Annotated in this window: 55 protein-coding genes and 1 pseudogene (1 of these 56 cut by a window edge); 26 read left to right on the plus strand and 30 right to left on the minus strand. The window is 73.3% G+C overall.

What is annotated here, in order from left to right:
• The 5 genes and pseudogenes from ABT048_RS16720 to ABT048_RS16740 form a co-directional block, all read left to right on the plus strand.
• Positions 1-309, plus strand: a pseudogene (locus ABT048_RS16720) (DEAD/DEAH box helicase); the annotation flags it as partial.
• Positions 310-540: 231 nt separating this feature from the next.
• Entirely contained in the window at positions 541-1,416 is an 876-nt protein-coding gene (locus tag ABT048_RS16725) for an alpha/beta fold hydrolase (protein WP_350522124.1), read from the plus strand.
• A 409-nt stretch (positions 1,417-1,825) separates the two neighbouring features.
• Positions 1,826-1,972, plus strand: a complete 147-nt coding sequence (locus tag ABT048_RS16730) for a DUF8834 family protein (protein ID WP_502894023.1) — start codon at positions 1,826-1,828, stop codon at positions 1,970-1,972.
• A 307-nt stretch (positions 1,973-2,279) separates the two neighbouring features.
• Positions 2,280-2,918, plus strand: coding sequence for a DUF6758 family protein (locus tag ABT048_RS16735; RefSeq protein WP_350522125.1), 639 nt, complete (start codon positions 2,280-2,282; stop codon positions 2,916-2,918).
• 95 nt (positions 2,919-3,013) lie between these two features.
• Positions 3,014-3,874 carry a PHP domain-containing protein gene (locus ABT048_RS16740; RefSeq protein WP_350522126.1) on the plus strand — a complete coding sequence of 287 codons (861 nt, stop codon included), beginning with the start codon at positions 3,014-3,016 and terminating at the stop codon, positions 3,872-3,874.
• A gap of 179 nt (positions 3,875-4,053) precedes the next feature.
• On the opposite strand, the gene ABT048_RS16745 is transcribed toward ABT048_RS16740, so the two are convergent.
• Complete coding sequence (locus tag ABT048_RS16745; RefSeq protein WP_350522127.1) at positions 4,054-4,695, minus strand: suppressor of fused domain protein; 642 nt, start codon at positions 4,693-4,695, stop codon at positions 4,054-4,056.
• Positions 4,696-5,126: 431 nt separating this feature from the next.
• Between ABT048_RS16745 and corA the strand changes: the two genes are divergently transcribed.
• Entirely contained in the window at positions 5,127-6,248 is a 1,122-nt protein-coding gene (corA, locus tag ABT048_RS16750) for a magnesium/cobalt transporter CorA (protein ID WP_350522128.1), read from the plus strand.
• 18 nt (positions 6,249-6,266) lie between these two features.
• On the opposite strand, the gene ABT048_RS16755 is transcribed toward corA, so the two are convergent.
• A complete protein-coding gene (locus tag ABT048_RS16755) occupies positions 6,267-7,196 on the minus strand; it encodes a DMT family transporter (protein ID WP_502894020.1) in 930 nt (309 codons plus the stop codon).
• A 140-nt stretch (positions 7,197-7,336) separates the two neighbouring features.
• On the opposite strand from ABT048_RS16755, the gene ABT048_RS16760 reads away from it, so the two are divergent.
• The 4 genes from ABT048_RS16760 to ABT048_RS16775 all read left to right on the plus strand — a co-directional run bounded on the left by ABT048_RS16760 (position 7,337) and on the right by ABT048_RS16775 (position 11,144).
• Complete coding sequence (locus ABT048_RS16760; protein WP_350522129.1) at positions 7,337-7,876, plus strand: hypothetical protein; 540 nt, start codon at positions 7,337-7,339, stop codon at positions 7,874-7,876.
• Positions 7,877-8,006: 130 nt separating this feature from the next.
• The gene (locus ABT048_RS16765; protein WP_350522130.1) at positions 8,007-9,302 is read left to right on the plus strand and encodes a magnesium transporter MgtE N-terminal domain-containing protein; all 1,296 of its coding nucleotides are present in this window, start codon (positions 8,007-8,009) and stop codon (positions 9,300-9,302) included.
• A gap of 49 nt (positions 9,303-9,351) precedes the next feature.
• Positions 9,352-9,927 carry a DUF1003 domain-containing protein gene (locus ABT048_RS16770; protein WP_396544746.1) on the plus strand — a complete coding sequence of 192 codons (576 nt, stop codon included), beginning with the start codon at positions 9,352-9,354 and terminating at the stop codon, positions 9,925-9,927.
• Positions 9,928-9,983: 56 nt separating this feature from the next.
• Entirely contained in the window at positions 9,984-11,144 is a 1,161-nt protein-coding gene (locus tag ABT048_RS16775) for an Mrp/NBP35 family ATP-binding protein (RefSeq protein ID WP_350522131.1), read from the plus strand.
• Positions 11,145-11,232: 88 nt separating this feature from the next.
• Here ABT048_RS16775 and ABT048_RS16780 read toward each other — a convergent pair whose 3' ends face one another.
• The 4 genes from ABT048_RS16780 to sigE form a co-directional block, all read right to left on the minus strand.
• A complete protein-coding gene (locus ABT048_RS16780) occupies positions 11,233-11,901 on the minus strand; it encodes a hypothetical protein (protein WP_350522132.1) in 669 nt (222 codons plus the stop codon).
• A 223-nt stretch (positions 11,902-12,124) separates the two neighbouring features.
• Entirely contained in the window at positions 12,125-12,559 is a 435-nt protein-coding gene (locus tag ABT048_RS16785; RefSeq protein ID WP_350522133.1) for a sec-independent translocase, read from the minus strand.
• A gap of 148 nt (positions 12,560-12,707) precedes the next feature.
• Positions 12,708-13,730 (minus strand): zf-HC2 domain-containing protein, encoded by a 1,023-nt coding sequence (locus tag ABT048_RS16790; RefSeq protein WP_350522134.1) that lies wholly within the window; start codon positions 13,728-13,730, stop codon positions 12,708-12,710.
• Positions 13,727-14,458: an RNA polymerase sigma factor SigE gene (sigE, locus tag ABT048_RS16795; RefSeq protein WP_396544748.1), complete on the minus strand. Its 732-nt coding sequence runs from the start codon at positions 14,456-14,458 to the stop codon at positions 13,727-13,729. Before sigE ends, ABT048_RS16790 begins: the two co-directional genes overlap by 4 nt.
• 288 nt (positions 14,459-14,746) lie before the next feature.
• Between sigE and ABT048_RS16800 the strand changes: the two genes are divergently transcribed.
• The gene (locus ABT048_RS16800; RefSeq protein WP_189915839.1) at positions 14,747-15,379 is read left to right on the plus strand and encodes an O-methyltransferase; all 633 of its coding nucleotides are present in this window, start codon (positions 14,747-14,749) and stop codon (positions 15,377-15,379) included.
• Between the two features lie 115 nt (positions 15,380-15,494).
• Here ABT048_RS16800 and ABT048_RS16805 read toward each other — a convergent pair whose 3' ends face one another.
• Positions 15,495-15,662 (minus strand): DUF3117 domain-containing protein, encoded by a 168-nt coding sequence (locus ABT048_RS16805; RefSeq protein ID WP_014137929.1) that lies wholly within the window; start codon positions 15,660-15,662, stop codon positions 15,495-15,497.
• Positions 15,663-15,962: 300 nt separating this feature from the next.
• Here ABT048_RS16805 and ABT048_RS16810 point away from each other — a divergent pair, with 300 nt between their 5' ends.
• A complete protein-coding gene (locus tag ABT048_RS16810) occupies positions 15,963-16,763 on the plus strand; it encodes an enoyl-CoA hydratase-related protein (RefSeq protein ID WP_350522136.1) in 801 nt (266 codons plus the stop codon).
• A 70-nt stretch (positions 16,764-16,833) separates the two neighbouring features.
• On the opposite strand, the gene ABT048_RS16815 is transcribed toward ABT048_RS16810, so the two are convergent.
• Both ABT048_RS16815 and ABT048_RS16820 read right to left on the minus strand, forming a co-directional pair.
• Complete coding sequence (locus ABT048_RS16815) at positions 16,834-17,427, minus strand: DNA-3-methyladenine glycosylase I (RefSeq protein ID WP_350522137.1); 594 nt, start codon at positions 17,425-17,427, stop codon at positions 16,834-16,836.
• A complete protein-coding gene (locus ABT048_RS16820) occupies positions 17,424-17,870 on the minus strand; it encodes a DivIVA domain-containing protein (protein ID WP_350522138.1) in 447 nt (148 codons plus the stop codon). The genes ABT048_RS16815 and ABT048_RS16820 overlap by 4 nt, the downstream gene beginning before the upstream one ends.
• A 181-nt stretch (positions 17,871-18,051) precedes the next feature.
• On the opposite strand from ABT048_RS16820, the gene folP reads away from it, so the two are divergent.
• Complete coding sequence (gene folP, locus ABT048_RS16825) at positions 18,052-18,864, plus strand: dihydropteroate synthase (RefSeq protein ID WP_350522251.1); 813 nt, start codon at positions 18,052-18,054, stop codon at positions 18,862-18,864.
• A gap of 63 nt (positions 18,865-18,927) precedes the next feature.
• Here folP and ABT048_RS16830 read toward each other — a convergent pair whose 3' ends face one another.
• Both ABT048_RS16830 and dapE read right to left on the minus strand, forming a co-directional pair.
• Complete coding sequence (locus tag ABT048_RS16830) at positions 18,928-19,737, minus strand: LOG family protein (RefSeq protein WP_350522139.1); 810 nt, start codon at positions 19,735-19,737, stop codon at positions 18,928-18,930.
• Between the two features lie 112 nt (positions 19,738-19,849).
• Positions 19,850-20,926, minus strand: a complete 1,077-nt coding sequence (dapE, locus tag ABT048_RS16835; RefSeq protein ID WP_350522140.1) for a succinyl-diaminopimelate desuccinylase — start codon at positions 20,924-20,926, stop codon at positions 19,850-19,852.
• A gap of 189 nt (positions 20,927-21,115) precedes the next feature.
• On the opposite strand from dapE, the gene ABT048_RS16840 reads away from it, so the two are divergent.
• Together ABT048_RS16840 and ABT048_RS16845 are read left to right on the plus strand one after the other, a co-directional pair.
• Positions 21,116-22,174: a VldE C-terminal domain-containing protein gene (locus tag ABT048_RS16840; protein ID WP_350522141.1), complete on the plus strand. Its 1,059-nt coding sequence runs from the start codon at positions 21,116-21,118 to the stop codon at positions 22,172-22,174.
• 302 nt (positions 22,175-22,476) lie between these two features.
• Positions 22,477-23,280, plus strand: a complete 804-nt coding sequence (locus tag ABT048_RS16845; protein WP_350522142.1) for a prolipoprotein diacylglyceryl transferase — start codon at positions 22,477-22,479, stop codon at positions 23,278-23,280.
• A 143-nt stretch (positions 23,281-23,423) separates the two neighbouring features.
• On the opposite strand, the gene dapC is transcribed toward ABT048_RS16845, so the two are convergent.
• Positions 23,424-24,572, minus strand: a complete 1,149-nt coding sequence (gene dapC, locus ABT048_RS16850; RefSeq protein WP_350522143.1) for a succinyldiaminopimelate transaminase — start codon at positions 24,570-24,572, stop codon at positions 23,424-23,426.
• 20 nt (positions 24,573-24,592) lie between these two features.
• Positions 24,593-24,919 (minus strand): ferredoxin, encoded by a 327-nt coding sequence (fdxA, locus tag ABT048_RS16855; RefSeq protein WP_030061559.1) that lies wholly within the window; start codon positions 24,917-24,919, stop codon positions 24,593-24,595.
• Between the two features lie 130 nt (positions 24,920-25,049).
• Between fdxA and ABT048_RS16860 the strand changes: the two genes are divergently transcribed.
• Complete coding sequence (locus ABT048_RS16860) at positions 25,050-26,063, plus strand: GNAT family N-acetyltransferase (RefSeq protein WP_502894021.1); 1,014 nt, start codon at positions 25,050-25,052, stop codon at positions 26,061-26,063.
• A gap of 85 nt (positions 26,064-26,148) precedes the next feature.
• Complete coding sequence (locus ABT048_RS16865; protein WP_350522145.1) at positions 26,149-27,057, plus strand: transglutaminase family protein; 909 nt, start codon at positions 26,149-26,151, stop codon at positions 27,055-27,057.
• 13 nt (positions 27,058-27,070) lie between these two features.
• Here the strand turns inward: ABT048_RS16865 and ABT048_RS16870 are convergent, their stop codons facing one another.
• Positions 27,071-27,700, minus strand: coding sequence for a response regulator (locus ABT048_RS16870; protein ID WP_350522146.1), 630 nt, complete (start codon positions 27,698-27,700; stop codon positions 27,071-27,073).
• Positions 27,701-27,828: 128 nt separating this feature from the next.
• On the opposite strand from ABT048_RS16870, the gene ABT048_RS16875 reads away from it, so the two are divergent.
• Together ABT048_RS16875 and ABT048_RS16880 are read left to right on the plus strand one after the other, a co-directional pair.
• Positions 27,829-28,785, plus strand: coding sequence for a MerR family transcriptional regulator (locus tag ABT048_RS16875; protein WP_350522147.1), 957 nt, complete (start codon positions 27,829-27,831; stop codon positions 28,783-28,785).
• On the plus strand, positions 28,779-29,279 hold the full coding sequence (locus ABT048_RS16880) for a GNAT family N-acetyltransferase (RefSeq protein WP_350522148.1): 501 nt from the start codon (positions 28,779-28,781) through the stop codon (positions 29,277-29,279). Before ABT048_RS16875 ends, ABT048_RS16880 begins: the two co-directional genes overlap by 7 nt.
• 40 nt (positions 29,280-29,319) lie before the next feature.
• Here the strand turns inward: ABT048_RS16880 and ABT048_RS16885 are convergent, their stop codons facing one another.
• From ABT048_RS16885 to murJ, 3 genes are read right to left on the minus strand one after another with little or no spacing between them, the layout of a single operon-like run.
• Positions 29,320-29,670, minus strand: a complete 351-nt coding sequence (locus ABT048_RS16885; protein WP_350522149.1) for a hypothetical protein — start codon at positions 29,668-29,670, stop codon at positions 29,320-29,322.
• 14 nt (positions 29,671-29,684) lie between these two features.
• On the minus strand, positions 29,685-30,002 hold the full coding sequence (locus tag ABT048_RS16890) for a hypothetical protein (protein ID WP_350522150.1): 318 nt from the start codon (positions 30,000-30,002) through the stop codon (positions 29,685-29,687).
• Positions 29,999-31,723 carry a murein biosynthesis integral membrane protein MurJ gene (murJ, locus tag ABT048_RS16895; protein ID WP_350522151.1) on the minus strand — a complete coding sequence of 575 codons (1,725 nt, stop codon included), beginning with the start codon at positions 31,721-31,723 and terminating at the stop codon, positions 29,999-30,001. Before murJ ends, ABT048_RS16890 begins: the two co-directional genes overlap by 4 nt.
• A gap of 143 nt (positions 31,724-31,866) precedes the next feature.
• On the opposite strand from murJ, the gene ABT048_RS16900 reads away from it, so the two are divergent.
• Positions 31,867-32,532, plus strand: coding sequence for a response regulator transcription factor (locus ABT048_RS16900; RefSeq protein ID WP_350522152.1), 666 nt, complete (start codon positions 31,867-31,869; stop codon positions 32,530-32,532).
• Between the two features lie 2 nt (positions 32,533-32,534).
• Positions 32,535-33,944: a sensor histidine kinase gene (locus ABT048_RS16905; RefSeq protein WP_350522153.1), complete on the plus strand. Its 1,410-nt coding sequence runs from the start codon at positions 32,535-32,537 to the stop codon at positions 33,942-33,944.
• Positions 33,945-33,966: 22 nt separating this feature from the next.
• Here the strand turns inward: ABT048_RS16905 and ABT048_RS16910 are convergent, their stop codons facing one another.
• The 4 genes from ABT048_RS16910 to ABT048_RS16925 all read right to left on the minus strand — a co-directional run bounded on the left by ABT048_RS16910 (position 33,967) and on the right by ABT048_RS16925 (position 39,283).
• Complete coding sequence (locus ABT048_RS16910; RefSeq protein WP_350522154.1) at positions 33,967-35,223, minus strand: sensor histidine kinase; 1,257 nt, start codon at positions 35,221-35,223, stop codon at positions 33,967-33,969.
• 8 nt (positions 35,224-35,231) lie between these two features.
• Positions 35,232-35,954, minus strand: a complete 723-nt coding sequence (locus ABT048_RS16915) for an ABC transporter permease (protein ID WP_350522155.1) — start codon at positions 35,952-35,954, stop codon at positions 35,232-35,234.
• Positions 35,951-36,934 carry an ABC transporter ATP-binding protein gene (locus ABT048_RS16920; RefSeq protein ID WP_350522156.1) on the minus strand — a complete coding sequence of 328 codons (984 nt, stop codon included), beginning with the start codon at positions 36,932-36,934 and terminating at the stop codon, positions 35,951-35,953. The genes ABT048_RS16915 and ABT048_RS16920 overlap by 4 nt, the downstream gene beginning before the upstream one ends.
• Positions 36,935-37,120: 186 nt before the next feature.
• Positions 37,121-39,283, minus strand: a complete 2,163-nt coding sequence (locus ABT048_RS16925) for a S9 family peptidase (protein ID WP_350522157.1) — start codon at positions 39,281-39,283, stop codon at positions 37,121-37,123.
• Positions 39,284-39,598: 315 nt separating this feature from the next.
• On the opposite strand from ABT048_RS16925, the gene ABT048_RS16930 reads away from it, so the two are divergent.
• The 5 genes from ABT048_RS16930 to ABT048_RS16950 all read left to right on the plus strand — a co-directional run bounded on the left by ABT048_RS16930 (position 39,599) and on the right by ABT048_RS16950 (position 45,650).
• On the plus strand, positions 39,599-39,793 hold the full coding sequence (locus ABT048_RS16930) for a DUF2304 family protein (RefSeq protein WP_350522158.1): 195 nt from the start codon (positions 39,599-39,601) through the stop codon (positions 39,791-39,793).
• A 31-nt stretch (positions 39,794-39,824) separates the two neighbouring features.
• The gene (gene mshB, locus ABT048_RS16935) at positions 39,825-40,733 is read left to right on the plus strand and encodes an N-acetyl-1-D-myo-inositol-2-amino-2-deoxy-alpha-D-glucopyranoside deacetylase (RefSeq protein ID WP_350522159.1); all 909 of its coding nucleotides are present in this window, start codon (positions 39,825-39,827) and stop codon (positions 40,731-40,733) included.
• Entirely contained in the window at positions 40,730-41,188 is a 459-nt protein-coding gene (locus ABT048_RS16940) for a DUF6113 family protein (protein ID WP_350522160.1), read from the plus strand. The genes mshB and ABT048_RS16940 overlap by 4 nt, the downstream gene beginning before the upstream one ends.
• A gap of 243 nt (positions 41,189-41,431) precedes the next feature.
• Positions 41,432-43,792: a hypothetical protein gene (locus ABT048_RS16945; protein WP_350522161.1), complete on the plus strand. Its 2,361-nt coding sequence runs from the start codon at positions 41,432-41,434 to the stop codon at positions 43,790-43,792.
• Between the two features lie 139 nt (positions 43,793-43,931).
• Entirely contained in the window at positions 43,932-45,650 is a 1,719-nt protein-coding gene (locus ABT048_RS16950; RefSeq protein ID WP_350522162.1) for an ABC transporter family substrate-binding protein, read from the plus strand.
• A 23-nt stretch (positions 45,651-45,673) separates the two neighbouring features.
• Here ABT048_RS16950 and ABT048_RS16955 read toward each other — a convergent pair whose 3' ends face one another.
• From ABT048_RS16955 to ABT048_RS16995, 9 genes are all read right to left on the minus strand, one after another.
• Positions 45,674-46,723 carry an ABC transporter ATP-binding protein gene (locus tag ABT048_RS16955; protein ID WP_350522163.1) on the minus strand — a complete coding sequence of 350 codons (1,050 nt, stop codon included), beginning with the start codon at positions 46,721-46,723 and terminating at the stop codon, positions 45,674-45,676.
• Between the two features lie 163 nt (positions 46,724-46,886).
• The gene (locus ABT048_RS16960; protein ID WP_350522252.1) at positions 46,887-48,122 is read right to left on the minus strand and encodes an ABC transporter ATP-binding protein; all 1,236 of its coding nucleotides are present in this window, start codon (positions 48,120-48,122) and stop codon (positions 46,887-46,889) included.
• A 25-nt stretch (positions 48,123-48,147) separates the two neighbouring features.
• A complete protein-coding gene (locus tag ABT048_RS16965) occupies positions 48,148-49,200 on the minus strand; it encodes an ABC transporter ATP-binding protein (protein WP_350522164.1) in 1,053 nt (350 codons plus the stop codon).
• Between the two features lie 15 nt (positions 49,201-49,215).
• A complete protein-coding gene (locus ABT048_RS16970; protein WP_350522253.1) occupies positions 49,216-50,130 on the minus strand; it encodes an ABC transporter permease in 915 nt (304 codons plus the stop codon).
• A gap of 76 nt (positions 50,131-50,206) precedes the next feature.
• On the minus strand, positions 50,207-51,133 hold the full coding sequence (locus ABT048_RS16975) for an ABC transporter permease (RefSeq protein ID WP_350522165.1): 927 nt from the start codon (positions 51,131-51,133) through the stop codon (positions 50,207-50,209).
• A gap of 111 nt (positions 51,134-51,244) precedes the next feature.
• Positions 51,245-52,867, minus strand: coding sequence for a peptide ABC transporter substrate-binding protein (locus ABT048_RS16980; RefSeq protein WP_350522166.1), 1,623 nt, complete (start codon positions 52,865-52,867; stop codon positions 51,245-51,247).
• A gap of 272 nt (positions 52,868-53,139) precedes the next feature.
• On the minus strand, positions 53,140-54,156 hold the full coding sequence (locus ABT048_RS16985) for an ABC transporter ATP-binding protein (RefSeq protein ID WP_350522167.1): 1,017 nt from the start codon (positions 54,154-54,156) through the stop codon (positions 53,140-53,142).
• Positions 54,149-55,198: an ABC transporter ATP-binding protein gene (locus ABT048_RS16990; protein WP_350522168.1), complete on the minus strand. Its 1,050-nt coding sequence runs from the start codon at positions 55,196-55,198 to the stop codon at positions 54,149-54,151. The genes ABT048_RS16985 and ABT048_RS16990 overlap by 8 nt, the downstream gene beginning before the upstream one ends.
• Positions 55,199-55,217: 19 nt before the next feature.
• On the minus strand, positions 55,218-55,723 hold the 3' portion of the coding sequence (locus ABT048_RS16995; RefSeq protein WP_350522169.1) for an ABC transporter permease. It continues 439 nt past the right edge of the window; the window shows 506 of its 945 coding nt (coding positions 440-945); the start codon falls outside the window, past its right edge; the stop codon is at positions 55,218-55,220.

Below are 55,723 nucleotides of genomic sequence, written 5' to 3' on the forward strand. Positions count from 1 at the left end.
GTCGTCACCGAGGCCCCGGCCGAGGAGAAGAAGCCCGCCACCCGGACCCGCACGCGCAAGCCGAAGGCGGAGGCCGTCGAGGCCGCCACCGAGGCTGCCGTCGCCGAGGCCGTCGTCACCGAGGCCCCGGCCGAGGAGAAGAAGCCCGCCACCCGGACCCGGACCCGCAAGCCGAAGGCCGCGGCCACCGCCGAGACCGCCCCGGCGGCCCCGGCCGCCGAGGCCGACGTGGCCGAGGTCCCGGCCCCGCGCAAGCGCACCCGCGCCCGCAAGGCCGCCGCGACCGTCGAGGCGACCCCGGAGAGCTGATCCCGGTGCATCCCCCGAGGGGGCGAGCCAGGCCGACAGGCCCGGCCCGCCCCCTCGGGCGTTCCCGGGCCCCGGCCGCACCGGCGACGAGGGGCCTGCCGCCGTCCGGGCCCGCCGGCGCCGGGCGGGGCACGACACGTCGCCGACGGCACGGGCGCCGGACGGCGGCGGGCACGCCCTAAGCTCGGGGGCGTCGGGAAGTCGCAGGCAGGAGAGCAGGGAGACCACGCCATGAGCACGCCGCCGTTCCTGAGGTTGCCCCGGTGCGCGCGGGCCGAGCGGGTGGTGACCGGGCGCGGCGGGTTCGCGGCGCTGCGGGCGGAGCCCGACGGGGCGGTGCTGGGTTCGGCGCTGCTGGTCCCGGGGTTCACCGGCAGCAAGGAGGACTTCATCGGGCTGCTCGAACCGCTCGCGGCGGCCGGGTACCGGGTGACGGCCGTGGACCAGCGCGGGCAGCACGAGACCGGTGGGCCGGACGACCCGGCGGCGTACGCCGTCGGCGAGCTGGGCGCGGACGTGCTGGCGCTCACCGAGGCGCTGGCGGCGGACGGCGAGCCGCTGCACCTGCTGGGGCACTCCTTCGGCGGCCAGGTGGTGCGGGAGGCGGTGCTCTCCGCCGCCGCGCACGGCCCGCTGCCGTGGCGGTCGCTGACCCTGATGTCCACCGGGCCGGGCGCGATCGACCCGGCCGAGGCGGCCCGCACCAAGCTGCTGCTGGACGCGCTGCAGGTGATGGGCCTGGAGGAGATCTGGCAGGTCATGCGGCAGATGGAGGCCGACAGCGGGCAGCCGCTGCCGGCCCTCGACCCCGCCGTCGCGGAGTTCCTGCACCGCCGCTGGCTGGCCAACGTGCCGCGGGCGCTGTCCGTCACCGGCGGCCACCTGGTCGCCGCGCCGGACCGGGTGGACGAGCTGGCCGCCGCCACCGCCGGGCTGCCGGTGCTGGTGCTGTCCGGCGTGCGGGACTACGCCTGGCCGGTCCCGGAGCAGACCGGGATGGCCGAGCGCCTGGGCGCCCGACGGGTGGTGGTCGCGGACGCGGGCCACTCCCCCAACGCCGAGCAGCCGGCCGCGACCGCCGAGGCGCTGGCCGCGTTCTGGGCCTGACCGCCCTCCGGTCCCGACCGACCCCCGTCACCTCACCGCCTTCCGGAAGTGGTCTGTACCACTTTCGGAAGTTCGACGGGCTTCATCGCAGGACAAAATTCGTTAGTTACGGTAATCTTTGATTCTGTCCGGGAATCATCGTCGGCCTCGACGCCGACGCGTACCGCTCGAAACCTGGACTTCACGGACGGGCAACGGCCCGGTAGCACCGCCACGACACCGTGGTTACGAGGCACTGGACGCACCAGGCAAGCAGGGGGAGCCCTTGCCGCAGCAGACCGCCGCACGCACGACCCGCCCGGTCCGGCCCCTTCGCCGGACCCGCAGGACCCCGAAAGGGCTGATACCGACTCAGCCGCAATCGCCCCGCCCGACAGGGCAAGGAAGGGAGACGCCCATGACGAAGACCATGCGCTTCGAGATCGTCCGGCTGGACGACACCAACGGCTCCGCCACCGACCGTCTGATCGCCGACGCCGCGACCGTCCGCGAGCACGTCCAGGCCGCCGCCCGCACCGGCGAACGCCTGCTCATCCGGCCGTGCCCGACCGTCTGACCCCGCGCGGCGCCTCCGACCGGGAGGCCTCACCCGCCGCAGACGAGCCGGGGGCGTCCGATCCGGACGTCCCGATACCGGACTGACGCCCCGTCATCGCGACCGCCGATGACGGGGCGTCAGTGTGTCCGGGGTCGCGCCCCGGACGTTTGCCGCCGCCCGTCACGGGACATCCCCCAACGGGAACCACCCCGCGCCGCGCCCACCCCGCGCCGGCCGGGCGTCCACCACCGACAGGTGCCGCCGAGCCCTCCGTACGGGTGATCGTCCTTGACGCGGCGGTCCGGAGGGAGGAGCGTTGTCGGCTATGAGGGGCGAGCCAAGCTGCCCGAGGTGCGCCGGTCGGGTCCGCGCCCCCGGTCTGTTCTCAGACACCTGGCAGTGCGACCGGCACGGAGCCGTGCACCCGATGCAGCCCGTGCTGCCCCCGAGCGTCGAGGCCCTGGGCGTCGCCGTCGCCCGCTCGCAGGTCCCCGTCTGGATGCCCTGGCCGCTCCCGGTCGGCTGGCTCTACACCGGCATCGCCCACGCCGGCGACGACGTCTCGGGCGCCCGCGCCACCGCCGTCGCCTGCTCCGGCCCTGCGCCGCTCGGCGGCTTCGGTGAACTGGTGCTGGTCGCCGAGGAACTGGGCGTCGGGCTCGGTGCCCGCTACGCCGGACTCCCGGGGCCCGACCCGGGCGACTCCGTCGGCCTCTACAAGCCCGCCGACGCCAAGCTGATGGCCGCCGGCCGGCCCACCCCGATGTTCCACGTCCCGGACGCCCCGGCCGACCGCGCGGTCTTCGTCGGCGAGGCGCGCGGGCTGTGGCTCTGGGCGATCGCCTGGCCCGAGCAGTCCGCGCTGGTGATGTACGACGAGCTGGTGCTCACCGACCTGCGCGACGCCGGTGCCGAGCTGGACCTGCTGCCCTGCGGAGCGCTCTCACCCCGACTGCTCGGCTGACCCGCCCGGGCCGCCCGCTCTCCCGCCGCACCGCCCGCCCCTCGCCCGGACGGCCTATCCTGGTCGGCACCCACGAGCCCCCAGGAGCCCGCCCCGTGCGCATCGACCTGCACGCCCACAGCAACGCCTCCGACGGCACCGACAGCCCGGCCGAGCTGGTCGCGGCGGCCGTCGCCGCGGGCCTCGACGTCGTGGCGCTCACCGACCACGACACCGTGGCCGGCCACGCCGAGGCGGCCGCGGCGGTGCACGCGCTGCCCGACGGCACCCGACTGACCGTCGTGCCCGGCGCGGAACTGTCCTGCGTCGTGGACGGCGTCAGCATGCACCTGCTGGCGTACCTGTTCGACCCGGAGGAGCCCGAGTTCGCGCGGGAGCGGGAGCTGGTGCGCACCGACCGGTTCCGGCGCGGGCGGGCGATCGTCGAGCGCTGCCGGGAGCTCGGCGCGGACATCAGCTGGGAGCAGGTGCAGCGGATCGCGGGCGCCGGCTCGGTCGGGCGGCCGCACATCGCCAGCGCGCTGGTCGAGGCGGGCGTGGTGGCCACCGTCTCGGACGCCTTCACCCCCGAGTGGCTGGCCAACGGCGGGCGGGCGGACGTCCGCAAGCACGAGACCGACCCGCTGGAGGCGGTCCGGCTGGTCCGGGCGGCCGGCGGGGTGCCGGTCTTCGCCCACCCCGGCGCGGTCAAGCGCGGCCGGGTGGTCCCGGACGCGGTGATCGCCGACCTCGCGGCGGCCGGGCTGGGCGCACTGGAGGTCGACCACACCGACCACGACGAGGAGACCAGGGCCCGGCTGCGCGGTCTGGCCGGGGAGCTCGGCCTGCTGGTCACCGGGTCCAGCGACTACCACGGCACCCGCAAGACCGTCCGGCTCGGCGAGCACACCACCGACCCCGCCGTCTACGAGGCACTGCTGGCGCAGGCCACCGGCGCGAAGCCGATCGAGCGCTGAGGGTACGGGCCGCCGCGCTCCGGCGTGCGGGGCGCGGCAGGGGCCTGCGGGCGCGTCCCGCACGCTCTGCCCGGGTCCGGTCCGACCCCTGCCCGAGCGGCGCCTGAACAGCCGTCAGCGGCCGCCGGGGGCCCGCCGAGGAGCGTCGGGGAACGCCGACCGGGCCGCGGGCCGGGCCGTCAGTCCAGCCGGACGCCGCGGCGCTCCGGGTCGCGCAGGTCGGTGCCCTGGTTCAGCCAGCGCTCCTGGAGCGCGGCCGCGCCGTGCACCCGCTTCCAGCCCGCCTCGTTGGGCGTCATCGGCAGCAGCGGCAGGAAGCGGACCGGCTCGGCCGGCTCGGCCAGCTCCAGGTCCTCGACCAGACCGCCCGGCTCGGCGGCCAGCACCGAGGTGAAGGGCGCGCCCTCCCACAGCGGGGCGCCGAGGTCCAGCGAGCCGCCCGGGGCCACCACCAGGCCCTCGACCTGCGGCGTGGCGGCGAAGGTGGCCAGGCTGCGCAGCACGCCGTCACGCCCGCCGCGGACGGTCAGCACCAGTTCGGCGCGCGGGCCGCGCACCTGGTCGGCGACCATCGCGGTCGGGTCGGCCATCGGCGTGGCGGACATCCCGAGCGTCGCGTACCGGACCAGGCCCTCGGCGTCGGGGCCGAAGCGCAGCACCTCGATCCGGTCGGTGCCGAGGAAGGTGACCGCGGCCCGGCCACTCGGCTCGCCGAAGGTGGAGATCAGCCGGGCCTCGACGGCGGCGAGCACCGCCTCCCGGGAGAGCTCCGGGGAGCTGCCGCCGTGGGGATCGCCGAAGAGCGGGAAGTCGTGGGCCATGCCGGTGAGCGTAACCCGGTGGGGCGCGCGGGCCGCGTGCGGGCGGCCCGGTGGAGCGGCCCGTCAAGGACCCGTAAAGCCTCGGGGAACCCCCGGGCGCCGATGGCCGGTCAGATGTTAGGGTGAGCGACTGGCCACCGGGATGCTTCCGTCCCGGGGCGGCGGCGCGAAGGAGGTGGTTGCGGTGGATACCGGCCGACCATGCAGTACCGGCAGCTCTGCCCGGCCCCGACTTCCCCGTACCCCTCGCCCCGCAGGCCCAATCGGCTGAATCAGCCGCAGTAGCCCAGGGCGCAGGACCACGGCGGACGGACCGGCCGGGAGAGCACCTTCATCCCCCCTTTCACCGGTGTTCTTCGCCGTCGTACCGCGGCCGAACGTTTCTTCTTCCGCGCCGCCTTGCGACGGCTCCCTGCCCCTGGGAGCCTGCCATGTCGATGATCAACAGCCTGCGTGCCGCCGTCCGCACCAACCGCCGCCGGGTCGTGGCCGGGGTGTACGACGTCCTGCCCGAGGACGCCGCTTCGGCGGTCGTGGACTGCGCGGTCTACCAGCACGGCAAGCGCAAGGGCGAGTCCTGCAGCCCGCGCGAGGCCGCCCGCCGGGTCAAGGCCGAGCAGCAACTCCAGGACGGCGCGGGCTCGTTCAGCTGGATCGGACTGCACGAGCCGACCGAGGCGGAGTTCGAGGGGATCGCCCAGCGCTTCGGCCTGCACCCGCTCGCGGTCGAGGACGCGGTGCACGCGCACCAGCGGCCCAAGGTCGAGCGCTACGACGACGTCCTGTTCGCCGTCTTCAAGACCATCCGCTACGTCGAGCACGACCAGCTCACGCCGACCAGCGAGGTGGTGGACACCGGTGAGCTGATGGTGTTCGCCGGGCGGGACTTCGTGATCACCGTCCGGCACGGCGGCCACGGCTCGCTGCAGGAGCTGCGCCACCGCCTGGAGGCCGACGCGGACGAGGCCGGACTGCTCGCCAAGGGCCCCGCGGCGGTGCTGCACGCGATCGCCGACCACGTCGTGGACAACTACCTGCTGGTCGCCGAGCGGCTGCAGAACGACGTGGACGAGATCGAGTACGGCGTCTTCTCGGCCAAGGGCGGCCGCAGCTCCGACGTCGGCCGGGTCTACCAACTCAAGCGCGAGGTCCTGGAGTTCAAGCGCGCCGTGGTGCCGCTGCTGCGCCCGATGCAGCAGCTGTCCGAGCCGCTGCAGCGCCTGGTGGACCCGGACATCCAGAAGTACTTCCGGGACGTCGCCGACCACCTGGCCCGGGTCGCCGAGCAGGTGCACGGCTTCGACGAGCTGCTGAACTCGCTGCTGCAGGCCAACCTGGCGCAGGTCTCGGTCGCGCAGAACGAGGACATGCGCAAGATCACCGCCTGGGCGGCGATCTTCGCCGTGCCCACCATGATCACCGGCGTGTACGGCATGAACTTCGACTACATGCCCGAGCTGCACCACGAGTACGGCTACCCGATGGTGCTCGGCGCGATCGCGCTGATCTGCGTCGGGATGTACCGGGGCTTCCGCCGCAACGGCTGGCTCTAGGGCCTGGACCGCGGCCGGTCAGCGCCGGCCGCCGCGGGCGACCAGGACGAGGCCGAGCAGGATCAGCACCACCGCCGGGTAGGCGGCCGCCGGGGGCCACTGGCCCAGCCAGAGCGCGGCGATCAGGGCCGCGCCCGGGGTCTCCAACAGGATCGCGGTGGAGGTGATCGACGGCCCGAGGTTGCGCACCACGCGGTTGCTCAGCGAGTGGCCGAGCAGCTGGGCGGCGACCATCAGCAGCACGATCTGCCACCACACCCCGGCCGGCCAGCCGGACAGCGGGGTCCCGGCGACCAGGCAGATGCCGAGCAGGACGACCGCCGTGGTGGCGTAGCAGACCAGCGTGTACGCGGTGGTGCTGACGGTCCTGCGGACCTCGGCGCCCAGCAGCATGTACCCGGCCGCGGCCAGGCCGGCGGCGAGGGCGAGCGCGTCGCCGAGCAGCGCGCGCGGGGAGAGAGAGAGGTCGACCCCGGTGAGCACCAGCACGCCGGCGAAGGCCACGACCGTGCCGAGCCAGACCGTCCGGGGCGCCCGGACGCCCATCAACCGCATCAGCAGGATGGTCCACAGCGGGGTGGTGGTGACCAGGGCGGTGGCGGAGGCCACCGAGGTCATCCGCAGACTGGGCATCCACAGCGCGAAGTGGACGGCGAGCAGCGCCCCGGCCGCGACCGCGAGCAGCAGCGCCCGCCGGCCGATCCCGCGCAGCTCGGCGCGGTGGCGCAGCAGCGCGTACGGGCCCAGGACCCCGACCGACATGACGTTGCGCCAGAAGGCGATCGCCAGCGCGGGCGCGGCGGTGGCGCTGATCAGCGGGCCGGACAGCGAGATGCCGCCGATCGAGACGGCGAGCAGCAGCAGGTCGAGGGTGGGGAGCGGAGGCGTCGGCCGCGGGTCGGCGGTGGGCGTGGCGGCGGGGGCGGTCGCGGGCCGGGCGGCGGGCACGGCGCTCCTCTGCTGGTCGCGGTGGGCGGGGCGCTCATACGGTAAGGCCCGTGGCGCAGTAATGGAACTGTCGCCCGGGGGCTGAGACGTCCCGGCGTCCCGTGGACGGGAACGGACCGGAAAGCCGTACGCTGTCGGCCATGGACCGTACGCCCGCTGCCGCGACCGCCGACGCCTTCCTCGACCAGGCACTGCTGGAGGAGGCCGCGAAGAAGTCCGGCCTGCTCTGGGTGCGCGCGGACGGCCAGGAGCAGGCCCGGCCGCTGTGGCACGCCTGGCACGACGGCGCGGTCGTGGTGGTCGGCGAGGGCGGCGAGCAGCCGCTGCACGGCCTGGCCCCCGGCGCCGGGGCCGTGGTCACCGTCCGCAGCAAGGACAAGGGCGGCCGGCTGACCGGCTGGCACGCCCGGGTGGTCGACCTCGCACCGGGCAGCCCGCAGTGGCTGGGCGCGGTCGAGGAACTCAAGGGCAAGCGGCTGAACGCGCCCGACACCGACGCCATCACCGAGCGCTGGGCCCGCGAGTGCCGGGTGCTGCGGCTGGAGCCCTCCGGCCCGCTCGCCGAGGGTCCGGGCGCGATGCCGGACGGCTCGCACGCCGCACAGCCGATGCCCACCCCGGCCACCACCCGCCGCCCGATCCCGGCCGGCCTGCCCAAGCTGCTGTTCAAGCGCCGCTGAGGGTTCACGCCGAGGACTCCTCGCCCGGCTACCGTGCCCTCGTCGGGCCGGGCCCCGCACTCGCGGGTAGATTTGGCCGCGAGTGCGCCCGGGCGCACCACGCACGGCGTCGAGCGAGTCGAGGGAGTCCATGGCAGGGCCAGGCACGCGGGTCTTCATCTCCCACCTGTCGGCCATCGCGGTCTTCGACCCCAACGGCGACCAGGTCGGCCGCGTCCGCGACGTCGTCGTCTCGCTGCGGCTCGGCGGGCGTCCGCCGCGCGTGCTCGGCCTGGTGGTCGAGGTGGTCGGCCGACGCCGGATCTTCCTGCCGATGACCCGGGTGACCAGCCTGGAGTCCGGCCAGGTGCTCACCACCGGCGTGATCAACCTCCGCCGCTTCGAGCAGCGCCCGTCCGAGACCCTGGTGCTCGCCGAGCTGCTGGACCGCACCGTCACCTGGTCCAAGACCGGTGAGGAGGTCACCGTGCTGGACGTCGGCATGGTGCAGTCCCGGGTGCGCGAGTGGGAGGTCAGCAAGGTCTTCGTCCAGGTCGGCCGGGCCGGCCGGCTGCGCAAGGGCAAGGGCGAGCGGCTCACCCTGGACTGGCAGGACGTCACCGGCTTCTCCCTGCCCGAACAGGACCAGGGCGCCGCCAACCTGCTCGCCACCTTCGAGCAGCTGCGCCCCGCCGACCTCGCCAGCGTGATGCACCACCTGTCCGCCAAGCGCCGGGCCGAGGTCGCCGCCGCACTGGACGACGAGCGGCTGGCCGACGTCCTGGAGGAGCTGCCCGAGGACGACCAGGTCGAGATCATCGGCAAGCTCCAGGAGGAGCGCGCCGCCGACATCCTGGAGGCGATGGACCCGGACGACGCCGCCGACCTGCTCTCCGAGCTGCCCGGCGAGGAGGCCGAACGACTGCTCCAGCTGATGGAGCCGGACGAGGCCGCGCCGGTGCGCCGCCTGCTCACCTACGAGGAGGACACCGCCGGCGGTCTGATGACCACCGAGCCGATCGTCCTGGAGCCGGACGCGACGGTCGCCGAGGCGCTGGCCCGGGTCCGGATCAGCGACCACAAGCCCGCCCTCGCCGCGCAGGTCTTCGTCTGCCGCCCGCCGAACGAGACCCCGACCGGCCGCTACCTCGGCACCGTGCACTTCCAGCGGCTGCTGCGCGAGCCCCCGTACGTCCTGGTCGGCTCGCTGGTCGACGACGACCTGGACCCGCTGCCGCCGGACACCCCGCTGTCGCTGATCACCAGCTACCTGGCGACGTACAACCTGGTCGCCGCGCCGGTCGTCGACGAGGCGGACCACCTGCTCGGCGCGGTGACCGTCGACGACGTGCTCGACCACCTGCTGCCCGACGACTGGCGCGACGCCGCACTGCACTCCGGGGACGCCTGGCAGCACGAGACGGAAGGGGTGACCGGTGGACGGTGACCGCAACGGCCGGCCGGACGACTCCGCGCGCCGACGCCTGCAGGGCGAACTGCGGCAGCTGCGGCAACTGCGCGAACTGCGCACCCGCGAGGGCAGCCGCGAACGCCGGCCGGAGACCGCCACGATCACCGGCACCGGCCGCACCCGGCTCGACCAGCCCCGCACCGCCCGCCCCGGCCTGCTCTCGCTGCCCTCCTACGACCCGGAGGCCTTCGGCGTCCTGTCCGAGCGGATCGCCCGCTTCCTCGGCACCGGGCGGTTCATCGTCTGGATGACGGTGGTGGTGGTCGTCTGGATAGCGTGGAACACCCTGCTGCCGGCGACCGTGCGCTTCGACGAGTACCCGTTCATCTTCCTGACCCTGGCGCTGTCGCTCCAGGCCTCCTACGCGGCGCCGCTGATCCTGCTGGCGCAGAACCGGCAGGACAACCGGGACCGGGTCAACATGGAGCAGGACCGGGCCCGCAGCGACCGCAACATCGCGGACACCGAGTACCTGACCCGCGAGGTCGCGGCCCTGCGGCACGGACTCGGCGAGGTCGCCACCCGGGACTTCATCCGCTCCGAACTGCAGTCCCTGCTCAGGGAGATCGAGGAGCGCCGGGAGACCTCCGAGCAGCTGTGACCGGCGGCACGCTACCGGCGAGTCAAGGGGATCCGTCGGCGCCGTACCATCAAGGCATGGCCAACGAGACAGAGGTCGCGGCCGGCGTCACGGAGGAGTCCGTACGCCAGGCGCTGGCGACCGTCAACGACCCGGAGATCAACCGCCCGATCACCGAGATCGGCATGGTGAAATCGGTCGAGATCGCCGAGGGCGGCGCGGTGCGCGTCGCGGTCTACCTGACGGTCTCCGGCTGCCCGATGCGCGACACCATCGTCACCCGGGTCCGCGAGGCGGTCGGGAAGGTCTCCGGCGTGACCGGCGTCGAGGTCGAGCTCGACGTGATGAGCGACGAGCAGCGCAAGGAGCTCTCCCAGCTGCTGCGCGGCGGCGCCCCCGAGCGGGAGATCCCGTTCGCCAAGCCGGGCACGCTGACCCGCGTCTACGCCGTCGCCTCCGGCAAGGGCGGCGTCGGCAAGTCCTCGGTGACGGTCAACCTGGCGGCGGCGATGGCCGCGGACGGCCTGAAGGTCGCCGTCGTGGACGCCGACATCTACGGCCACAGCGTGCCGCGCATGCTGGGCGTCGAGGGCCGGCCGACCCAGGTCCAGGACATGATCATGCCGCCGCAGGCGAACGGCGTGAAGGTCATCTCGATCGGCATGTTCACCCCGGGCAACGCCCCGGTGGTCTGGCGCGGCCCGATGCTGCACCGCGCGCTCCAGCAGTTCCTCGCCGACGTCTGGTGGGGCGACCTGGACGTGCTGCTGCTGGACCTGCCGCCCGGCACCGGCGACATCGCGATCTCGGTGGCCCAGCTGGTCCCCAACGCGGAGATCCTGATCGTCACCACCCCGCAGATGGCCGCCGCCGAGGTGGCCGAGCGGGCCGGGACCATCGCGGTGCAGACCCACCAGAAGATCGTCGGCGTGATCGAGAACATGTCCGGCATGCCGTGCCCGCACTGCGACGAGATGATCGACGTCTTCGGCACCGGCGGCGGCCAGACCGTCGCGGACGCGCTCACCCGCACGGTCGGCGCGACCGTTCCGGTGCTCGGCTCGATCCCGATCGACGTGCGCCTGCGCGAGGGCGGCGACGACGGCCGCCCGGTCGTGCTCGCCGCGCCCGACTCCCCGGCCGGCGCCGCCCTGCGGGCCGTGGCCGGCAAGCTCGGCGGCCGCCAGCGCGGCCTGTCCGGGATGTCGCTCGGGCTGACGCCCAAGAACAAGTTCTGAGCCGACCGCCACGGAGGGGCCCGGTGACGCACGCGTCACCGGGCCCCTCCGTCGTCACGGGCGGGTCCTACGGGCTGCTGTACGGGGCCTACGGGCGGGTGTAGGCGGCCAGGTCCGGGACGGTCGAGAAGCCGACGCCGTAGGCGCTGACACCGCGGCCGTACGCGCCGAGCAGGACGCCGGGGGCCTCCCCGGCCAGCACCCAGCCGTACTCGGACTCGCGGTAGCGGAAGGGCTGCGGCAGGCCGTTGACCGGCAGGCTGAGGGTGGACCAGCCGGGGCCGGCCAGGTCGTCCGCGAGGTCCCAGGCGAGGCTGCTCTGCTGGTCCAGCCAGTCCTGGCGCAGCGCGCGGTCCAGCTGGCCGGGCCAGGTCGCGGCGAGCAGGCCGGATCCGGCCAGCCAGGCGGCCGAGGAGGCGGAGGTCGCCTCCAGGGTGCCGGTGTTGTCGGCGCTGCGCCGGCTGTCGCGGCGGGCGACGGTGACCACGGCCGCGAACTTCCGCATGTCGCGCGGCTCGTACTGCTTGGCCGGCTCGTCGCCGTGGCCGAGCGAACCGTAGTCGACGCTGCCCGCGGCGCGGGTGCCGGCGCCGGCCTGCATCAGGTAGCGGCGGCCGGTCCAGCCCTCGTCCAGCCCGTACCAGGGGAAATCGGCGGACAGGTAGGGCACCAGCGGGTCCGCCGGGCCGGCCTGTCCGCCGACCACCGGGCCGCCGGCCGTGGCCGTCGCCCCTCCCGCCTGACTCGTCGCGTCCATCCCCGGGCCTCCTCAAACGCACGTGTGCCTGCCGTGGCGCGCTCCCATGGTGGCGTACCGCGGCGTTCCCGGGGGCCGTTCCTGCTCCGCGACCACGCGGAATGTGACGGACGGCTCATCGGGAACAATCAGCACAATAGCGGCGCACACACCGCCGCCCCGCTCAGCCGGGCGGCCGGGCGGGGCGGTGGCGTGCTGCCGGAGCCTCGTGGCGGAGCGTGCGTCAGGTGGCGTCGGGGTCGAACGGGGGCCGCTCGCCGGGCGCCAGCGGAGCGCCGGCGGAGGCGGTCGCCGGGGCGGACTTGTCGAAGCTGACGCCGCCGCTGCGGCCGTTCACCGGCGCCGCGGGCTTGTCGTCCAGGACGGAGCGGATGTCCAGCGAGTCCTTCATGTCCTTGAGGCCCAGCGGGTCCGCCTGGTCGCCCATGAGCTGCTTGCGGACGAAGGTCTTGGGGTTGAGGTCCTCGAACTCGAAGTCCTTGAACTCGGGGCCGAGCTCGCTGCGGATGTCCTCCTTCGCGTTGTCGGCGAAGGAACGGATCTTCCGGACGAAGCCCATGGTGTCCTGGATCAGCTTCGGCAGCTTGTCCGGGCCGAAGATGATGATCGCCATCACGATGAGGGTCAGGATCTCCAGCCCGCCTACGTCGCTGAACACCTTTGCTCCCTAGCTCGTCGGACGACGGTTCCTACAGGGTAATGGCCACCGGCGAGTCTCCGACCCACGCTGCGATGAAGCCGTGGTAAAGACCTGCCGGTGGCCGAGCACGTCGGGAGCCGGACGCCAGGACCCCTCCGGGGACGCTCTAGCGGGTCTGCTGACGCAGTGCGGCGACGCCGCCGGGGTAACGCTCCGGGGAGGACGGCGGGGACGCCTCACGGGTCGCGGCGACCGGTCGGCCCGGGAAGTCCACCGGGACCTGCGCGGTCATCGGGACGAGGCCGCCGCGGCCGGTACCGGCGTTGCCGCCGGCCGGGCTGACGGTCGTGCCGTGGCGTTCCTCGCCCTGCGGGGTGAGGCCGCCGACGCCGCCGAGCGTGACCGCGGCGACGGAGAAGGCTCCGGCGGCGGCGAAGACCAGTCGGCGGCCGCGCGCGGCGGGGCGGACGGCTGCCGCGGCCGGCTGCGGCCGGGCCCCGTGGTCTGGTCCGACGGCGGGCTCGGGGCGGGCGGCGCGCCGGCCCATCAGCGGCCGCAGGACCGCGCCGCGGCCGAAGGCCCGCGGGTCGACCCCGGGCACCGGCGTGTCGGCGCCGAGCGCGCCCGCGCCGAAGGAGGCCCCGGCGCCGCGGCCGAAGGAGCCGCCGTCGAGCCGGCTGCCGCCGAGCGTGCCGGTGGCGGCGACGCCGCCGCCCGGCAGGTCGTCGTCGTCATCGTGGTGGGCCCGCCCGGGCCGCCAGTCGCCGTCCGCCGGGCCGTCCTCGGGGAGGTTGCCGACGGCCATCAGCCGGGCCATCAGCGCGGAGGACGGGCCGGGCGTCCCGGTGCGGGTCAGCAGGTGCTTCACGGAGCGGCCCTCGTCGACCTCGGCGAGGCACTGCGGGCAGGTCGCCAGGTGCGCCTGGACGCGGTCGCGCGAGTCGTGGCCGAGCTCGCCGTCCAGGAAGGCGGAGAGGCGCTCGCCGAGGTGGTGCTCCTCGGCGGCGGGTTCGGCGGGCCGTACGGGCAGCGCGTGCAGCGCCGTGTCGGCGGGCAGCGCCAGCGCGGGCAGCACGGGCTCACCGGGTTCGTCGGTACCGCGACGACCCGGCAGGGCCCAGCTCCGCCGGGTCGAGGACCGGCCGGACGTGTCCGAACGGTCCGAGCCGGACCGGCTGGTTCCGCTCACGATCGCCTCCGTCCGCGCCCACCGGGCGCGACGGCGGCCTCGACCGCGCCGACACCGACCGGCACCGGCTCCTCCGAGCCGCCGCGGCGCTCACGGCCGGGGGCCGAGCCGGGGGCACGGTGCTTGAGCGCGGCGCGCAGGTGCGAGCGGCCGCGGTGGATGCGGCTGCGGACGGTACCGAGCTTGACGCCCAGCGTGGCGGCGATCTCCTCGTACGACAGGCCCTCGATGTCGCAGAGCACCACGGCCGCGCGGAACTCCGGGGCGAGGGTGTCCAGGGCCTGCTGCACGTCGGCGTCGAAGTGGGTGTCGCTGAAGTGCTGGGCCGGGCTGGGCTCGCGGGAGGCGAGCCGCTCGGCCGCGTCCTCGCCGAGCGCGTCGAAGCGGATGCGCTGGCGCCGGCGGACCATGTCCAGGAAGAGGTTGGTGGTGATCCGGTGCAGCCAGCCCTCGAACGTGCCGGGGGTGTAGGTGGACAGCGAACGGAACACCCGGACGAAGACCTCCTGGGTGAGGTCCTCGGCGTCGTGCTGGTTGCCCGTCAGACGGTAGGCGAGCCGGTAGACGCGGGCGCTGTGCGCCTCGACGATCTCCTCCCAGGAGGGCGGAGTCCAGGTCTGCGCGTCGGGGCCCTCGGCGAACGTCGCGAGGGCGGGGGCCTCGGTGGTACCGGCGGCCGGCGTCGCGGCGGCGGGCTGGTCCAGGTCGGAATGCGCAGGCTGGTTCATCACGGGCTTCGGCGTACGGGCCGACGCGGTGCCGCGGGAGTGCCGCCGCACGGGCACGTCTCCCTCGGCCACACCTCCTCGGTCGGCTCTTCTGCCCAGCAGGGCCACCACCATATCCACCTCACCCGTCAAGCCCGGATAAAAGTGCCCGGGAGGTCTCCCGCACCCGGTCCGACATGACAACGGCCCGCCCCCGTACGCGGTTCCCGGTCGGCCAGTAATCTGTGGCAGGAAATATCGACATCCCCCGGCACCGGGCCGCCACCCGGGGCTCCGAAAGAGGCAGCCATCAGCGAGTTCGGGCCCGCGCGCGCGGCCCTCGCCGACACCTACGTGGGCGAGGACGCGGTGCTGACCTACGCCCGGGCGCAGTCCGCGCGGACCGGCATACGCGCGATCGGGCCGAGCGGCGGGGCGTGCCTGCGGCTGCTGGCCGCCGCGCTGGACGCCAAGGCGGTCGCCGAGATCGGCACCGGCACCGGGGTGTCCGGGGTCTACCTGCTGCGCGGCATGCGGCCGGACGGCGTGCTCACCACCGTGGACTCGGAGCCGGTGCGCCAGCAGCTGGCCCGCGAGGCGTACCAGGCGGCCGGGTTCGCGGCCAACCGCTCGCGGTTCATACCGGGCCGGGCGCTGGACGTGCTGCCCCGGCTCGCCGACGGCCAGTACGACCTGGTGTTCTGCGACGGCGACCCGGCCGAGTCCCGCGAGTACCTGCTGGAGTCGCTGCGGCTGCTGCGGCCGGGCGGCATGGTCTGCTTCGAGGGGGTCTTCCAGGAGGGCCGACTGGCCGAGCCGGAGCTGCAGGACCCGCAGACCGGCGCGGTCCGGGACCTGGTCCGGGACGTCCGGGAGAGCGAGGCGCTGCTGCCGGCGCTGCTGCCGGTCTCGGACGGGCTGCTCTGCGCCGTCAAGCGCTAGGGGCCGCCCCGGGGGCCCTGCCGGGGCCGCCGGGAAACGCACGGGCCCGGGCCGACATGACGTCGTGCCCGGGCCCGGCAGCGCATCTCCAGGAGATGGCGAGCACCTGCTGCGGTCAGCCGCAGGCCTTCTTCAGGGCCTCGCCGAGGGCGTCGGCCTCGTCAGGCGTGAGCTCCACCACGAGGCGTCCGCCGCCTTCGAGCGGAACGCGCATGATGATGCCCCGCCCCTCTTTGGTGACTTCGAGCGGGCCGTCACCCGTCCGCGGCTTCATGGCCGCCATGCTCGTTCCCCTTCCTGCAACCGCTCAGCTACGCACCGGCAGTCCGTCCACCGCCGGTATCGAACGCATTGATCGGAAGCCATTATCCCGCATGCCACGGGCTGATGACCAACATCACTCTCGGTGCAACCTCGGCCGGACCGCCCCCAACCGCCGCAATTCACGTCATAAGCCCCGGCGTGGCGGCAGTGCGGACGCCACCGGAAGGTGCGATACCTCACACTCCCCAGGCCACCGCGTGCTCCGGCATCCTGGCACACGACACCGACACCACGACGATCACCCAGGGAGCCCTCGCCCATGTCCGATTCCGTGCTGTACGAGCTGGACGGCGGCCTGGCCGTCATCACCATCAACCGCCCGGAGGCGATGAACGCCCTCGACGTGGCCACCAAGGTGGCGCTGCGCGACACCGTGACCGCCGCCGCCGAGGACCCGGCGGTGCGGGCCGTCCTGCTGACCGGGGCGGGCGAGCGCGCGTTCTGCGTCGGACAGGACCTGAACGAGCACCTGACGATGCTGAAGCGGGCCGACGAGACCGGCGAGGGCGCGCTGCGGACCGTCGCCGAGCACTACAACCCGCTGACCCGGGCCCTGGCCGGGATGCGCAAGCCGACCGTCGCCGCGGTCGGCGGGGTGGCGGCCGGCGCGGGTGCCTCGCTCGCCTTCGCCTGCGACTTCCGGATCCTGTCCGACCGGGCCGGCTTCAACACCGCCTTCGCCGGGATCGGCCTGACCGCCGACTCGGGCGCGTCCTGGACGCTGCCCCGCCTGGTCGGGCACGCCAAGGCCACCGAGCTGCTGATGCTGCCCCGGACGGTGAAGGCCACCGAGGCGATGGAGCTGGGCCTGGCCACCAAGGTGGTGCCGGCCGACGAACTCGCCGCCACCGCCCGGGTCTTCGCCCGCGAGCTGGCCGAGGGTCCGACGGTCGCGTACGGCGCCATCAAGGAGTCGCTGGCGTACGGCGCTTCGCACTCGCTGTCCGAACTCCTCGACAAGGAGGACGAGCTGCAGACCCTGGCCGGCGAGAGCGAGGACCACCGGATCGCGGTGCGCGCCTTCATCGCCAAGGAGAAGCCGAAGTACGTGGGCCGCTAGCGAGCGGCCACCGGGGAACGGCCGCCGGGAACGGGCCCTCCGGGGCCGGGCCGCCGGGCGGGCGGCGGGCTCAGCCCTTCGCCCCGGTGCGGACGTGGCAGTCCGCCAGGTGGTCGTCCACCAGGCCGCAGGCCTGCATCAGGGCGTAGGCGGTGGTCGGGCCGACGAAGCGGAAACCCGCCTTCTTCAGCGCCTTCGCCAGCGCCGTCGACTCGGGCGTGACGGCCGGCACCTCGCTCATCCGGCGGGGGGCCGGCCGGCCCGGCTCCGGGGCGAAACCCCAGATCAGCGCGTCCAGCCCACCCTCCAGGTCACGGGCGACCCGCGCGTTGGCGATCGCCGCCGCGATCTTGGCCCGGTTGCGGATGATGCCCGCGTCGGCGAGCAGCCGCTCCTCGTCGGCCTCGCCGAACTCGGCGACCTTGCCGATCTCGAACCCGGCGAACGCGGCCCGGAAGCCCTCGCGGCGGCGCAGGATGGTCAGCCAGGACAGGCCGGACTGGAAGGCCTCCAGGCAGACCCGCTCGAACAGGGCGTCGTCGCCGTGCACCGGCCGGCCCCACTCGGTGTCGTGGTAGACCCGGTAGTCGTCGGTGGAGTCACCCCAGGCGCAGCGGAGCAGCCCGTCCGCGCCGAGCACCGAACCGTCGACCGGTCCGGTCACTGGTCGTTCACCGGCTTCGCGTCCTCGGGGGCCCGGGCCGGCTCCCCGGACGACGACTTGGTGAGGGCGACGGTCGGCTCGACGACCTTGGCGAACTGCTCCAGGCCGGGCAGCGGTTCGGCCGCCGGGTCGGGGCCGGTGGTCGCCTCGACCGCGCCGCGCAGGTGGGCCGCGGCCTCCAGCTCGGCGATCCGCACGTCGCGGTAGGCCAGTTCGGCGCCCAGACGGTCCAGGACGTCGTCCACCTCGTCCATCCGGTAGCCGCGCAGCGCCATCGGCAGGCGCAGTTCGTCCACGTCCGCCTTGCCCAGCGGGCGGTCCTGCGGGAGCCGTGCGGAGATGCGGTCCGGTACCGCCTCCGGCATCGAGCCGCCCCCGCCGAGCGCCACCAGGGCGGCGCCGCCGACCACCACGGCCATGGCGACCACGATCACCCAGAACACGAGCTGTCCTCCCGAACTCCCGGTCGGCCTTCGTCGAGGTGCCAGGGAACCAGACTGATCATGACAGCATGGTCCCTTAGTGAGGCCGGGGGCCATCATCGCACCCGCAGGAGCTCTGGAGGAGACATCGGTGGCACTGCGCCTGGGACCGCGGGAATTCGGTGACGACGAACTGGTGATCATGGCGATCGTCAACCGGACGCCGGACTCGTTCTTCGACAAGGGCGCGACCTTCGCCGACGAGGCCGCGTTCGCGGCCGCCGACCGGGCGATGGCCGAGGGTGCGGCGATCCTGGACATCGGCGGGGTCAAGGCCGGGCCGGGCGACGAGGTCACGGTCGAGGAGGAGCTGCGGCGCACCGTGCCCTTCGTGGCCGAGCTGCGCAAGCGCCACCCCGACGCGGTGATCAGCGTGGACACCTGGCGGCACGAGGTCGGCGAGGCGGTCTGCGAGGTGGGCGCCGACCTGCTGAACGACGCCTGGGGCGGGGTCGACCCGAAGCTCGCCGAGGTGGCCGCCCGCCACGACGTCGGGCTGGTCTGCACCCACGCGGGCGGCGCCGAGCCGCGCACCCGTCCGCACCGGGCCGGGTACGAGGACGTGATGGCGGACATCCTGCGGGTGACCGTGGGGCTGGCCGAGCGCGCCGTGGAGCTGGGCGTGCGGCGCGACGCGGTGATCATCGACCCGGGGCACGACTTCGGCAAGAACACCCGGCACTCGCTGGAGGCCACCCGGCGGCTGCCGGAGATGACCGCGACCGGCTTCCCGGTGCTGGTCTCGCTGTCCAACAAGGACTTCGTCGGCGAGACCCTGGACAAGCCGGTGGACGAGCGGCTGCTCGGCACGCTGGCGACGACGGCGGTCTCGGCCTGGCTGGGCGCGCAGGTCTACCGGGTGCACCAGGTCGCGGAGACCCGCCAGGTGCTGGACATGGTCGCCTCGATCCGGGGCACCCGCCCCCCGGCGGTCGCCCGCCGGGGGCTGGCGTAGGGCCCCAGGGAGCTCGGCGGCGCCCCTTCGGCTCGCTCGCGGGCCCGCTCGCGCCGGATCCCGTCAGATCTCGTTCACGGGCCGGCGGGCGTCGGCGAGGATCTTCATGACCTCGTCGACCTCGTCGGTGATGTGGAACAGCTCCAGGTCGTGCGGGGCCGCCTTGCCCTGCGCGACCAGGGTGTTCTTCAGCCACTCGAAGAGGCCGCCCCAGTACGCGGTGCCGTAGAGGATCACCGGGAAGCGGGTGACCTTCTTCGTCTGCACCAGGGTGAGCGCCTCGAACAGCTCGTCCAGGGTGCCGAGGCCGCCGGGCAGGACCACGAAGCCCTGCGCGTACTTCACGAACATCGTCTTGCGGACGAAGAAGTAACGGAAGTTCAGCCCGAGGTCGACGAACTCGTTGAGGCCCTGCTCGAAGGGCAGCTCGATGCCGAGCCCGACGCTGAGGCCGCCGGCCTCGGAGGCGCCGCGGTTGGCGGCCTCCATCGCGCCCGGGCCGCCACCGGTGATCACCGCGTAGCCGGCCTCGGCGAGGGCCCGGCCGATGGCCATGCCGGCCTCGTACTCGGGCGAGTCCGCCGGGGTCCGGGCGGAGCCGAAGACGCTGATCGCGGGCGGGAGTTCGGCGAGGGCGCCGAAGCCCTCGACGAACTCGGAGGTGATCCGCAGCACCCGCCACGGGTCGGTGTGCAGCCAGTCGGTCGGCCCGGTGGTGTCCAGCAGGCGCTGGTCCGTGGTGCTCGTGCCGACCTGGTCCCGGCGCACCAGCACCGGGCCCTTCTGCTTCTCGGGCCAGGCCTTCTTCTTCCGCGGCACGCCGACCTGCTCGGGGCCGTGTCCGTACTGCTTTTCGTCTCCTGTGCCTGTCATGACGAAACCCTACGCCCGCCTTCCCCCGTTTTCAGGCAACGGGGGAAGGTCGGTTGGGCAACCGGAAGATGGCGTTCGACCGTTGATCGGATCGGCTGCCCGGGAACGGGGCTCAGTCGGTCAGCCAGGCCCGCAGGCACTCCTCGGTCTCCGCGATGGCGCTCAGCGAGCAGTGCTCCTCCCGCTTGTGCGCGAGGTTCGGGTCGCCGGGGCCGTAGTTGACCGCCGGGACGCCCAGCGCGCTGAACCGGGCGACGTCCGTCCATCCGAACTTGGCCCGGGCCTGGCCGCCGGTGGCCGCCAGGAAGGCCTGCGCGGCCGGCTGGGAGAGGCCGGGCAGGGCGCCCGGGGCGAAGTCGGTGACGGTCAGCTCGAAGCCGTCGAAGACCTCGCGCACGTGCTTCTCCGCGTCCGCCTCGCTGCGGTCCGGCGCGTAGCGGAAGTTGACCGTGACGACGCACTCGTCCGGGATCACGTTGCCGGCCACGCCGCCGTCGATCCGGACCGCGTTCAGGCCCTCGCGGTACTCCAGGCCGTCGATCTCCACCCGGCGTGGCTGGTACTGCGCGAGCCGGGTGAGCACCTCGGCGGCGCGGTGGATGGCGTTGTCGCCGAGCCAGCTGCGGGCTGCGTGGGCGCGCACGCCGGTGAGCCGGATCTGCGCCCGCAGGGTGCCCTGGCAGCCGCCCTCGACCATGGCGCCGCTGGGCTCCATCAGCACCGCGAAGTCCGCGGCCAGCCACTCCGGACGGTCCTTGGCGAGGTGGCCGAGGCCGTTGCGGTGGGCCTCCACCTCCTCGCAGTCGTAGAACACGAAGGTGAGGTCGCGGTTGGGCTCGGGCAGGGTGGCGGCGAGCCGCAGCTGGACGGCCACGCCGGACTTCATGTCCGAGGTGCCGCAGCCGTAGAGCAGGTCGCCCTCGACGTACGAGGGCAGGTTGTCGGCGATCGGCACGGTGTCCAGGTGGCCGGCCAGGACGACGCGCTCGGCCCGGCCCAGGTTCGTCCGCGCGACCACGTTGTTGCCGTACCGGTCCACGGTGAGGTGCGGGTAGCCGCGCAGGGCGGCCTCCACGGCGTCGGCGAGCGCCTGCTCGTCGCCGCTCACCGACGGGAAGTCGACGAGCCGGGCGGTCAGCGTGCCGCCGTCGAGGGTGAGGTCCAGGGGCGTCGGGTTCGGGCTGCTCATGGCGCCAGCCTAGTCCGCGCCCCGTGCGCGCTGCGTGGTCGCCCCGTGACACCGGTGCGACACCTCCGCGACACCGGGGAGACACGTTCTGTGACACGGATGGGACTCGGTTCGGCAACCGGGGGGCGCCGCACATCCGTCCGAGTGGGTACGGTGTCGGATCAAGGAGCAGGCGCGAGAGGGGCGACGGTGGCCAGGAAGAGGAGCAGCGAGGAGCTGGGCGACGAGACGGCGCCCGCCCGCCGCCGCGGGCCGCTGCGCGCGCTGCTGTTGGTGATCGTCGGACTGCTGGGCCTCGCGCTGGTCGCGGGCCTGGCCGTGGTCGGCATCTGGTGGTTCGGCTTCAAGCCGGGCGAGTCCGAGGGCTGCACGGTGAAGACCGCGGCCGGCAACGGCACCCTGGAGCTGCCGCAGGCCGCCAACGCCGCGACGATCGCCGCGGTGGCGCGCTCGCGCGGGCTGCCGGACCGGGCGACCGCGATCTCGCTGGCGACCGCCATGCAGGAGTCGAAGCTGCGCAACCTCGCGGGCGGCGACCGGGACTCGATCGGCCTCTTCCAGCAGCGGCCCTCGATGGGCTGGGGCACCCCGGAGCAGATCGCGGACCCGGTGTACGCGACGAACAAGTTCCTGGACGGCCTGGTCAAGGTCCCGGGCTACACCCGGCTGCCGCTGACCGACGCCGCGCAGGCGGTGCAGAAGAGCGGCTACCCGCAGGCCTACGCCAAGCACGAGACCAAGGCGACCCTGCTCACCTCGGCGCTGGCCGGCCGCGAGCCCGCCTCGTTCTCCTGCATCGTGCACGACTACGCCAAGCCGGACCCGGGTGACTCCCCCTCCCCGACCGCCACCGCCTCCGCCACCCCGGCCGCGGCGCCGGACCGGGCCCAGGTGCTGTCCGACCGGGTGCGTCGGGAGTTCGGCCGCACCGTCACCCCGGCCACCGGGTATGCCTCCACCATCAAGGGCGCCGAGAACGCGGTGGCGCTGACCCCGGACCCGGCCACCGCCGCGCTGACCTCCTCCGCGGACGCCGGGGCCGACGGCGGGGTGAGCGCCGAGCGGGCGAGCGGCTGGGAGGTGGCCCACTGGGCGGTCGCCCAGGCCCAGCAGCTGGGCATCGCGACGGTCGCCTACGACGGGAAGATCTGGCGCAAGAGCAAGTCGGAGGACGGCTGGCAGCCGCAGCCGTCGGGCACCTCGACCAAGCTCGTCCAGGTCACCATGGCGGCACCCGACAAGGGCTGACGCACAGACGTACGGGTTGCCGCCGGACGGGTGATTCCGGTCAATCCCGGTGGACCGGCGGCGCGTTCCGCTCCCCCGGCCGGAGAACCGTCACTCCCCTTGGCCGGGCCGGTTCCACGGCCTCCGGCGGGACCCGGACGTCGTCTCCACTGCGGTCGTACGATCCGATGGTCGGTCAGGACCTTTCCTTGCAGCGACCGAAACCTTCTGGCTTCTCAAGCGGTAACAACCTCGTCCGCCCGGTCGTCCACGCCCGGTCCCAGGGGCGGACGGGACGGACCCAGACCCCTTCGAGGAGCCCCATGTCTCACCCCCTCACGCGCCGGATCGCCCAGGCCGCGCTCGTCGTGGCGGCCGGAGCGACCCCGCTGGTCGCGGCCGGCTCCGCGTCCGCCCTGGGCGGGGACGCCCTGCTGCCCAAGAGTGACCTCGCGGCACCGCTGGGCCAGCTGACCAACACCGACACCGGTTCCACCCTGCAGCACACCACCCACCAGCTGGGCCAGGCCGCCGGCACCACCGGTGCGGCCACCGTCGCCGCGGGCGTACCGGCCTCCGCCGACGCCGCCGGCAACATCGTCGCCCAGCAGCTCCCCGAGGCGAACGAGAAGGCCAGTTCGCTGACCGCGCCGGTCGACCAGACCGCCGCCACCACCGGCCAGCTCTCCGCCGTCACCCCGAAGGTCGCCTCGGCCCTGGCCGGCAAGCTCGGCGAGGCCGTCACGGGCAGGAGCGCGGCCACCCGCAGCGCCGACGCCGGCGCCGGCCCGGTCGGCGGACTCTCCCAGGCGGGCTCCGTCGCGCAGGCCCTGCCGGGCGCCGGCAAGCTCTCCGGGGCCGTCCCCGGCACCAACGCCGTCACCGACGCGCTGCCGCTGGGCTCGGTGGAGCGCGCGCTGCCGCTCGGCTCGGTGCAGCACGCCCTGCCGGCCGACCTCCCGGGCGCCGACGTCCTGGGCCTGGCCGAGCACGGTTCGGCCAACCGCCTCGGCGGCGCCGACCTCGGCCCGAACAACCCGCTGTCCGGCCTCACCGGCGCGCTCGGCCCGCTGGGCGGGCTGCTGAACGGTGTGAACGGCGGCAGCATCAGCGGCCTGCCGCTGTAGTCAGGACGCGGTGTCCGGACGCTGTAGTCAGGACGCGGTGCCCGGACGCGGTAGCCCGCGTGCGGTGGTCCCGATGCCGAAGGGCCGGTGTTCCGAGGAGGAACACCGGCCCTTCGCGCGTGCGTGCTGCGTGCTGCGTGCGCTCAGCGCGCCGCGTTCAGCCGCTCCACGGCCGCGGCGACCCGCTCGTCGGTCGCGGTGAACGCGACCCGGACGAAGCGCTCGCCGGCCGGACCGTAGAAGTCGCCGGGCGCCACCAGGATGCCCAGCTGCGCCAGCTCGGCCACGGTCTCCCAGCACGGGCGGTCCTGGGTCGCCCACAGGTAGAGGCTCGCCTCGGAGTGCTCGATCCGGAAGCCGTAGGCCTCCAGCGCCGCCCGCAGCGCCGAGCGCCGGGCCGCGTACCGCTCGCGCTGCTCGGCCACGTGCGCGTCGTCCGCGAGCGCGGCGACCGTCGCGGCCTGGACCGGCGCGGGCACGATCATGCCGCCGTGCTTGCGCACCTCCAGCAGCTCCTTGACCACCACCGGGTCGCCCGCGACGAAGGAGGCGCGGTAACCGGCCAGGTTGGAGCGCTTGGAGAGGGAGTGGACGGCCAGCAGGCCCTCGTGGTCGCCGCCGCACACCTCCGGGTGCAGGACGGAGACCGGGTCGGCCTCCCAGCCCAGCTCCAGGTAGCACTCGTCGCTGACCAGCAGCGCCCGGTGCTCGCGGGCCCACTCGACGGCGCGGCGCAGCTCGTCCGCGCCCAGCACCCGGCCGGTCGGGTTGGACGGCGAGTTCACCCAGAGCAGGCGCACCCGGGAGCCGTCCAGCTCGTCCACCGAGTCGTACTCGACGGGCTCGGCGCCGCACAGCCGCGCGCCCACCTCGTACGTGGGGTAGGCCAGGCGCGGGTAGGCGACCTGGTCACCGGGGCCGAGGCCGAGCTGGGTCGGCAGCCAGGCCACCAGCTCCTTGGAGCCGACGGTCGGCAGGACGGCCTGCGGGCCGATCCCGGCGCCGAGGCGGCGGTGCAGCCAGCCGGCGATCGCCTCGCGCAGCTCCAGCGGCCCCCAGACGGTCGGGTAGCCGGGCGTGTCGGTGTGCGCGGCCAGCGCCTTCTGGATCAGCTCGGGGACCGGGTCCACCGGGGTGCCGACCGAGAAGTCGCAGAGGCCGCCCGGGTGCGCCAGGGCGGTGGTCTTGTACGGCTCCAGCTTGTCCCAGGGGAAGACCGGCAGGAGGTCGGAAACGCGGCGCGCCGCCCCCGGGTGGCCCGGGAACGGCGCGCGCGTGCTGTCGTTGCTCACAGCTTCGTTGCCACCGATCGTCAGTGGTCGGCGTTCTGCGGCGGCAGAGCGGCGATGAACGGGTGGTCACGCTCGATCAGGCCCAGCTTCGAGGCACCACCGGGCGAACCCAGGTCGTCGAAGAACTCGACGTTCGCCTTGTAGTAGTCCTTCCACTCCTCCGGAGTGTCGTCCTCGTAGAAGATCGCCTCGACCGGGCAGACCGGCTCGCAAGCGCCACAGTCGACACACTCATCCGGGTGGATGTAGAGCGATCGCTCGCCCTCGTAGATGCAGTCAACCGGGCACTCTTCGATGCACGCCTTGTCCTTCACGTCGACACAAGGCTGCGCGATGACGTAGGTCACGCTGTCGTTCCTCCTCGGAAGGGCCTGGTGGCCCGTTCTGTTCTGCTCGCGTGCGCGGTGAGCGCGGCGTCGTCGATGCCCGCCCCTAGTATCGCGGGTCGGAGACCGCAAATGCACAGGAGGTGGCCACATGGCGACGGGCAACCCGGTCGACAGCCGTCCGGAGGTCCGGATAGATCGCTCTGACGTGGGACGACGCGTGTCCGTCCGACGCCTCGCCGAGTTCGTGGACGACCGTCCGGTGTTCCGGGATTCGATCGGCGTGCTCACATCGTGGGACGATCATGGGTTGACGGTCGTGCCGCGCTCGGGGGATCCGGTCTTCTTGCCGGAGAAACTGCTGGTCGCGGGCAAGGTCGTGCCGCCGTTTCCCGTCCGGCGCGCCCCGCTGCCGGTCGCCGCGCCGGTCGAGCTGCAGCGGATCGCGGGGCGCGGCTGGCCGGCCGTCGAGCAGGAGCCGCTCGGCGAGTGGACGCTGCGCGCCTCGGCCGGGTTCACCCGGCGGGCCAACTCCGTCCAGGCCCTCGGGGACCCGGGGCTGCCGCTGCCGGAGGCCCTGGCCGCCGTCCGGGCCTGGTACGCCGAGCGCGGGCTTCCCTCCTACATCGAGGTGATCACCCCCGGGTCGCCGGAGGAGCTGCGGACGGAACTCGACCGGCTGGGCGCCGGGTACGCGCCGACCCTGGTCCGCACCAGCCCGCTGGCCGGGCTCGCCCGGGCCGGCGGCGGGCAGGACCGGGTGCGGCTGTCCCGGACGGCCGACGAGGCGTGGCTGTCGCTGTACCGGCGGGTCGGCGACGACCGGGAGGTCGAGGAGGCGGCGCGGCGGGTGCTGCACGGCGGGCCGTCGGTCTGGTTCGCCACCGTGCCGGGAGCGCCCGGGCAGCCGCCGCTGGCGATCGGACGCTGTGTCATCGAGGGGGCCTGGGCCTGCTTCGGCGCGATCGAGGTGCAGCCGTACGCGCGGCGGGCCGGGCTGGCGACGGCGGTCATGGCGGTGCTCGCCTCGCGGGCCGCCGAGGAGGGCGCGACCGGCGGGTACCTGCAGGTCGAGGCGGAGAACGCGGGGGCGATCGCGCTCTATGACGGACTCGGCTTCACGACCAGTCACACTTACCACTACGCCCTCCTTCCCCAGGGGTAGCGCTCGGGCCGATCCGTCGGCTTGTCTGTCCCCCGCCCCGTCCGCCGGTCGTCTTGTCCGTCCGTCGTCTTGTCCGTCCGTCGTCTTGTCCGTCCGCCGTACGAAAGCCGTCGCCGTCACCGTGACCGAGCAGAGCAGAGACCGCTTCCGGACCGCCGCCCGCTCCGAGCAGCCCGACCCGGTGCTGCTCTGCCTGCTCGCCGCCGCCGAGCACCGGCCGGCGCTCGACCCGGGCGATCCCGGCGAGCCGCCGGGCGTGGACGCCCTGCTCGCCGCCTGCGAGGCCGCGCTGGACCGGCACGCGGCCGCCGTCCGGCTGACCGTCGCCGAGCGCGCGCCCGCCGGGCCCGAGGAGACCGCCGCCCTGCTCGCGGCCGTCCTCGGCGGGCGGGAGCGGTTCCACGGGCGGCAGGCGGACTACCGACGGCTGGAGTCCTCCCTGCTGCCGGAGGTGCTGCGGCGGCGGCGCGGGCTGCCGATCATGCTCTCGCTGGTGTGGATGGCGGTCGGGCGGCGGGCCGGGCTCACCGTCCACGGCATCGCGCTGCCCGGCCACTTCGTGGTCGCCGTCGGCGGGCCGGCCGGCGGCGACGACTACGTCCTGGCCGACCCGTTCCACGGCGGGCGGCTGCTCGACCCCGGGGACGTCGAGGACCTGGTCGCCGCCGCCGGGCACGAGTTCACTCCCGACCTGCTCACCCCGGCCCAGCCCCTGGACATCGTGCTGCGCGTGCTCGGCAACATCCGCGTCTGGGCCTCCGACCGCCCCGAGCAGGCCCGCACCCAGCTCTGGGCCACCGAACTCGCCCTGCTGCTGCCCCGCCACCCCGCCCAGCTCCGGCTGGAGCGGGCCGAACTCCTCGTCCGCACCGGGGACTTCCTCGGCGGCTCGGCGGAGATGGACGCGTACGCGCAGATCCTGGACGCCTTCGACCCGGACGGCGCCGCCAAGGTCCGGCAGGAGGCGCGGGCGGCCCGGCACCGGCTGAACTGAGCTCCGGCCGGAGCTACAGCCAGCCCTTCTCGCGGGCGATCCGGACCGCCTCGGTGCGGTTGCGGGCCTCGGTCTTCTGGATCGCCATCGACAGGTAGTTGCGCACCGTGCCCTCGGACAGGTGCAGCCGCCTGGCGATGTCCGCGTTCACCGCGCCGTCGGCGGCCGCGCCCAGGACGTCCCGCTCGCGCGGGGTCAGTGGGTTGGCGCCCTCCGCCAGCGCGGCCGCCGCCAGCACCGGGTCGATCACCCGCTCGCCGCGCAGCACCCGGCGGATCGCCTCGGCCAGCTCGGCGGCCGGCGCGTCCTTCACCAGGAACGCGTCGGCGCCCGACTCCATCGCCCGGCGCAGGTAGCCGGGGCGGCCGAAGGTGGTCGCGATGACCACCTTGGTGTGCGGCGCCTGCCGGCGCAGCTCGGCGGCCGCCTCGATGCCCGTCATCCCCGGCATCTCGATGTCCAGTACGGCGACCCGCACGTCGTTCGCCAGCACCGCCGCCACCACCTCGTCACCGCGCCCGACCTGCGCGACGACGTCGATGTCCCCTTCGAGGCCCAGCAGCGCGGCCAGCGCCTCCCGGACCATCCCCTGGTCCTCGGCCAGCAGTACGCGGATCGAGGCCCCGTTCTCAGTGTCGTCCATGGCCATGACCTTAGGGGGCGGGCCGGAGCGCCGGGCGGGCAGACGGGCCGAGCGGGCAGACGGGCCGAGCGGGGCGGGCTGCCAACGGACTTGAGTCTCCGGTAGGGGGAGAGTCCACAGTGGTGCCCATGGACGGCAGCTCCCCGGACGACGGCATCCGGTACTCGATCGGCGACCTCGCCCGGCGCACCGGGCTCACGGTCAAGACCATCCGGTTCTACGCCGACACCGGCCTCGTGCCGCCCACCGACCGCACCTCCGCCGGCTACCGGCGCTACGACGTCCACGCGCTCGCCCGGCTGGACCTCGTCCGCACCCTGCGCGAGCTCGGCCTCGACCTGCCCGCGATCCGCCGGGTGCTGGAGCGGGAGACCCCGCTGCACGAGGTCGCCGCCGCGCACGCCGAGGCGCTCCAGGTGCAGATCCGCACCCTGCGGCTGCGCCGGGCGGTGCTGCTCGCGGTCGCCCAACGTGACTCCACCCCAGAGGAGATGAAACTCATGCACAAGCTCGCCGCACTCTCCGACGCCGAACGCCGGCGCCTCGTCCACGACTTCATCGACGAGGCCTTCGGCGGCCTCGACGCCAACCCCGAGTTCGTCGCCATGATGCGCTCCGCCATGCCCGAACTGCCGGACGAACCGCGGCCGGAGCAGGTCGAGGCCTGGGTCGAGCTGGGCGAACTCGTCCAGGACCCGGACTTCCGCGCAGCGGTGCGCCGGATGGCCGAGCGCCAGGCCGCGGAGCGGGCGGACGGGGACCGCGGCGGCCTGCACACCGAACTCACCGCGACCGTACGGTCCTCGGTGGGCACGGCCCTGGCGGACGGCATCGCCCCCGCCTCCCCCGCCGCCGACCCCGTCGTCGACTCCCTGACCGCCGCCTACGCCGAGGCCTTCGGCCGCCCCGACGACGCCGACCTCCGGCGGTGGCTGCTCGACCGCCTCGGGATCGCCGACGACCCGCGCGCCGAGCGCTACTGGCACCTGCTGGCGACCGTCAACGGCTGGCCCGCCCCGGAGAGCCTGCGGGAGGTATTCGAGTGGTTCGGCGAGGCCCTGCGGGCCAGACTGTCGGGATGCTGAGCCTGGAACCCCTCCGCCCGGACCACGCCGAAGCCCTGCTGGCCTTCGAACGCACCAACCGCGCGTACTTCGCCCGCAGCGTCCCCGACCGTGGGGACGACTACTTCGCCGACTTCCCGAGCCGGCACGCCGCGCTGCTCGCCGAACAGGGCGCGGGCACCTGCCGGTTCCACGTGATCCGGGACGCGGACGGCGCGCTCGTCGGCCGCGTCAACCTGGTCGACATCGCCGACGGCACCGCCGAACTCGGCTACCGGGTCGCCGAAGCCGCCGCCGGCCGGGGGATCGCCTCCGCCGCGGTCGCCGAGGTCTGCCGACTCGCGGCCGGCCCCTACGGCCTGCGCTCCCTGACGGCGGGCACCTCCGTCGACAACGCCGCCTCCCAGGCCGTGCTCGTCCGCAACGGCTTCCGGTTCGGACACCGGTACCTGCTCGGCGGCCTCCCGGCCCTCGCCTACCGCCGCGACCTGGACGACCTGCGCCCGGCGCACTGACCGGAGCGGCCGGGCTGCCCGGAAAAGGGACCGGGGCCGGTCAGAGCCAGCGCAGGGCGGCCTCGACGCTGTCCGCGCCGCTGGTGTTGAAGGCGATGGCGGACCCGGGCGCGTGGCGGCGGACGAGGTTGACGACGAGTTCGAAGAACGGGAGGGCCGGCTCGGGCTTGCGGATGCCGCCGCCGATGACGACGACGTCCCACCCGTGCCCGTCGAGCGCCGCGACGATCGCGGGCTCGGCGGTCGCGTCGGGGGCGACCAGGGTCATCGCGGCATCGATGCCGTGATCGGCGAAGCGGGCGAGTTCGGCGTCGAGGACGACCCGCACGGCGTCGCCGTCCATGCCGGGGACGCTGTGCGGGTCGAAACCGAGAACGAGGACGGTGGGCATGCCCGGTAGGACGATCAGGCCGCCTCGCCGGGTTCCCCGCGCAGGAAACGGGCGGCGTCGGCCAGGGTGAGCTTGGGGTCGGTCCAGGAGCAGACCTCCAGCCGGGAGAGCCGCCCGTCCTCGGCGAAGAGGAGGACCTCGCCGTCCTCGCCGAGGTCCGTCTCGGCCGCGATCTCCGGACGGGCCGCCGGGTCGGGGCCGGTGAAGTGGACGGTGCAGCCGCAGGCGCAGCGGGCCCGGATGCGCAGGTACGGGACCTGGGCGCGCAGCGGGTGGCCGTCGGGCAGGAGGACGTCGAGGGTGTGGCGGACGTCGGCGGGGAGCTGGTTCATCGGCGGCGCAATCGCGTGGTGAGGGCGGACAGTTCTTCGACGCGGAGGAGGTGGGCGAGGAGCAGGTAGACGACGGCGAGGGCGGCGCCGGCGGGCAGCAGGCCGTAGCGGGCGGTCCACCAGGCGGCGGCCGCGGCCGGGAGGGCGGCGGCGAGCAGCTTGAGGTGGGCGCCCAGCACGCGCAGCGGGCCGAGGCGCCGGCGCAGCAGCAGCTGGGCCGCCACGCAGGTGAGCAGGAAGGAACCGCCGTAGCAGCCGGCCATCCCGGTGACGACCCAGCGCAGCGGCAGCAGCCGGTGGCAGAGCAGGGCGCCGAGCACGGTGGCGGCGACGGGCAGGAGGTTGAGCAGGAAGGGCGTGCGGCTGTCGCCGAGCGCGTAGAAGGTGCGGGTGAGCGCGTACGCGGCCGAATAGAGGACCAGGCCGGGGGCGAAGGCGGCCAGCATGCCCGCGATGGCCTGGACGTCGGCGGAGCCGGTCCGGCCGTGGCCGAAGGCGAGGGCGCACAGCTGCGGCGCGAGGACGGCCAGCGCACAGGCCGCCGGGACGGTCACCACCCCGATCGTGCGGACGGTCCGGGAGAGGATCCCGCGGACGGCGCGCGGGGTGTCGGCGGCCGCGCTGAGCGCGGGGACGGCGGCGGTCACCACGGACACCGTGATCACGCCGTGCGGCACGATCCACAGCAGGTACGCGCTGCTGTAGGCCGTGTACCCGACGCCCGGGAGACCGGCGGCGGCCGCCTGCGAGCCGGCGAGCGTGGAGAGCCGGGTCACCACCCAGTAGCCCACCTGGTCGCTGAGCACCAGCAGCAGCGTCCACCCGGCGGCCCGCAGCGGCTCGCCGAGCCCGGCCTGCCGCCAGTCCCAGCGCGGCCGCAGCCGCACCCCGGCGGCCCGCAGGCAGGGCAGCAGCACCAGGCTCTGCACCACCACGCCCGCCGTCGTCCCGGCGCCCAGCACCGTCAGGTCGGCGGCGGAGAAGGACCGCTGTCCGACGTACGCACCGAACACCCCGATCACAACCAGGTTGTTGAGCACGGGCGCCCACGCCATCGGCGCGAACCGCTGTCGGGCGTTGAGGAGTTGGCCCAGCACCGTGAACAGGCCGTAGAAGAACACCTGCGGCAGGCACAGGTACGCCAGCAGCACCGTGCGGTCCAACTGCGCGTCGCCGTACGAGGTGTACGCCCGGACGACGAGCGGCGCGGCCGGCACCACCACGGCCGTCAGCACCAGCAGCGCGGCCACCAGCACCGTCACCAGCCGGTTGACGTGCGCCGCCCCGCCGTCCGCCGACTCCTTGGCGGCGCGCACCAGGTGGGGCACCAGCGCGGTGTTCAGCGCGCCGCCGATCAGCAGCACGAACAGGATGTTGGGCACCGTGTTCGCCACGTTGTAGCCGTCCGCGAGCACCCCCGAGCCCAGGACGGCCACCAGCACCGCCGAGCGGACGAAGCCGGACGCCCGGGACACCACCGTCCCCACCGCCATCACCAGGCTCGGCGGCACGGTGCGCCGCGGCTTGCGGTGCCGGGCGGACGGGACGGGCCGGGCCGGCGGAACGGCCGGGGCCGACGGAACGGGCCTGGCCGACGGAGCAGGCAGGGCCGGCCAGCCCGGGGCCGGGTGCTCCCCGGCGGACCTCGGCTCCACCCCCTGCCCGGGCTCACGGGCGTGCCCGAGCTCACGGGCCCCGACGGCCTCCTGGAGAACGGTCATCCGCCAGCTCCTCTCGCTCCGGGCACCGGCCCGAACAGGCCGGCGAGAACGGCGAGAGCATGCGTCAAGTGCCCTGAAGCGAAGCTGAGAAAGCTGAAGACCGCTTAAGGAGCGGATCCGGCGCCGGTGGCATCCTGATCCGCATGGAAATTCTGATGGTGGAGGACGACCCCCAGGTCGCCGCGGCCGTCCGGCGCGGCCTGGAGGCCGAGGGCTACACCGTCGACCTCGCCCCGGACGGCCTCACCGGCCTGCGGCTGGCCCGGCGGCACGCCTACCGGGCGATCGTGCTCGACATCATGCTTCCCGGCCTGAACGGCTACAAGGTGTGCGAGGCGCTGCGCGCCGAGGGCGTGACCACCCCGATCCTGATGCTGACCGCCAAGGACGGCGAGTACGACGAGGCCGAGGGCCTGGACACCGGCGCCGACGACTACCTCACCAAGCCGTTCTCGTACATGGTCTTCCTGGCCCGCCTGCGCGCCCTGATCCGCCGCAGCCAGACCCCCGGCCCGCTGCTGCGGGTGGGCGACCTGTGGCTGGACCCGGCGGGCCGCCGCTGCGGCCGCGGCAGCGCCGAGATCACCCTCACCGAGCGCGAGTTCGCCGTGCTGCGCTGCCTGGCCGAGCACCCCGGCGAGGTGCTGTCCAAGCGCCGGATCGTCGACGAGGTGTGGGACATCGCCTTCGACGGCGAGGAGTCCATCGTCGAGGTGTACGTCAGCATGCTGCGCCGCAAGGTGGACTCCCCGTTCGGCGTCCGCTCGATCACCACCGTGCGCGGCGCCGGCTACCGACTGGAGGCCTGACCGTGCTCAGCCGCCTCTCCACCCGCCTGCGCACCTCGCTGGCGGCCGGTCTCGCGGCCCTGCTGCTGCTCGGCGGCGGCGCCTGGTGGCTGCGCGACCACATGTACGACGCCCAGCTGCAGGCCGCCGAGTCGGAGGCCAAGTCGCAGGCCCGGGAGATCAGCAACAACTTCAAGTACGGCCAGCAGCTGAAGGACAAGGCACAGCTGCCGTACCTGGTGCTGGGCAACGACGGCCAACTGGTCACCATGGGCGGACCGCTGACCACCCAGCACCTGGTCGGCCCGATGCCGACGCTGGTGCCGCACCTGGCGCCGGACGACTGGCAGACGGTCCAGCGGATCACCATCGGCCCCGTCGGCACGGCCGCCGCCAACCGCTACTCGGGACGCACCTTCGTCGCGATGGGCGCCTGGAGCCCGCTGCTGGAGAAGGACGGCTACCAGCCGCGGGCGGGGACCAACCCCTACACGGTCTACGTGCTGGCCACGCCGTTCGTCGCCGAGGCCTCGCTGCGCACCATCGACCCGGTGCTCCGGGCCGGCGTGCCCGTCGCGGCGCTGCTGGTCGCGCTGACGGCCTGGGTGGCGACCCGCCGGGCGCTGCGCCCGGTGGACGCGATCCGCGCCGAGCTGGCCGAGATCGGCGAACACCGACTGGACCGCCGCGTCCCGGTGCCGCCCTCCGGCGACGAGATCACCCGGATGGCCCGGACCACCAACGCCACACTGGACCGGCTGGAACGCTCGGCCGCCCAGCAGCAGCGCTTCGTCGCGGACGCCTCGCACGAGCTGCGCAGCCCGATCGCGGCGCTGCGCACCAACCTCGAAGTCTCGCTGGCCCACCCCGAACGCACCGACTGGCCGGCCGCCACCCAGGAGGCGCTGACCTCGGTCGAGCGGCTCCAGCAGCTCACCGAGGACCTGCTGTTCCTGGCCCGGGGCACGCACCCGGCGGCGGCCGGCCAGCTCGCCACCGTCGACCTGTCCGCCGTGCTGCGCGAACTCGCCGACCAGTACCGCCCGGCCCTCCACACCCGGCTCGTCCTGCAGGTGGACACGCCCGAGGCGGTCCTGGTGCGCGGCAGCCGGATCCGGCTGCACCGGCTGGTGCGCAACCTGCTGGACAACGCCAAGCGGCACGCGGCGACCGAGGTGGTGATGTCCGCGCGGCAGACCGCGTACGGCTGCGTCGTGGAGGTCCGGGACGACGGCCCGGGCGTGCCGCCGGAGGACCGCGAGCGGATCTTCGAACCGTTCACCCGGCTCGACGAGGCCCGCAGCCGGGACGCCGGCGGCAGCGGCCTGGGCCTGGCCATCGCGGCGGACGTCGCCACCCGGCACGGCGGCAGCCTGCGCGTCGCCCACGCGCCGCGCGGCGCCCGCTTCGTGCTGGAGCTGCCGTCCGCCTGACCGGCTCGGTCGGCCGGGCCGGCTACTCGGGCCCCGTGGCTCCGGGCACGACGGACACCGTCCGCAGCGGCACCGAGGCCCGCAGCCGGAAGCCCCTGCCCCGCTCCGCCGGTCCGGTCTCCAGCCGCCCGCCGACCAGTGCCAGTCGCTCCTCCAGCCCGGACAGGCCGTTCCCGGCCTGGGACTTGCCCGGCCCGCGCCCGTCGTCGGCGATCTCCAGGACGGCGTAGCGCTCGCCGTCGCCCGCCCAGCTCTCGTCCGCCGTCACCGTGCAGACGGTGGCGTCCTCGCCGTGCCGGACGATGTTGGTGACGGCCTCGCGCAGCGCCCAGGCCAGCGCGCCCGCCTCCTCGGTGGCCAGTCCCGGCCAGCTGTCCACCAGCTCCGGCGCGACCTCCAGCCGGACCTGGGCGGCGGCCAGCGCGGTACGGGCGGCGGCGAGTTCGACCGGCAGGGTCGGACGGCGGAAGCCGGTGACCGCCTCCCGGACGTCGATCAGCGACTGCCGGGCGACCTGCTCGATGTCGGCGACCTGCGCCCGCGCCGCCTCGTCCTTGCCGGCGTCCATGAACCGCCCGGCCAGCTCGCTCTTCAGGGTGATCAGCGAGAGCGAGTGCCCGAGCAGGTCGTGCAGGTCGCGGGCGAGCCGCAGCCGCTCCTCGGAGGCGGCCAGGTGCGCGACGGCGGCGCGGGCCTCGCGCAGCTCCTTCATGGTGGCGACGAGCCGCTGCAGGCCGGTCATCGCGGCGCCGGAGAGGAAGGCGCTGAGGGCGAAGGTCGCGATGCTGTCCATTCCGGCGTGGATCAGCAGGCCGACCGCGACGACGAGCCCGGACATGGCGGCCAGGGCGCGCAGCGCGTACTGCGCCGGCGAGATGATCGCGACGCACACCGAGGTGTAGATGAAGAGGGGCAGGAAGGTCTCGCCGAGCACGACGGAGGACGCGATCGCGAGCGCCACCATCAGTGCGACGATCACCCGGCAGGCCCGCGGCCACATCCCCGGGGTCGAGCGGAAGATCACCAGCAGGACGTAGCTGCCCACGAAGAACGCCAGGCTGATCCAGCCGAACACCTGGGCGCCCGTGCTGTGCTCGCCGTTCAGCAGGCGGCTCACCGGGTAGGCCAGGTACGTCAGCCACAGCAGCATCCAGGCGACCTTGACCAGCAGCTGCCGCCTGGTCTCCACCGGGGATCCGGGGACGTTCATGAACGACGCACGCGCCGGGCCCTCCCCCCGCTGCTCGTCGGAGTGGTCGGCCTGACGCGTGTCGCTCATGTGGATCATCATGCCTGGCGGGTGTCACGGCGGTACAGGGCCGTCGCGGCCACGACGAACACCACCAGGAAGCCGGCCAGCCCGACGGCCGCGACGGTGTCCAGGGAGTGCCCGGGCTGGGTGAAGGTGGCCAGCTTGTTGTACAGGAACACCGGATTGAAGCGGGCGAACTTCTCCAGCGAGCCGCTCACCGGGAACCAGGTGCCGCCGAGCAGCGCCATCGCCATGTAGGTGATCATCACGATCGGCTGCACCGAGTCCGGCGCCGCCGCGTAGCCGAGCGCCACCCCGAGCGCCGCGAAGACGAAGCTGCCCAGCCACAGCGCGGCCGCCAGCCCGATCCACTGCGCCGCGCCCAGCGAGACGCCCTGGCCGGCGCCGACCGCGAAGACCACCAGGATCGCCGGCAGCGTGGTCACCGCGCTCGCCGCGATCTTGCCGAGGGTGTACGCCCGGCCCGGCAGCGCCGTCAGCCGCAGCTGGCGCGTCCAGCCGGTCTTGCGCTCCAGCGAGATCCGCTGCGCGTTGCCGGTGAGCACCGCGCCGACCGCGCCGAAGGTGGCCATCGAGACCATGAAGTAGGTCTTCACCGGCAGTCCGCCGGCCTGGTCGGCGGCGCCGTACGCGTGGATGAAGAAGACGTACATCAGCGCCGGGTAGGCCACGGTGAAGAACAGGTAGCGCCGGTTGCGGAGGGTCCGCAGGATCTCCAGCCGGATCAGGGTGGTCATCGCGCACTCTCCAGGGCGGCGTCGTTCTGCGGGGCGGCGTCGTCCGACCGGGCGTCGTCCCGGTCCAGCTCGCCGGTGATGGTCAGGAAGGCCTGCTCCAGGCCCAGGCCGGTGACCTCCAGCCCGCGCGGGTACAGGCCCGCCCGGTAGAGCCCGGCGACGCTCGCGTCGGCGTCCGCGGTGCGGATCCGCACCGTCCGCACCCCCGGGACCCTCGCGGTGACGTCCAGCGACTGCACACCCGGCAGGGCGCGCAGCACGGCGTCCTCGAACCGGCCGTCCGCGTCGTGGAGTTCGAACGCGATCCGGCGGGCCCCGGCCCGCGCCTTGATCTCCGCGGAGCTGCCGTCGGCGATCAGCCGGCCCCGGTGCAGCACCAGGACGCGGTCGGCGATCGAGTCGGCCTCCTCCAGGTAGTGGGTGGCGAACAGCACCGTGCGCCCGGCGTCGGCCTGCGCCCGCATGCTCGCCCAGAACGACTGCCGGACGCTGACGTCCATGCCCGTGGTGGGCTCGTCCAGCACGATCAGGTCGTTGTCGCCGGCGATCGCCAGGGCGAAGCGGACCCGCTGCTCCTGGCCGCCGGACAGCTTGTCGACCCGGCGCTCCGCCAGCTCGGTGATCCCGGCGTCGGCCAGCACCTCCGGCACCGACCGGCCGCGCGGGTGCACGTCGCAGGCGAGCCGCACCAGCTCGCGCACCTTGACGTCGGACATCAGCCCGCCGCTCTGCAGCATCGCGCCGACCCGGCCGGCCTCGATCGCCGCCCGCGGGGTGCCGCCGAACAGCGTCACCCCGCCCTGGTCGGGCTCGCGCAGGCCGAGCAGCAGGTCGAGGCTGGTGGACTTGCCGGCGCCGTTCGGGCCCAGCAGGGCGACGGTCTCCCCCGGCCGCAGCACGAGGTCCAGCCCGTCCACGGCGCGCACCCGCCCGTAGCTCTTGCCCACGCCGCGGAAGGCGGCCACCGCCTCGGTGTCCATCGCCCGGCTCCTCTTCCCTGGTGGTGTCGTGTCCGTTGCTGTTCGCACCACCTCAGAGTCCCGCGCGGGCGGGGGCCGGCGTCAGTGTCCGCCGTCGTGCCTTCGACATGACGGATGTCATGCCGACGGCCGGTACCCGTGTCAGCCCGGTGGGGCGGTGGGGGTACCGGCCGTCGGTCGCGCCGGTCAGGAGCCCTGCATCCCCAGCGAGCGCTTCACGAAGTCGACCTGGAGCAGCAGCAGGTTCTCCGCGACCTCCTCCTGCGGGGTCATGTGCGTGACGCCGGACAGCGGCAGCACGGTGTGCGGGCGGCCGGCGGCGAGCAGCGCCGAGGAGAGCCGCAGGGTGTGCGCGGCCACCACGTTGTCGTCCGCCAGCCCGTGGATGATCATCAGCGGGCGCTCCAGCCCGGCCGCGTACCCGCTCAGCGAGTTGGCGGCGTACACCTCGGGCCGCTCGGCCGGGTCGCCCAGGTAGCGCTCGGTGTAGTGGGTGTCGTACAGCGCCCAGTCGGTCACCGGCGCGCCGGACACCGCCGCGTGGAAGACGTCCGGGCGGCGCAGCACGGCGAGCGCGGCGAGGTAGCCGCCGTACGACCAGCCGCGGACGGCGACCCGGTCGAGGTCCAGCGGGAACTCCGCGGCGAGCGCCTGCAGCGCCTCCACCTGGTCGTCCAGGGTCGCCCCGGCGAAGTCGAAGGCGATCGACTTCTCCCAGGCCGGCCCGCGCCCGGGGGTGCCGCGCCCGTCGGCGACGACCACCGCGAAGCCCTGGTCGGCGAACCACTGCGAGTTGAGGTGCGGGTTGTGGGCCTGGACGACACGCTGGCCGTGCGGGCCGCCGTACGGGTCCATCAGGACGGGCAGCAGGCCGTCGCGCTCGCGGTCGTAGCCGGTGGGCAGGAAGACGGCGGCCGGGATGCGGCGCTCGCCGGCGAAGCGGAACACCGGGCGGGCGGTGATGACCGGGGTCTCGGCGTACGAGGCGATGGTGGCGATGTCGTCGACCACCACGCCCTCGGGCAGGTCGCGGGCGACCTGAACCAGGGTGCCGGGCAGGTCGGGCTCGGCGGTGACCCGCACGGTGACCCCGCCGCCGTGCACGGCGTTGGCGACGGAGGTGAACGGCCGGCCGTTGGCCGACTCCCAGCCGAGCCGCGTGCCGTCGTGGCTGATCCGGCCGACGGCGATCCAGCCGGGCTCGGGGTCGGTCTCGGCGGCGCCGCCGGAGGCGCTGAAGAACACCTCGTCCTCGGTGACGGCGATGACGGACCTGACGTGCAGGTCGGCCCCGGTGACGGCCCGGTCGCCGACCACCAGCGTGCGGCTTCCCCCCTCGTCCGAGATCCGCACCAGCTTCCCGTCCGGGGTCCACGCCGGGACGCCCGGGAACAGCTCCAGCCAGGCCTCGTCCTTCTCCTCGTGCAGCACCTCGGTGGCGCCGGTGGCCACGTCCAGGCCGAGGATGCGCTGGCTGCGCTGGTCGCGGGACTGCACCTGCAGCAGCGGCACGCCGCCCTTCGACCAGTGCACCCGGCCGAGGTACGGGAAGGCGGCGCGGTCCCAGACCACCTCGGTGCGCCCGCCGTGCAGGTCGAGCACCCAGAGGCCGACCTCGGCGTTCGGGGTGCCGGCCGCCGGGTAGGCGACCTCGGCGGGCTCGCGGTCCGGGTTGGCCGGGTCGGCGATCCACCAGCGGCGCACCGGGCTGTCGTCGGCGCGTTCGACGAGCAGCCGGTCACTCTCCGGGGACCACCAGAAGCCGCGGTCGCGGTCCATCTCCTCCTGGGCGATGAACTCGGCCTGGCCCCAGGTGACGTTCGGGCCGTCCGGCTCGGCGAGCACCCGGTCGCCGCTGCCGTCGGTCCGGGACAGCCGCAGCTCGCCGGCGGTGTTGGCGTACGCGACGTGGCTGCCGTCGGGCGACGGGCGCGGGTCCAGGAGCGGCCCCCGGGCGGGCAGTTCGGCGGTGGTGCCGGCCACCAGGTCGGCGGTGAACAGGCGCCCCGAGAGGGCGAAGGCGGCCAGCGAGCCGGCCGCGTCCAGGGCGTAGCCGACGATGCCGGCCGAGCCTTCGCGGCTGCGCTCGCGGCGGGCCTTCTCGGCCGGCGAGAGGTCCTCCTCGCCGCCGCCGAGCAGGACCGCCGGGTCCGCGGCGATCCGCTCCTCGCCGGTGGCGGTGTCGAGGGTCCAGAGCAGGTTGGCCCGGTCGCCGCCGGAGGGCGAGCGGAGGAAGAGGACCCGCGAGCCGTCCGGTGCGACGGAGAAGGAGCGGGGCGCGCCGACGGTGTAGCGCAGGGTCCGCGCGTACTGCCGGGGGAAGGTGTCCGCAGGGGTGTGGGAGGTCATGGCACCAGACCCTACGACGCCGAACTGCCGCTGTCGGGAGGCTGGTGATCACTCGTTCGGAGCATCGTCGCGAAGTACGCCCCGAAGAGTGCCGCACCCCCTCCGACCGGCCCGTGCGCCCCGTGAGTGCCGCAATGCCCCGGCGCGCGGGGACTCACTGAATGTAATGCTCCCCTTACCCATCGGGTATGACTGGTCAGGCGAGTGATCGTCGGCCCCGTCCCGGGCCCCGGTCGCCCGCAGCCCCAGTTACGCACCGTCCCACCGCCGCCCTCCCCAGGGGGTGGCGCGCCCGAGAAGGGGTTGTGAGCCGACATGGCCATGAACATCTCCGCAGCCGTGCTGATGCTGGTCATCGTGGTGGTGCTGATCCGCCGCTCCGGCCTGAAGCTGGCGCACGCCATCGTCTGCGCGCTGCTCGGCTTCTACCTGGCCTCCAGCTCGATCGCCCCGTCGATCAGCCAGGTCACCACCAACCTCGCCGGCATGATCAACGGCCTGAGGCTCTGACCCCACCCGGCCGGTGGTTAGGCTTCCTCCCATGACCGCGACTACCGGCCGCCGACTCCTCCTGGTGCACGCGCACCCCGACGACGAGTCGATCGGCAACGGCGCCACGATGGCCCGGTACGCCGCCGAGGGCGCCCGGGTCACGCTGGTGACCTGCACCCTCGGCGAGGGCGGCGAGGTGATCCCCCCGGAGCTCGCCCATCTGACGGCCGATCGGGAGGACACCCTCGGCGCGTACCGGATCGGCGAGCTGACCGAGGCGATGCGCGCCCTGGGCGTCACCGACCACCGCTTCCTCGGCGGCCCGGGGCGCTACCGCGACTCCGGGATGATGGGCGTGGCCGACAACGACGTGCCCGGCTGCTTCTGGCGGGCGGACGTGGACGAGGCGGCCGGCCACCTGGTCGCGGTGATCCGCGAGGTGCGGCCGCAGGTGCTGGTCACGTACGACGAGAACGGCGGCTACGGCCACCCGGACCACATCCAGGCGCACCGGGTCGCGATGCGCGCGTACGAGCTGGCCGCCGACCCGGCCCACCGCCCCGAGCTGGGCCCGGCCTGGCGGATCGCCAAGGTGTACTGGAACCGGATGCCGCGCTCGGTGATCGAGGCCGGGCTCGCCGAGACCGCCGCCAAGGCGGCCTTCCCGGGCGTCGCCCGGCCGTCCGACGTCCCCGGCGTGGTCGCCGACGAGGCGGTCACCACGGCGCTGGACGGCGCCGCGTACGCCGGCCGCAAGGCGACCGCGATGGCCGCGCACGCCACCCAGATCACCGTGGACGGCGCCTTCTTCGCGCTGTCCAACGACCTCGGCCAGCCCCTGCTCGCCACCGAGTACTACCAGTTGGTGCGCGGCCAGGCCGGTCCGGGCGAGCCGGAGGACGACCTGTTCGCGGGCCTCGACGACGCGGCCGCGCGTGCCGGGGAGGACGCGCGATGAGCAAGCCCGCACCGCGGCCGCCGCGCCGCTCCATCCCCGCGGCGGTGCTCGGCACCCGCGAGGAGCGCCTGGCCGAGCCTCAACCCCCGCGCGCCGCCCGGATCACGGCCTATGTCCTGTTCTTCCTGCTGGGCATCGCCGTGTCGGTCTGCGGATCCTTTGTGCAGGCCCTGTGGCCGCCCGTGGGGGTCCTGCTGGCCCTCGCCGCGACCGCCGCGACCTTCTACGGCGGCCTGCGGGTCACCGGCACCCGGCTCGGCGCGGCCGCGCCCGCGGCCGGCTGGTTCCTGGCGATGCTGCTGCTGATCGTGCCCCGGCCGGAGGGCGACAACGTGCTGTGGTCCAACGCCACCTCGTTGGCCTGGCTGTTCGCCGGCTCGGTGCTGGGCGTGATCTGCGCCACCCTGCCCACCCGCACCAGCTGGTTCCCCGGGGTGCCCGGCCCCCCGCGCTGACCACGGCCGAGCGCGGCGTACGGTACCGCGTACGACGCGCAGTCAGGAGCACGCGGCCTTACTCTCATACCGGAAGAACCGGACGTATCAGGATCTGTCCGAACCCGTTCACCGCTCAGTTCTTCCCAGTATGGTGGTCCCGCAGAACGCCGTACCCGACCGCCGCCCGCCCCAGCCGGGCCCGGCGACCACGAACCGCGGTCGCGCCGCACGGCCCGCCCGCGAACCCGGAGCAGAGCAGCATTGAGCAGCCGCGAATCTGACAACGCCCACCCGACGCCTCGGCGCACGGGTCCGGACGCCTACCCGTCGGGCACCCCGCCCTACGGCACGCCGGGGCCCTCCGGCGGCGACCGGGCCGCGGCCGGCACCGGCCAGGGCACCGCGGACGGCGGCGAGGACGACGGTCCGAAGACCGAGACCACCCTGACCACCCGGGTCCGGATCAACATCCCCGGCTCGCGTCCGATCCCGCCGGTCGTCGTCCGCAGCACCGTCAAGAACGAGGACGGCCCCGCCGAGGAGACCCCGGCCGCCGACCAGGGCGGCGCGCGCCACCGCTCCGCGCCGGCCTCGCCCGTCCTCGGCGTGATGGACGGCGGCAGCAGTACGGCCACCCCGCCGAACCTGCCGCCGGAGTGGGAGATCCCGCCGATCCCGCCGGCGACCTCCGAGTCCGAGTCCACCGGCGCGTGGTTCCGGCCGCGCCAGAAGAAGGCGTCGGCCGCCGAGCCCGCCCCGGCCGCCGTGCCGGCCGGTGCCCCGAGCGCGCCGGAGGCCCCGTCCGGTGCCGCCGAGGCCCGACCGCAGGGTGCCCGCCCGGCCGGCGGCGCTGCCGCCCGTGCCAACGGCGCCCCGAAGGGCCGTCCGGTACCCGCCCAGGGCAAGGCGTCGAACCCGGGCGCCCCCGCCGCGCCGTTCCGCGCCGAGGCCCCGGCCGAGGAGCCCGGCGTCTACGAGGCCGCCGACCCCTTCGCGCCCGCGGCCGACCCGTTCGGCCCGACCCCCGGCCCCGACGCCGGCACCCGGGGGCCGCGCGGCGGCCGCCCCCAGCAGGACCGTCCCCAGCAGCAGAACGGGGCGCGCCGGAACGGCGCCCGGCAGAACGGCCCCCGCCAGGGCGGCCCGCAGCAGGGCGGCCCGCAGGACGCCTTCCGGCCGAACGGCCACCCGGCCGGCCCGCAGGGCGCGCCGGCCGCCGAGCCGAGCCCGGAGGACACCTCGGTCGACGGCTTCCGGCCGATCCGCGAGAACACCCCGCCGCCCGCCGGGATATCCGGCCCGCCCCGCAACGGCGCCCCGCACGGTGCCGACGGCCGTACCCAGCCGGGCCTGTTCGCCTCGGCGCCGACCGGCGCCGACCCGTTCGCCACCCAGCGCCCGGCCGCCCCCGGCCAGGACGGCCCCGCCGCCCCGGCGGCGCCCGGCGGGCTCTTCCCGGGTGCGCCCGGCGCGGGCCCGCAGCCCGGCCGCCCCCGGCAGGCCGACCCCGAGGTCACCGAGGTCACCCCGCTGCCCTCCCCGGGCGCCGGCTCCGGCCCCCGGCCCCCGGCCGCCCAGGGTGCGAAGGGTGCTCCCTCGCCGGCCCCGGCCCCGGCTCCGGCTCCGGCCCCCGCCAAGGCCCAGTCCGCGCCCGCCAAGACCAAGCGCGGCGGCGGCAAGAAGCTGGTCAAGCTGGGCGTCTACGGCATCGGCGGTGTGCTGTTCCTCGGCGCCGCCGCGTACGGCACCGGCCTGATGCTCAACCAGTCCGACGTCCCCAAGGGCACCGTGGTGCTCGGCACCGACATCGGCGGCAACAGCCGTGACCAGGCGATCCACTCGCTGGACGCCTCGGTCGGGAAGGCCGGTCAGCAGCCGCTCAAGCTGAAGATCGGCGACCAGACCCTCGACCTCGACCCGGCGGTCGCCGGCCTGAGCTTCGACACCACCGCCACGGTGGACGGCCTGGCCCAGCACAGCTACAACCCGGTCGACGTCATCAAGTCGATCCAGGGCGGCAGCAAGGCCGTCGCGCCGGACGTCAAGGTCGACCGGGCCAAGCTCAAGGCCGCCCTCGACTCGCTGACGGCCGGTTCGGGCCAGGGCCTGCAGGAGGGCTACGTCAAGTTCGGCGAGCCCAACGGCGAGCCGATCGTCGTCCCCGGCCGGGCCGGTCAGGCGGTGGACTCGGCGAGCGCCCTGGACGTGGTCGAGCAGGCCTACCGCGACCGCGCCGACGGGAAGCCCGACCAGCCGATCGCCCTGGCCGTCACCGCCGCCCAGCCCAAGGTCTCCGCCCAGGCCCTGCAGGCCGCCGCCGACGGCCTCGGCAAGCAGGTGGCCGCCGGCAAGGTGCACGTCGTGGCCGGTACCAAGACCTGGGACTTCGGTGGCAAGACCGCCGCCAAGGCGCTCACGCTCGTCCCGGACGCCTCCGGCAAGATCGTGCCCAAGTGGGACCTCGACGCGCTCTCCGCCCAGCTGGGCAACGTGTTCGACAAGGTGAAGATCAAGAAGAACGGCCAGACCGTCGCGATCACCCCGCAGGACGTCGCGGACGGCATCGCCTCGGTCTTCGACAAGACCGGCGACAAGGACCGCACCTTCAAGTTCACCGTCTGACGTTCCGCCGTCCGACGTTCCGCCGTCCGTCGGGGGGCGGGGCCGCACCGGTCCCGCCCCTCGACAACCCCGCCTCCCGCTCAGCAAGATGTGACGCCACACCTTCCGTTTCCGTCACACGCACCCCGGGAGCACGCCGATGAGCCGCCGCCTCCAGCACCACGGGACGGCACTGCTCGCCGGCCTCACCGCACTCACCCTCTCGCTCGCACTCTGCTCCTGCGGCTCCGGCCAGGGCGGCGACGGGGGCGACGCCCTGCCGTCCGCCGCCGGGACGCCCAAGCTCACCTCGGTCGACATCAACCCGCACGAGCGCGGCCAACTGCGCCAGGGCGGCACGCTGAACCTGGCGATCACCCAGTTCTCCCGCCAGTGGTCGCCGATCCACGGCGACGGCAGCGAGTCCTCGACCATCGCCGTCACCAAGCCGTTGCTGCCCACCTTCTTCCGCTCGGACGCCGCCGGCGCCCAGACCGTCAACCCGGCCTACCTGCAGGAGGCCCACGCCGAGTTCAAGGACGGCCGGCAGGTGGTCACCTGGACGCTCAACCCGAAGGCCCACTGGTCCGACGGCACCCCGATCACCTGGCGCGACATCGAGGCCAACTGGCGCGCCCTGAACGGCAAGGACCCCGCCTACAAGCCGTCCAGCAGCACCGGGTTCGAGCTGGTCTCCTCGGTCGAGCGCGGCAAGGACGACTTCCAGGCCGTGATGACCTTCGACCGACCGTTCTCGGAGTGGCAGTCGATGTTCAACGGCGCCGGCAACGCCCCGCTGCTGCCGGCCGGTCGGATCTCCACCCCGGACCTGTTCAACACCGCCTACCTGGACGCGATCCCGGTCACCGCGGGCCCGTTCAAGGTCGAGCAGCTCGACCGCACCGCGCAGACCGTCACCCTGGTCGCCGACCCCAACTGGTGGGGCGACAAGCCGATGCTGGACCGGATCGTCTTCCACGCGATGCTCCCCGACGCGATGGCCGACGCCTTCGCCAAGGGCCGGATCGACCTCCTCAACAACGGCCCGGACGTGGCCGGTTACCAGGCCATCCGGAACACCAAGGGCGCCGTCGTGCGCCGGGCCGGCGGCCCGGACTTCCGCCAGATCACCCTGAACGCCCGCACCCCCGCACTGAGCGACGCGACCGTGCGCCAGGCCGTGTTCCAGGCGATCAACCGGGACGCCGTCATCCGCGGCGACCTCAACGGCCTGGACTGGCCCGCCGTCGCGCTCAACAACCACCTGCTGGTCGCCAACCAGAACGGCTACCGCGACAACTCGCTCGGCCTGGCCCGCTACGACCCCGTCGAGGCCGCCCGCAAGCTGGACGCGGCCGGCTGGAAGCTCGACGGCGACGTGCGCAAGAAGGACGGCCACGAGCTGAACCTGCGGATGGTCATCCCGGCCGGCGTCACCCAGGCCCAGAACGAGGCCGCGAACACCACCAAGATGCTCAAGGACGTCGGCATCAAGGTCAGCACGGTGACCGCCGCCGCCAACGAGTTCTTCGACAAGTACATCAACCGCAACGACTTCGACATCACCGCCTACTCGCTGCTCGGCACGCCCTTCCCGGCCAGCGGCAGCCGCGCCAACTTCGTCCAGAACGGCGGCACCAACCACGTCGGAGCGGGCAGCGCCGCCGTCGACTCCGCGCTCGACCGGGCCGCCGCGGCGACCGACGCGGCCACCACCTCCGAGGCCATCAACCAGGCCGACGGCGAGCTCTGGAAGGTGGCCGGCGTCCTGCCGCTCTACCAGCGCCCGCAGCTGTACGGCGCCCGCGCCGACCTCGCCAACATCGGCGCGCAGGGCCTGTCCGACATCGTCTGGGAGAACGTCGGCTTCCTGAAGTAGCCCGGAGCGGCCCGGCGGTGGGCTCAGCCGTGCAGCGTCTCGCGCCAGTAGTGGCAGGCGCTGTGGCGGCCCACCAGCTCCTCCCCGTGCTCGCCCACCACCGGGTGCAGCGGCGGGAGTTCGCTCCGGCAGCGGTCCTGCGCGCGGTCGCAGCGGGGGTTGAAGGCGCAACCCTCGGGGATCCGCAGCAGGTTGGGCGGCAGGCCCTTGATGGCGTGCAGGTCCTGGCCCTTCTGGTCGAGCCGCGGGATGGAGTCCAGCAGGCCCCGGGTGTACGGGTGGGCCGGGCGCGCGTACAGCTCGTGCACCGGGGCCGTCTCGACGATCCGGCCCGCGTACATCACGGCGATCTTGTCCGCGACGTCGGCCACCACGCCCAGGTCGTGGGTGATCAGGATCAGACCCATGTTGAACTCGGCCTGCAGTTCGGCGAGCAGGTCCATCACCTGGGCCTGGACGGTCACGTCCAGCGCCGTGGTGGGCTCGTCCGCGATGATCAGGTCCGGCTCCAGGGCCAGCGCCATCGCGATCATGATCCGCTGGCGCATGCCGCCCGAGAACTGGTGCGGGAAGTCGCCGACGCGCTGCCGGGCGGCCGGGATGCGCACCCGCTCCATCAGCTCGACGGCCTTCTCCCGGGCCTCCTTGCGGGTGACGCCGTGGTGCACCCGGAACATCTCGCCCAGCTGGTAGCCCACGCTGAGCACCGGGTTGAGGGCGGACAGCGCGTCCTGGAAGATCATCGCGATCCGCCGGCCCCGGACGGCCCGCCGGGCGTTGGCGCTCATGGTCAGCAGGTCCTCGCCCCGGAACAGCACCCGCCCCGCGGTGATCCGCCCCGGCGGCATGTCCAGGATGCCCATGACCGCCTGCGCCGTCACCGACTTGCCCGAACCGGACTCCCCCAGCACCGCCAGCGTCTCGCCGGCCGACACCGCGTAGCTCACCCCGTTGACGGCCTTGGCGACGCCGTCCCGGGTGTGGAACTCCACGTGCAGATCCTCGACCTCCAGCAACGGGGTCCCGGGTGCCAGACCCTCCCGACCGCCGCCGATCACCTCCACCGCGTCCATCTGGGCAGACCTCCTCAGCGCAGCAGCGACCATCGACAGGTGCAGAGCAACTATCAAGGAACGGCGCACACTTGGCGAGTCTGCGGCAGATCTCTTTTCCATCACGGGGCGGACGGCGAAGGGCGCGCCCCCGAGCCGAGGACGCGCCCTTGGAGGAGGATTCTCAGTCGGTCCCCCGCCCGTTCCCGGGCTCCGCGCCACCCTGCCCGGCCGCGCCCTGGTCGCCCTCGGGCTCAGTCGGGCCCTGCCCGGCCGCACCCTCCGCCGGGCCCCGCCCGGCCGCACCCTCCGCCGCACTCTGCTCGCCCTCGCGCTCCGCCGCACTCTGCTCGCCCTCGCGCTCCGCCGCACTCTGCTCGATCTCGCGCTCCGCCGCGAAGTGACAAGCCGAGTCGTGGAACGCCGCCCCGTCCAGCCAGGACGGCGAGGCGAGCAGCGGCACCTCGACCTCGCACCGCTGCTGGGCCTTCCAGCAGCGGGTGCGGAAGCGGCAGCCGGAGGGCGGGTTGGCCGGCGAGGGCACGTCCCCGGTGAGCACGATCCGGTCCCGGGACTCGCGCGCCGTCGGGTCCGGCACCGGCACCGCGGAGAGCAGCGCCTGGGTGTACGGGTGGGTCGCGTGGTCGTAGATCTCCGCGTCGCTGCCGATCTCGACCAGCCTCCCGAGGTACATCACGCCGACCCGGTCCGAGATGTGCCGGACGATGGAGAGGTCGTGCGCGATGAACATGTACGAGAGGTTGAACTCGCCCTGCAGCTGCTCCAGCAGGTTGATCACCTGCGCCTGCACCGACACGTCCAGCGCCGACACCGGCTCGTCACAGATGATGACCTCCGGCTTGAGCGCCAGCCCCCGGGCGATGCCGATGCGCTGGCGCTGACCGCCGGAGAACTGGTGCGGGTACCGGTTGATGTACTCCGGGTTGAGCCCGACCACGTCCAGCAGGTCCTGGACGGCCTTGCGGCGGTCGCCCCTGGGCGCCACCTCGGGGTGGATCTCGAACGGCTCGCCGATGATGTCGCCGACCGTCATGCGCGGGTTGAGCGAGGTGTACGGGTCCTGGAACACCATCTGGATGTTCCGGCGGACGGCCTTCAGCGCGCCCCCGGAGAGCCGGGAGATCTCCTCCCCCTTGTACCGGACCGAGCCCCCGGTGGCCGGCTCCAGGTTCATCAGCACCTTGGCCAGCGTGGACTTCCCGCAGCCGGACTCGCCGACGATGCCGAGCGTCTCGCCCTGCATCAGGTCGAAGCTGACCCCGTCGACCGCCTTCACCGCACCGACCTGCTTCTTGAACAGGACGCCCTGGGTCAGCGGGAAGTGCTTGACCAGGTCCCGGACTTCGAGGATCGGCTCGCCGCGCGGCACCTCCTGCGCGAAGACGACCTCCTCCGGCATCGCCGCGCCCAGTGCGCTGGCCCCGTTAGCGGTCATGGAGGGTCTCCTTCCAGAAGAAGCAGGCACTGCCGCGCCCCTCCGCCGGCGTCCCGTCGTCCTCGGTCACCGGGAACAGCTCCGGCACCTCGGCCCGGCAGATGTCCTGGGCGCGTGGGCAGCGCGGGTTGAAGGCGCATCCCTTGGGAATCCGCAGCAGGTTGGGCGGCAGGCCCTTGATCGCGTAGAGCTCCTGGCCCTTCTGGTCCAGCCGCGGGATGGAGTCCAGCAGGCCCCGGGTGTACGGGTGGGCCGGGCGCGCGTACAGCTCGTGCACCGGGGCGGTCTCGACGATCCGGCCCGCGTACATCACCGCGATCTTGTCCGCGACGTCGGCCACCACGCCCAGGTCGTGGGTGATCAGGATCAGCCCCATGTGGAACTCGGCCTGCAGTTCGGCGAGCAGGTCCATCACCTGGGCCTGGACGGTCACGTCCAGCGCCGTGGTGGGCTCGTCCGCGATGATCAGGTCCGGCTCCAGGGCCAGCGCCATCGCGATCATGATGCGCTGGCGCATGCCGCCCGAGAACTGGTGCGGATAGTCGTTCACCCGGTCCTTGGCCGCCGGGATGCGCACCCGGTCCATCAGCTCGACAGCCTTCGCCTTGGCCTCCGCCCGGGAGGCCCCCCGGTGGGCGCGGAACATCTCGCCGAGCTGGAAGCCCACCGAGAGGACCGGGTTGAGGGCGGACAGCGCGTCCTGGAAGATCATCGCGATCCGCCCGCCGCGGATCCTCCGCCGCTCGTCCTTGCTCATCGTGAGCATGTCCTGGCCCCGGAAGCGGATCTCGCCGCGCGGGATCCGGGCCGGCGGCATGTCCAGGATGCCCATGATCGCCTGCGCCGTCACCGACTTGCCGGAGCCGGACTCGCCCAGCACCGCCAGCGTCTCGCCGGCCGCGACCGAGTAGTTGACGCCGTTCACGGCCCTGGCGACGCCGTCCCGGGTGACGAACTCGACGTGCAGGTCCCGGACGTCGAGCAGCGGCCCCTCGTACGGTGCCTCCCGCCCGGCCTTGGTGGTGTCCACCGCTGTGTTCACGATGCGCTCCCTCGCTCAGCGAAGCTTCGGGTCGAGGGCGTCGCGCACCGCGTCGCCCATCATGATGAAGGCCAGGACGGTGATGGACAGTGCCGCGGCCGGGAAGAACATCACGTAGGGCGCGGTCCGGATCACCTTCTGGGCGGAGGAGATGTCGATGCCCCAGGAGATGGTCGGCTCCTGCAGGCCGATGCCCAGGAAGCTCAGCGTCGCCTCGGTCGCGATGTAGCCGCCGAGCGCGATGGTCGCCACCACGATCACCGGGGCGACGGCGTTCGGCAGGATGTGCCGGACCATCAGCCGCCCGGTCCCGGCACCGAGCGCCCGGCCCGCCACCACGTAGTCGGACTGTTTGACGGTCAGCACCGCGCCGCGCATCACGCGCGCGATCTGGGTCCAGCCGAGGACGACCAGCGCGAAGACCACGGCCCACACCGTACGGCTGTGGAAGCCGTTCAGCAGTACCAGGGCGCCGAGCAGCAGCGGGATGCCGAAGAAGATGTCGATGATCCGGGAGATGACCGCGTCGATCGCGCCGCCGAAGTACCCGGCGACCATTCCGGTCAGTCCACCGAGCAGGGTGACCCCGGCGGTCACGACGATGCCGACGGTGATCGAGGCCCGGGCGCCGTAGACCACCCGGGCGTAGATGGAGCGACCCTGGGCGTCGTAGCCGAACCAGCCGGCGCCGAAGAAGTCCGTCCAGTCCGGCCGCTTGAGGTAGTCGTGCACCAGGTCGGCCTTGCGCGGGTTGGCGTCGGTGAAGGCCCAGGGGAAGATCGCCATGAGCACCAGCAGCACGATCAGCAGCACCGAGATCAGGAAGATCGGCCGCCGCCGCAGGTCCCGCCAGGCGTCGCCCCAGAGGCTGCGGGCCTCTTCCCGCTTCTCCACGTCGGGTTCGATCAGGGTCTCCTGCTCGACCGCCATGCCCTGCTCCCCGGCGTAGTCGAGGTGCGACACACCCGGCTTCGGGTGCGGCTCGTACGAGCCCTCGTCGTGGATGTCAGGCATAGCGGATCCTCGGGTCCAGGACCGCGTAGAGCAGGTCGACGAGCAGGCTGGCGACCAGGTAGATGATCACCAGAACGGTCACGATGCCGACCACGGTCGGGCCTTCCTTCTGGTTGATCGCCCGGTACAGGACGTTGCCGATGCCCTGCACGTTGAAGATGCCCTCGGTGACGATCGCCCCGCCCATCAGGGCGCCGAGGTCGGTGCCGAGGAAGGTGACCACCGGGATCAGCGAGTTGCGCAGCAGGTGGCGGGAGATGATGGTCCGCCGGGGAAGCCCCTTGGCGGTCGCGGTGCGGATGTAGTCGGCCCGCAGGTTCTCGCCGATGGACGTCCGGGTGAGCCGGGCGACGAACGCGAGCGACAGCGAGCCCAGGACGACCGCGGGCAGGATCAGCTGGGTGAGGTCGTAGCTGTCCTGCACGGTCGGCGTGACCCAGCCCAGGTTGGTGGCGAACACGGTCTGCGCGATGTACGCGAGCACGAAGACCGGGATCGAGATCACCACCAGGGTCAGGATCAGCACCAGGGTGTCCGCGATGCTGCCGCGCTTCAGGCCGGAGATGACACCGAGGGCGAGGCCCACGACGATCTCGTAGGCGAAGGCCAGCAGCGCCAGCCGGATGGTGACCGGGAAGGCGTCCGCCATGATGTCGGAGACCGGGCGGCCGGTGAAACTCGTCCCGAAGTCCCCCTGGAACAGGTTCCCCATGTAGTGCAGGTACTGCTTCCAGAGCGGCTGGTCGAGGTAGTACGTGTGCTTGATGCTGGCGACCACGGCCGGGTCGGCGGCCTTCTCGCCGAACAGCGCCACCACCGGGTCGCCCGGCAGCGTGTACACCATCACGAAGATCAGGAACGTGGTGCCGAAGAACACCGGGATCATCTGCAGGACCCGCCGCAACACGTAACTGCCCATCCGGGCCTCCTTCCTAGGTGCCCGACCGGCGGGGCCGGTCGGCCGGGAGGCCGCGCCCCGCCCTCCGTGCGGGGAGGGCGGGGCCGGCGCGAGGGGATCAGGGCCCGGGGATCAGCCCTTGACCTCGATCTGGGTCCAGGCCGGGTTGCCGAACGAGTCGAACGTCACGTTCTGCACGTTGGTCGAGTAGCCCGAGTTGGTGCGGTAGTACCAGAGGGGGATGGCCGGCATCCCGCTCTGCAGCACGGCCTCGGCCTGCTGGTAGCCGGTCGTCGAGTCGCTGACGCTCGGGGCCTCGTCCGCCTGGGTCGACAGCTGGTCGAACTGCGCGTTGCTGTACCCGGTGTCGTTGGACGCGGCGCCGGTGCGGTACACGTCGGCCAGGAAGTTGGCGTTCAGCGGGTAGTCCTGCACCCAGCCGGTGCGGAAGGCACCGTTGAGCTGGTGCGCGGTGATCGCCGCGCGCGCGGTCTTGAAGTCCGGCTTCGGGTCGCCGAGGCAGTCGACGCCGGTGTTCTGCCGGATCGAGTTGCAGACCGCGTCGACCCACTCCTTGTGGCCGCCGTCCGCGTTGTAGGTGATCAGCACCTTGTTGCCGGGGACGCCGCCGCCCTGCTGGATGAGCTGCTTGGCCTTGGCGGGGTCGAAGTTGCAGAAGTCCCCGCAGGTGCCGGCCTTGTAGCCCTCGACGCCCTCGGCCACCCAGGCGCTCGCGGGAGCCCGGGAGCCCTGCAGCACCGTCTTGGTGATGGTCGCGCGGTCGATCGCCATCGACAGGCCCTGGCGCACCTGGGCCTTCTCCGGTGCGGCCCAGTCGGCCTGGTAGAGCGTGAAGCCGATGTTCTGGATGCCGCCCTGCGGGGCGTCCACCGCTCGGTCGCCGAGGTCGCTCTTGTACGTCGCCAGCGCCGACGGCGGCACCTGGTCGATCACGTCCAGGTTGTTGGACTGCAGGTCGGCGTAGGCGGCCTCGGACGTGGTGTACATCTTGAAGACGATGCCGCCGTTCTTCGGCTTGTCGACGCCCTGGTAGTCCGGGAAGGACTTGGTGACCACCTGGGTGTTGTGCGCCCAACTGACGAACTGGTACGGGCCGTTGCCCACCGGCTTCTGGCCGTACCCGGTCGGGTCGCTGAAGAAGCCGTCCGGCAGCGGCGAGAAGGCGATGTAGCCGAGCTTGTACTCGAAGTACGAGACCTTGTGGTTCAGCTTGATGGTGAAGTGCTGGTCGTCGGTGACGGTCAGGCCGGACATCTTGTCCGTGGTCGGGTTCCCGGTGGCCGGGTGGACGTCCTGGTAGCCGTCGATGTCCGAGAACCAGGAGCTGTTGATCTGGTTGTTGGCGGGGTTGGCCGCCCAGTTCCAGGCGTTGACGAAGTTCTTCGCCAGCACCGGGGTGCCGTCGTGGAACTTCCAGCCGCTCTTCAGCGTGACGGTGAAGGTCTGCGAGTCGCTCGTGTCGATCGCGCTCGCGACCTGCATCCGGAGCTGGGCGTTGGTCGGGTTGTAGTCGACCAGCCCCTTGAAGAGGTTCTGGATGATGCGACCGCCACCGACCTCGTTCGCGTTGGCGGGCTGCAGCGGGTTCTGCGGCTCGTTGCTCTGGTAGCTGAAGGTCTTGCTGGTGTCCGACGAGCTGCTGCCCCCTCCGCCGCTGCTGCTGCACCCGGTGGCCACCAGGGCCACGGACGTCGCAACGGCGAGGACCCAACGAGCACGGGCGGCTACGGGCATGGAGGTCCCTCCTCAAGGTGTGTGTCGCATCACACCCCATGAGAAGCGCGCCCCGGCGACGGCGCGAGTCGGGTGCACCCGGACGGGTGCCGTGACCCCCCTGCCGAGTTGACGCGGCGCCGGATCGGCGCAGTGCGTTCGACGCCATTCGACGCGGCGACTGCTCGACGCGGCGGCTATCGACGCGGCGCCGTCCGACCCGGGACCGGAGCGGCCGAACGACGGAAGGGCCCGTGGCGGGAAGCCACGGGCCCTTCCGGGGAGTGCGGGGATCAGGCCGCGGCCTGCTCCCGGACCTCGGGGAAGTGGCAGGCCGAGTCGTGCGCGGCCGCGCCCTTCAGCACCGAGGGGACCGCGAGCAGCGGCACCTCCTCGGCGCAGCGGTCCTCCGCCTTCCAGCAGCGGGTGCGGAAGCGGCAGCCGGACGGCGGGTTGGCCGGCGAGGGGATGTCACCGCTGAGGATGATCCGCTCGCGGGACTCGCGCGCCGTCGGGTCCGGCACCGGCACCGCGGAGAGCAGCGCCTGGGTGTACGGGTGGGTGGCGTTGTCGTAGATCTGCTCGTCGGTGCCGATCTCGACCATCTTGCCCAGGTACATCACGCCGACGCGGTCGGAGATGTGCCGGACGATCGAGAGGTCGTGCGCGATGAACATGTACGACAGGCCGAACTCGCCCTGCAGCTGCTCCAGCAGGTTGATCACCTGCGCCTGGACGGACACGTCCAGGGCGGAGACCGGCTCGTCCGCGATGATGATCTCGGGCTTGAGCGCGAGACCGCGGGCGATGCCGATGCGCTGGCGCTGACCGCCGGAGAACTGGTGCGGGTACCGGTTGATGTACTCCGGGTTCAGACCCACGACGTCCAGCAGGTCCTGGACGGCCTTGCGGCGGTCGCCCTTGGGCGCCACCTCGGGGTGGATCTCGAACGGCTCGCCGATGATGTCGCCGACCGTCATGCGCGGGTTGAGCGAGGTGTACGGGTCCTGGAACACCATCTGGATGTTCCGGCGGACGGCCTTGAGGGCCGAGCCGGACAGCGTGGAGATGTCCTCGCCCTTGAACAGCACCTGGCCGGAGGTGGCCCGCTCCAGGTTCATCAGCACCTTGGCCAGCGTGGACTTGCCACAGCCGGACTCGCCGACGATGCCGAGCGTCTCACCCTTCTTCAGTTCGAAGGAGACGCCGTCGACGGCCTTGACGGCGCCGACCTGCTTCTTGAACAGGACGCCCTGGGTCAGCGGGTAGTGCTTGACCAGGTCCTTGACCTCCAGGATGTTCTCAGCCATGGAGGGTCTCCTTCCAAAGGTGGCACGCGCTGCGGCGGCCGGTGAGCTCCTTGCCGTCCTTGTCGGTCACGTGGTGCAGCGCCGGGATGTCCGTGCGGCACAGGTCGGTGGCGACATCGCAGCGGGGGTTGAACGCGCAGCCGGTCGGGACCTTCAGCAGGTTCGGGGGGAGGCCCTTGATCGCGTAGAGCTCCTGGCCCTTCTGGTCCAGGCGCGGGATGGAGCGGAGCAGGCCCTTGGTGTACGGGTGCGCGGGGTTCGCGTACAGCTCGTGCACCGGGGCGGTCTCCACGATCCGGCCCGCGTACATCACGGCGATCTTGTCCGCGACGTCGGCGACCACGCCGAGGTCGTGGGTGATCAGGATCAGGCCCATGTTGTACTCGGCCTGCAGTTCGGCGAGCAGGTCCATCACCTGGGCCTGGACGGTGACGTCCAGGGCGGTGGTGGGCTCGTCGGCGATGATCAGGTCGGGCTGCAGGGAGAGCGCCATCGCGATCATGATGCGCTGGCGCATGCCGCCGGAGAACTGGTGCGGGTAGTCGTTCACGCGCTGCCTGGCAGCGGGGATGCGCACCCGGTCCATCAGCTCGATGGCCTTCTCCTTCGCCTCCTTCTTGGAGGCGCCCTGGTGCACCCGGAACATCTCGCCGAGCTGGTAGCCGACGCTGAGCACCGGGTTGAGGGCGGAGAGCGCGTCCTGGAAGATCATCGCGATCTTCTGGCCGCGGATCTTCCGGCGGTCCTCGTTGCTCATCGTGAGCATGTCCCGGCCGCGGAACAGGATCTCGCCCTGGGTCACCTTGCCCGGGGGCATGTCCAGGATGCCCATGATGGTCTGCGCCGTCACGGACTTGCCGGAGCCGGACTCACCGAGCACGGCGAGCGTCTCGCCCGCCGAGACGGAGTAGTTGACGCCGTTCACGGCCTTGGCGATGCCGTCCCGGGTGTGGAACTCCACGTGGAGGTCCTTGACCTCCAGGAGCGGGGTTCCGACTTCGAGACGATCGTTCTTCTGGTTGTTCTCGATCACGGTGGTCATCGGGTCGTCACCTCTTCTCTCAGCGGAGCTTCGGGTCGAGGGCGTCGCGCACCGCGTCGCCGAGCATGATGAACGCCAGCACGGTAAGGCTCAGCATTCCGGCCGGGAAGAACAGGGCGAACGGCGCCGTCCGGATCACCTTCTGGGCCGAGTTGATGTCGATGCCCCAGGAGATGGTCGGGTCCTGCAGACCGATGCCCAGGAAGCTCAGCGTCGCCTCGGTGGCGATGTAGCCGCCGAGCGCGATGGTGGCGACGACGATCACCGGGGCGATCGCGTTCGGCAGGATGTGCTTGAACAGGATCCGGCTGGTGCCGGCGCCGAGCGCCTTGGCCGCGGTCACGAAGTCGGCCTGCTTGACCGTGATGACCGAGCCGCGCATGACGCGGGTCATCTGGGTCCAGCCCAGGGCGACCAGGGCGAACACCACGCTCCAGATGGTGCGCGAGGTGAAGGCGTTCAGGATCACCAGCGAGCCGAGCAGCAGCGGGATGCCGAAGAAGATGTCGGTGACCCGGGAGATGA

The sequence above is a fragment of the Kitasatospora sp. NPDC096140 genome, from assembly GCF_040303045.1.
GTDB lineage: Bacteria > Actinomycetota > Actinomycetes > Streptomycetales > Streptomycetaceae > Kitasatospora.

Coding starts and splice junctions, on each gene's coding strand:
- ABT048_RS16725 (WP_350522124.1), top strand. CDS start 541: ATGAGCACGCCGCCGTTCCTGAGGTTGCCCCGGTGCGCGCGGGCCGAG.
- ABT048_RS16730 (WP_502894023.1), top strand. CDS start 1,826: ATGCGCTTCGAGATCGTCCGGCTGGACGACACCAACGGCTCCGCCACC.
- ABT048_RS16735 (WP_350522125.1), top strand. CDS start 2,280: ATGAGGGGCGAGCCAAGCTGCCCGAGGTGCGCCGGTCGGGTCCGCGCC.
- ABT048_RS16745 (WP_350522127.1), bottom strand. CDS start 4,695: ATGGCCCACGACTTCCCGCTCTTCGGCGATCCCCACGGCGGCAGCTCC.
- corA (WP_350522128.1), top strand. CDS start 5,127: ATGTCGATGATCAACAGCCTGCGTGCCGCCGTCCGCACCAACCGCCGC.
- ABT048_RS16760 (WP_350522129.1), top strand. CDS start 7,337: ATGGACCGTACGCCCGCTGCCGCGACCGCCGACGCCTTCCTCGACCAG.
- ABT048_RS16765 (WP_350522130.1), top strand. CDS start 8,007: ATGGCAGGGCCAGGCACGCGGGTCTTCATCTCCCACCTGTCGGCCATC.
- ABT048_RS16775 (WP_350522131.1), top strand. CDS start 9,984: ATGGCCAACGAGACAGAGGTCGCGGCCGGCGTCACGGAGGAGTCCGTA.
- ABT048_RS16780 (WP_350522132.1), bottom strand. CDS start 11,901: ATGGACGCGACGAGTCAGGCGGGAGGGGCGACGGCCACGGCCGGCGGC.
- sigE (WP_396544748.1), bottom strand. CDS start 14,458: ATGAACCAGCCTGCGCATTCCGACCTGGACCAGCCCGCCGCCGCGACG.
- ABT048_RS16805 (WP_014137929.1), bottom strand. CDS start 15,662: ATGGCGGCCATGAAGCCGCGGACGGGTGACGGCCCGCTCGAAGTCACC.
- ABT048_RS16810 (WP_350522136.1), top strand. CDS start 15,963: ATGTCCGATTCCGTGCTGTACGAGCTGGACGGCGGCCTGGCCGTCATC.
- folP (WP_350522251.1), top strand. CDS start 18,052: ATGGCGATCGTCAACCGGACGCCGGACTCGTTCTTCGACAAGGGCGCG.
- ABT048_RS16830 (WP_350522139.1), bottom strand. CDS start 19,737: ATGACAGGCACAGGAGACGAAAAGCAGTACGGACACGGCCCCGAGCAG.
- dapE (WP_350522140.1), bottom strand. CDS start 20,926: ATGAGCAGCCCGAACCCGACGCCCCTGGACCTCACCCTCGACGGCGGC.
- ABT048_RS16845 (WP_350522142.1), top strand. CDS start 22,477: ATGTCTCACCCCCTCACGCGCCGGATCGCCCAGGCCGCGCTCGTCGTG.
- ABT048_RS16860 (WP_502894021.1), top strand. CDS start 25,050: ATGGCGACGGGCAACCCGGTCGACAGCCGTCCGGAGGTCCGGATAGAT.
- ABT048_RS16870 (WP_350522146.1), bottom strand. CDS start 27,700: ATGGACGACACTGAGAACGGGGCCTCGATCCGCGTACTGCTGGCCGAG.
- ABT048_RS16875 (WP_350522147.1), top strand. CDS start 27,829: ATGGACGGCAGCTCCCCGGACGACGGCATCCGGTACTCGATCGGCGAC.
- ABT048_RS16880 (WP_350522148.1), top strand. CDS start 28,779: ATGCTGAGCCTGGAACCCCTCCGCCCGGACCACGCCGAAGCCCTGCTG.
- ABT048_RS16885 (WP_350522149.1), bottom strand. CDS start 29,670: ATGCCCACCGTCCTCGTTCTCGGTTTCGACCCGCACAGCGTCCCCGGC.
- ABT048_RS16890 (WP_350522150.1), bottom strand. CDS start 30,002: ATGAACCAGCTCCCCGCCGACGTCCGCCACACCCTCGACGTCCTCCTG.
- murJ (WP_350522151.1), bottom strand. CDS start 31,723: ATGACCGTTCTCCAGGAGGCCGTCGGGGCCCGTGAGCTCGGGCACGCC.
- ABT048_RS16900 (WP_350522152.1), top strand. CDS start 31,867: ATGGAAATTCTGATGGTGGAGGACGACCCCCAGGTCGCCGCGGCCGTC.
- ABT048_RS16910 (WP_350522154.1), bottom strand. CDS start 35,223: ATGAGCGACACGCGTCAGGCCGACCACTCCGACGAGCAGCGGGGGGAG.
- ABT048_RS16915 (WP_350522155.1), bottom strand. CDS start 35,954: ATGACCACCCTGATCCGGCTGGAGATCCTGCGGACCCTCCGCAACCGG.
- ABT048_RS16920 (WP_350522156.1), bottom strand. CDS start 36,934: ATGGACACCGAGGCGGTGGCCGCCTTCCGCGGCGTGGGCAAGAGCTAC.
- ABT048_RS16925 (WP_350522157.1), bottom strand. CDS start 39,283: ATGACCTCCCACACCCCTGCGGACACCTTCCCCCGGCAGTACGCGCGG.
- ABT048_RS16930 (WP_350522158.1), top strand. CDS start 39,599: ATGGCCATGAACATCTCCGCAGCCGTGCTGATGCTGGTCATCGTGGTG.
- mshB (WP_350522159.1), top strand. CDS start 39,825: ATGACCGCGACTACCGGCCGCCGACTCCTCCTGGTGCACGCGCACCCC.
- ABT048_RS16940 (WP_350522160.1), top strand. CDS start 40,730: ATGAGCAAGCCCGCACCGCGGCCGCCGCGCCGCTCCATCCCCGCGGCG.
- ABT048_RS16950 (WP_350522162.1), top strand. CDS start 43,932: ATGAGCCGCCGCCTCCAGCACCACGGGACGGCACTGCTCGCCGGCCTC.
- ABT048_RS16955 (WP_350522163.1), bottom strand. CDS start 46,723: ATGGACGCGGTGGAGGTGATCGGCGGCGGTCGGGAGGGTCTGGCACCC.
- ABT048_RS16960 (WP_350522252.1), bottom strand. CDS start 48,122: ATGCCGGAGGAGGTCGTCTTCGCGCAGGAGGTGCCGCGCGGCGAGCCG.
- ABT048_RS16970 (WP_350522253.1), bottom strand. CDS start 50,130: ATGGCGGTCGAGCAGGAGACCCTGATCGAACCCGACGTGGAGAAGCGG.
- ABT048_RS16975 (WP_350522165.1), bottom strand. CDS start 51,133: ATGGGCAGTTACGTGTTGCGGCGGGTCCTGCAGATGATCCCGGTGTTC.
- ABT048_RS16980 (WP_350522166.1), bottom strand. CDS start 52,867: ATGCCCGTAGCCGCCCGTGCTCGTTGGGTCCTCGCCGTTGCGACGTCC.
- ABT048_RS16985 (WP_350522167.1), bottom strand. CDS start 54,156: ATGGCTGAGAACATCCTGGAGGTCAAGGACCTGGTCAAGCACTACCCG.
- ABT048_RS16990 (WP_350522168.1), bottom strand. CDS start 55,198: ATGACCACCGTGATCGAGAACAACCAGAAGAACGATCGTCTCGAAGTC.